Annotated in this window: 52 protein-coding genes, 1 pseudogene and 1 riboswitch (1 of these 54 only partly in view); of the genes and pseudogenes, 39 read left to right on the top strand and 14 right to left on the bottom strand. The window is 38.6% G+C overall.

The annotated features are described in order from the left end of the window. The first annotated feature begins 436 nt into the window (after nt 1-436). The 4 genes from pcrB to ACFX4R_RS23490 are packed head-to-tail and all read left to right on the top strand — an operon-like array spanning nt 437 to nt 6,647. On the top strand, nt 437-1,135 hold the full coding sequence (gene pcrB, locus ACFX4R_RS23505; RefSeq protein ID WP_016762776.1) for a heptaprenylglyceryl phosphate synthase: 699 nt from the start codon (nt 437-439) through the stop codon (nt 1,133-1,135). A 52-nt stretch (nt 1,136-1,187) separates the two neighbouring features. After that, entirely contained in the window at nt 1,188-3,413 is a 2,226-nt protein-coding gene (pcrA, locus tag ACFX4R_RS23500) for a DNA helicase PcrA (RefSeq protein WP_377570494.1), read from the top strand. A 20-nt stretch (nt 3,414-3,433) separates the two neighbouring features. After that, nucleotides 3,434-5,440, top strand: a complete 2,007-nt coding sequence (ligA, locus tag ACFX4R_RS23495) for an NAD-dependent DNA ligase LigA (RefSeq protein ID WP_043975807.1) — start codon at nt 3,434-3,436, stop codon at nt 5,438-5,440. 13 nt (nt 5,441-5,453) lie between these two features. Beyond that, nucleotides 5,454-6,647 (top strand): CamS family sex pheromone protein, encoded by a 1,194-nt coding sequence (locus tag ACFX4R_RS23490; protein ID WP_014461929.1) that lies wholly within the window; start codon nt 5,454-5,456, stop codon nt 6,645-6,647. A 55-nt stretch (nt 6,648-6,702) separates the two neighbouring features. On the opposite strand, the gene ACFX4R_RS23485 is transcribed toward ACFX4R_RS23490, so the two are convergent. After that, nucleotides 6,703-7,188, bottom strand: coding sequence for a DUF3920 family protein (locus ACFX4R_RS23485; RefSeq protein WP_043975804.1), 486 nt, complete (start codon nt 7,186-7,188; stop codon nt 6,703-6,705). Between the two features lie 365 nt (nt 7,189-7,553). Here ACFX4R_RS23485 and gatC point away from each other — a divergent pair, with 365 nt between their 5' ends. The 10 genes from gatC to ACFX4R_RS23435 all read left to right on the top strand — a co-directional run bounded on the left by gatC (nt 7,554) and on the right by ACFX4R_RS23435 (nt 20,632). Beyond that, nucleotides 7,554-7,844: an Asp-tRNA(Asn)/Glu-tRNA(Gln) amidotransferase subunit GatC gene (gene gatC / locus ACFX4R_RS23480; RefSeq protein WP_013055055.1), complete on the top strand. Its 291-nt coding sequence runs from the start codon at nt 7,554-7,556 to the stop codon at nt 7,842-7,844. A 16-nt stretch (nt 7,845-7,860) separates the two neighbouring features. Then, nucleotides 7,861-9,318 carry an Asp-tRNA(Asn)/Glu-tRNA(Gln) amidotransferase subunit GatA gene (gatA, locus tag ACFX4R_RS23475; RefSeq protein ID WP_013055056.1) on the top strand — a complete coding sequence of 486 codons (1,458 nt, stop codon included), beginning with the start codon at nt 7,861-7,863 and terminating at the stop codon, nt 9,316-9,318. A gap of 14 nt (nt 9,319-9,332) precedes the next feature. Beyond that, nucleotides 9,333-10,763: an Asp-tRNA(Asn)/Glu-tRNA(Gln) amidotransferase subunit GatB gene (gene gatB / locus ACFX4R_RS23470; RefSeq protein ID WP_013055057.1), complete on the top strand. Its 1,431-nt coding sequence runs from the start codon at nt 9,333-9,335 to the stop codon at nt 10,761-10,763. A gap of 234 nt (nt 10,764-10,997) precedes the next feature. Next, complete coding sequence (locus tag ACFX4R_RS23465; protein WP_016762783.1) at nt 10,998-11,930, top strand: diacylglycerol kinase; 933 nt, start codon at nt 10,998-11,000, stop codon at nt 11,928-11,930. A gap of 95 nt (nt 11,931-12,025) precedes the next feature. After that, complete coding sequence (gene rlmD / locus ACFX4R_RS23460; protein ID WP_043975801.1) at nt 12,026-13,399, top strand: 23S rRNA (uracil(1939)-C(5))-methyltransferase RlmD; 1,374 nt, start codon at nt 12,026-12,028, stop codon at nt 13,397-13,399. A 254-nt stretch (nt 13,400-13,653) separates the two neighbouring features. Then, nucleotides 13,654-14,469, top strand: coding sequence for a YitT family protein (locus tag ACFX4R_RS23455; protein WP_013055060.1), 816 nt, complete (start codon nt 13,654-13,656; stop codon nt 14,467-14,469). Between the two features lie 195 nt (nt 14,470-14,664). Then, on the top strand, nt 14,665-17,403 hold the full coding sequence (locus ACFX4R_RS23450) for a GTPase domain-containing protein (protein WP_043975799.1): 2,739 nt from the start codon (nt 14,665-14,667) through the stop codon (nt 17,401-17,403). Nucleotides 17,404-17,416: 13 nt separating this feature from the next. After that, nucleotides 17,417-17,647, top strand: a complete 231-nt coding sequence (locus ACFX4R_RS23445; RefSeq protein ID WP_043975797.1) for an excisionase family DNA-binding protein — start codon at nt 17,417-17,419, stop codon at nt 17,645-17,647. A 172-nt stretch (nt 17,648-17,819) separates the two neighbouring features. After that, the gene (locus tag ACFX4R_RS23440) at nt 17,820-18,803 is read left to right on the top strand and encodes a BMP family ABC transporter substrate-binding protein (protein WP_377570489.1); all 984 of its coding nucleotides are present in this window, start codon (nt 17,820-17,822) and stop codon (nt 18,801-18,803) included. A gap of 23 nt (nt 18,804-18,826) precedes the next feature. Continuing rightward, entirely contained in the window at nt 18,827-20,632 is a 1,806-nt protein-coding gene (locus tag ACFX4R_RS23435; protein WP_043975793.1) for an ATP-binding protein, read from the top strand. Nucleotides 20,633-20,659: 27 nt separating this feature from the next. On the opposite strand, the gene map is transcribed toward ACFX4R_RS23435, so the two are convergent. Then, nucleotides 20,660-21,406, bottom strand: coding sequence for a type I methionyl aminopeptidase (gene map, locus ACFX4R_RS23430; protein WP_025752900.1), 747 nt, complete (start codon nt 21,404-21,406; stop codon nt 20,660-20,662). A 333-nt stretch (nt 21,407-21,739) separates the two neighbouring features. On the opposite strand from map, the gene ACFX4R_RS23425 reads away from it, so the two are divergent. The 4 genes from ACFX4R_RS23425 (at nt 21,740) to ACFX4R_RS23410 (ending at nt 26,241) form a co-directional block, all read left to right on the top strand. Then, nucleotides 21,740-22,804 (top strand): lactonase family protein, encoded by a 1,065-nt coding sequence (locus tag ACFX4R_RS23425; RefSeq protein WP_025752899.1) that lies wholly within the window; start codon nt 21,740-21,742, stop codon nt 22,802-22,804. A gap of 250 nt (nt 22,805-23,054) precedes the next feature. Beyond that, nucleotides 23,055-24,068 (top strand): nitronate monooxygenase, encoded by a 1,014-nt coding sequence (locus ACFX4R_RS23420; RefSeq protein ID WP_080781545.1) that lies wholly within the window; start codon nt 23,055-23,057, stop codon nt 24,066-24,068. 63 nt (nt 24,069-24,131) lie between these two features. Next, entirely contained in the window at nt 24,132-24,953 is an 822-nt protein-coding gene (locus tag ACFX4R_RS23415; RefSeq protein WP_043975788.1) for a MerR family transcriptional regulator, read from the top strand. Between the two features lie 67 nt (nt 24,954-25,020). Continuing rightward, a complete protein-coding gene (locus ACFX4R_RS23410) occupies nt 25,021-26,241 on the top strand; it encodes a multidrug effflux MFS transporter (RefSeq protein ID WP_043975786.1) in 1,221 nt (406 codons plus the stop codon). 40 nt (nt 26,242-26,281) lie between these two features. On the opposite strand, the gene ACFX4R_RS23405 is transcribed toward ACFX4R_RS23410, so the two are convergent. Then, complete coding sequence (locus ACFX4R_RS23405) at nt 26,282-27,076, bottom strand: hypothetical protein (protein ID WP_377570487.1); 795 nt, start codon at nt 27,074-27,076, stop codon at nt 26,282-26,284. Nucleotides 27,077-27,290: 214 nt separating this feature from the next. Here ACFX4R_RS23405 and ACFX4R_RS23400 point away from each other — a divergent pair, with 214 nt between their 5' ends. The 7 genes from ACFX4R_RS23400 (at nt 27,291) to ACFX4R_RS23370 (ending at nt 34,218) form a co-directional block, all read left to right on the top strand. Continuing rightward, complete coding sequence (locus tag ACFX4R_RS23400) at nt 27,291-27,812, top strand: M15 family metallopeptidase (protein WP_097824741.1); 522 nt, start codon at nt 27,291-27,293, stop codon at nt 27,810-27,812. 477 nt (nt 27,813-28,289) lie between these two features. Then, nucleotides 28,290-29,018, top strand: coding sequence for an amino acid ABC transporter ATP-binding protein (locus ACFX4R_RS23395; protein ID WP_043975780.1), 729 nt, complete (start codon nt 28,290-28,292; stop codon nt 29,016-29,018). A 21-nt stretch (nt 29,019-29,039) separates the two neighbouring features. Continuing rightward, nucleotides 29,040-29,855 (top strand): transporter substrate-binding domain-containing protein, encoded by an 816-nt coding sequence (locus ACFX4R_RS23390; protein WP_013055073.1) that lies wholly within the window; start codon nt 29,040-29,042, stop codon nt 29,853-29,855. Nucleotides 29,856-29,929: 74 nt separating this feature from the next. After that, nucleotides 29,930-30,568, top strand: coding sequence for an amino acid ABC transporter permease (locus ACFX4R_RS23385; protein ID WP_280558981.1), 639 nt, complete (start codon nt 29,930-29,932; stop codon nt 30,566-30,568). A 14-nt stretch (nt 30,569-30,582) separates the two neighbouring features. Next, nucleotides 30,583-31,233 carry an amino acid ABC transporter permease gene (locus tag ACFX4R_RS23380; protein ID WP_013081471.1) on the top strand — a complete coding sequence of 217 codons (651 nt, stop codon included), beginning with the start codon at nt 30,583-30,585 and terminating at the stop codon, nt 31,231-31,233. Between the two features lie 223 nt (nt 31,234-31,456). Further along, a complete protein-coding gene (locus ACFX4R_RS23375; RefSeq protein ID WP_043975776.1) occupies nt 31,457-32,812 on the top strand; it encodes an amino acid permease in 1,356 nt (451 codons plus the stop codon). 128 nt (nt 32,813-32,940) lie between these two features. Continuing rightward, the gene (locus ACFX4R_RS23370) at nt 32,941-34,218 is read left to right on the top strand and encodes a DUF445 domain-containing protein (protein WP_280558982.1); all 1,278 of its coding nucleotides are present in this window, start codon (nt 32,941-32,943) and stop codon (nt 34,216-34,218) included. A gap of 38 nt (nt 34,219-34,256) precedes the next feature. On the opposite strand, the gene ACFX4R_RS23365 is transcribed toward ACFX4R_RS23370, so the two are convergent. The 6 genes from ACFX4R_RS23365 to ACFX4R_RS23340 all read right to left on the bottom strand — a co-directional run bounded on the left by ACFX4R_RS23365 (nt 34,257) and on the right by ACFX4R_RS23340 (nt 40,178). After that, entirely contained in the window at nt 34,257-34,796 is a 540-nt protein-coding gene (locus ACFX4R_RS23365) for a PepSY domain-containing protein (RefSeq protein WP_043975773.1), read from the bottom strand. 133 nt (nt 34,797-34,929) lie between these two features. Continuing rightward, the gene (locus ACFX4R_RS23360) at nt 34,930-35,505 is read right to left on the bottom strand and encodes a PepSY domain-containing protein (RefSeq protein WP_121946235.1); all 576 of its coding nucleotides are present in this window, start codon (nt 35,503-35,505) and stop codon (nt 34,930-34,932) included. Between the two features lie 72 nt (nt 35,506-35,577). Then, nucleotides 35,578-36,924, bottom strand: coding sequence for a HAMP domain-containing sensor histidine kinase (locus ACFX4R_RS23355; RefSeq protein ID WP_377570484.1), 1,347 nt, complete (start codon nt 36,922-36,924; stop codon nt 35,578-35,580). Between the two features lie 3 nt (nt 36,925-36,927). Next, nucleotides 36,928-37,659: a response regulator transcription factor gene (locus ACFX4R_RS23350; protein WP_377570482.1), complete on the bottom strand. Its 732-nt coding sequence runs from the start codon at nt 37,657-37,659 to the stop codon at nt 36,928-36,930. A 42-nt stretch (nt 37,660-37,701) separates the two neighbouring features. Continuing rightward, the gene (locus ACFX4R_RS23345; RefSeq protein ID WP_043975764.1) at nt 37,702-39,456 is read right to left on the bottom strand and encodes a sensor histidine kinase; all 1,755 of its coding nucleotides are present in this window, start codon (nt 39,454-39,456) and stop codon (nt 37,702-37,704) included. Next, a complete protein-coding gene (locus ACFX4R_RS23340; RefSeq protein WP_043975761.1) occupies nt 39,453-40,178 on the bottom strand; it encodes a response regulator transcription factor in 726 nt (241 codons plus the stop codon). Before ACFX4R_RS23340 ends, ACFX4R_RS23345 begins: the two co-directional genes overlap by 4 nt. A 170-nt stretch (nt 40,179-40,348) precedes the next feature. Here ACFX4R_RS23340 and ACFX4R_RS23335 point away from each other — a divergent pair, with 170 nt between their 5' ends. From ACFX4R_RS23335 to ACFX4R_RS23300, 8 genes and pseudogenes are all read left to right on the top strand, one after another. Beyond that, on the top strand, nt 40,349-41,563 hold the full coding sequence (locus ACFX4R_RS23335) for a DUF418 domain-containing protein (protein WP_043975760.1): 1,215 nt from the start codon (nt 40,349-40,351) through the stop codon (nt 41,561-41,563). 35 nt (nt 41,564-41,598) lie between these two features. Then, a complete protein-coding gene (locus ACFX4R_RS23330) occupies nt 41,599-42,282 on the top strand; it encodes an ABC transporter permease (protein WP_043975758.1) in 684 nt (227 codons plus the stop codon). A gap of 1 nt (nt 42,283) precedes the next feature. Further along, nucleotides 42,284-42,721, top strand: a pseudogene (locus ACFX4R_RS23325) (ATP-binding cassette domain-containing protein); the annotation flags it as partial. A gap of 22 nt (nt 42,722-42,743) precedes the next feature. After that, a complete protein-coding gene (locus ACFX4R_RS23320; protein WP_377570503.1) occupies nt 42,744-43,394 on the top strand; it encodes an ATP-binding cassette domain-containing protein in 651 nt (216 codons plus the stop codon). Nucleotides 43,395-43,540: 146 nt separating this feature from the next. Beyond that, nucleotides 43,541-44,134: an undecaprenyl-diphosphatase gene (locus ACFX4R_RS23315; protein WP_043975754.1), complete on the top strand. Its 594-nt coding sequence runs from the start codon at nt 43,541-43,543 to the stop codon at nt 44,132-44,134. A gap of 152 nt (nt 44,135-44,286) precedes the next feature. Next, complete coding sequence (locus tag ACFX4R_RS23310) at nt 44,287-44,706, top strand: organic hydroperoxide resistance protein (RefSeq protein ID WP_165575634.1); 420 nt, start codon at nt 44,287-44,289, stop codon at nt 44,704-44,706. Between the two features lie 105 nt (nt 44,707-44,811). Then, nucleotides 44,812-44,994: riboswitch (cobalamin riboswitch) on the top strand. 133 nt (nt 44,995-45,127) lie between these two features. After that, nucleotides 45,128-45,925 carry a HoxN/HupN/NixA family nickel/cobalt transporter gene (locus ACFX4R_RS23305; RefSeq protein ID WP_043975750.1) on the top strand — a complete coding sequence of 266 codons (798 nt, stop codon included), beginning with the start codon at nt 45,128-45,130 and terminating at the stop codon, nt 45,923-45,925. Nucleotides 45,926-46,154: 229 nt separating this feature from the next. Beyond that, nucleotides 46,155-47,318 (top strand): M20 family metallopeptidase, encoded by a 1,164-nt coding sequence (locus ACFX4R_RS23300; protein ID WP_043975748.1) that lies wholly within the window; start codon nt 46,155-46,157, stop codon nt 47,316-47,318. Between the two features lie 69 nt (nt 47,319-47,387). Here the strand turns inward: ACFX4R_RS23300 and ACFX4R_RS23295 are convergent, their stop codons facing one another. Next, nucleotides 47,388-47,810, bottom strand: coding sequence for a DoxX family protein (locus ACFX4R_RS23295; protein WP_016762814.1), 423 nt, complete (start codon nt 47,808-47,810; stop codon nt 47,388-47,390). Between the two features lie 305 nt (nt 47,811-48,115). On the opposite strand from ACFX4R_RS23295, the gene ACFX4R_RS23290 reads away from it, so the two are divergent. After that, the gene (locus ACFX4R_RS23290) at nt 48,116-48,640 is read left to right on the top strand and encodes a type 1 glutamine amidotransferase domain-containing protein (RefSeq protein WP_013055087.1); all 525 of its coding nucleotides are present in this window, start codon (nt 48,116-48,118) and stop codon (nt 48,638-48,640) included. 46 nt (nt 48,641-48,686) lie between these two features. On the opposite strand, the gene ACFX4R_RS23285 is transcribed toward ACFX4R_RS23290, so the two are convergent. Beyond that, entirely contained in the window at nt 48,687-48,926 is a 240-nt protein-coding gene (locus ACFX4R_RS23285; protein WP_230184681.1) for a hypothetical protein, read from the bottom strand. Nucleotides 48,927-49,272: 346 nt separating this feature from the next. On the opposite strand from ACFX4R_RS23285, the gene ACFX4R_RS23280 reads away from it, so the two are divergent. Next, nucleotides 49,273-49,761 (top strand): DinB family protein, encoded by a 489-nt coding sequence (locus ACFX4R_RS23280; RefSeq protein WP_013081487.1) that lies wholly within the window; start codon nt 49,273-49,275, stop codon nt 49,759-49,761. A gap of 26 nt (nt 49,762-49,787) precedes the next feature. Here ACFX4R_RS23280 and ACFX4R_RS23275 read toward each other — a convergent pair whose 3' ends face one another. Further along, complete coding sequence (locus tag ACFX4R_RS23275; RefSeq protein WP_013081488.1) at nt 49,788-50,540, bottom strand: lipase family protein; 753 nt, start codon at nt 50,538-50,540, stop codon at nt 49,788-49,790. Between the two features lie 254 nt (nt 50,541-50,794). Here ACFX4R_RS23275 and ACFX4R_RS23270 point away from each other — a divergent pair, with 254 nt between their 5' ends. Then, a complete protein-coding gene (locus tag ACFX4R_RS23270) occupies nt 50,795-52,249 on the top strand; it encodes an alanine/glycine:cation symporter family protein (protein ID WP_043975744.1) in 1,455 nt (484 codons plus the stop codon). Nucleotides 52,250-52,281: 32 nt separating this feature from the next. On the opposite strand, the gene ACFX4R_RS23265 is transcribed toward ACFX4R_RS23270, so the two are convergent. Then, a complete protein-coding gene (locus tag ACFX4R_RS23265) occupies nt 52,282-53,337 on the bottom strand; it encodes an aromatic acid exporter family protein (RefSeq protein ID WP_322551674.1) in 1,056 nt (351 codons plus the stop codon). 143 nt (nt 53,338-53,480) lie between these two features. Between ACFX4R_RS23265 and ACFX4R_RS23260 the strand changes: the two genes are divergently transcribed. Then, nucleotides 53,481-54,647: a M20 family metallopeptidase gene (locus tag ACFX4R_RS23260; RefSeq protein ID WP_322551675.1), complete on the top strand. Its 1,167-nt coding sequence runs from the start codon at nt 53,481-53,483 to the stop codon at nt 54,645-54,647. 54 nt (nt 54,648-54,701) lie between these two features. On the opposite strand, the gene ACFX4R_RS23255 is transcribed toward ACFX4R_RS23260, so the two are convergent. Continuing rightward, nucleotides 54,702-55,157, bottom strand: a complete 456-nt coding sequence (locus ACFX4R_RS23255) for a ferritin-like domain-containing protein (protein ID WP_162215174.1) — start codon at nt 55,155-55,157, stop codon at nt 54,702-54,704. Between the two features lie 151 nt (nt 55,158-55,308). On the opposite strand from ACFX4R_RS23255, the gene corA reads away from it, so the two are divergent. Beyond that, nucleotides 55,309-56,274 (top strand): magnesium/cobalt transporter CorA, encoded by a 966-nt coding sequence (gene corA, locus ACFX4R_RS23250; protein ID WP_162215175.1) that lies wholly within the window; start codon nt 55,309-55,311, stop codon nt 56,272-56,274. Between the two features lie 154 nt (nt 56,275-56,428). Beyond that, nucleotides 56,429-57,671, top strand: the 5' portion of a protein-coding gene (gene dcuS, locus ACFX4R_RS23245) for a DcuS/MalK family sensor histidine kinase (RefSeq protein WP_322552482.1). It continues 344 nt past the right edge of the window; 1,243 of the gene's 1,587 nt are visible here — the first part of the coding sequence; it begins with the start codon at nt 56,429-56,431; its stop codon lies beyond the right edge, outside the window.

Below are 57,671 nucleotides of genomic sequence, written 5' to 3'. Positions count from 1 at the left end.
ATATCAACAATATGCCCAGGGACGAGAGTTTTTCCCGCGGTTCCACCCTGGTTGATACAAAATGTATCCACCTTCGTCTGTATATACTCCAGATTGCCTTTTCCTTAAACCATTCTCTAGGCTCCCACCGTCCCTAGTTCGCTTTGTGAAGAGGATTTAAGTACTATTGATCCTTCAGCGTATATCATATGAATTTTAGTAGCTATATATTAGCATATCCTATGCAGAGAAACAATAACCTTGTGCAAAATGGGCTTTTTTTGTGATGTTTTCTTCGGGGATTTGAGGATAAAACCATATCTTTTATACATATTTTTTGAAAACAAAAAACGTGATGAAAAGTTCGGTTTTCCTTTCATTTCACCCCCTTAGTTTTGTTATAATGAACAAATGGACAAGCGCGAACTTTTAAGTGTAAAGAAATGGAGGAACATATATGTATGATATTAAAGAGTGGAGACATGTCTTTAAATTAGATCCTAATAAAGAGATTTCAGATGCAGATTTAGAGAAAATTTGCGAATCCGGCACGGATGCGGTTCTTGTCGGAGGATCTGATGGAGTGACTCTAGACAATGTACTGCAGCTGTTAATGCGTATTCGCCGCTACACGGTGCCGTGTGCGCTTGAAGTATCAACAATTGACTCTGTAACACCTGGGTTTGATTCTTATTTTATTCCGACCGTTTTAAACAGCAAGGATCCAAAGTGGATTGTTGATTTACATCACGCAGCTATGAAGGAATACGGAGAGATCATGGACTGGGATGAAATTTTTGTAGAAGGATACTGCGTACTTAACCCCGAAGCAAAAGTAGCTGCGCTAACGGAAGCGAAAACAGATTTGGATGCAGAAGACGTTGTAGCGTATGCTCGTATGGCTGAACGCATGTTTCATTTGCCCGTTTTTTATCTAGAATACAGCGGAACGTATGGAGATCCTGAATTAGTGGCAGAAGTGAAAAATTCACTAAATGAGACGAAATTATTTTACGGCGGAGGTATTGAGACAAAAGAGCAAGCGAGTGAGATGGGAGAGCTAGCCGATACGGTTATTGTAGGAAATGTTATTTATACAAATTTATCGGAAGCGTTAAAAACTGTAAAAGCAGTAAAAAAGAATATTGCACAGTGAAAAATAAATAAAGTAGAATAGAGAATATATGTTCGATATAGGCGGTGAAAACGTGAATTTTTTAAGTGAAAAATTATTAACAGGATTAAACCCTCAGCAACAAGAGGCAGTTAAAACGACAGACGGACCACTATTACTTATGGCCGGTGCAGGAAGTGGGAAAACACGTGTATTAACGCATCGAATTGCGTTTTTAATGGCAGAAAAAGAAGTTGCACCTTGGAATATTTTAGCCATTACTTTTACAAACAAAGCAGCTCGTGAAATGAGAGAGCGTGTTTCAAATATCGTTGGCGGAGTGGCAGAAGATATCTGGATTTCAACGTTCCACTCGATGTGCGTGCGTATTTTACGAAGAGATATTGATCGTATTGGCTTTAATCGTAACTTTACGATTTTAGATTCAACGGATCAGCTGTCCGTTATTAAAAATATTTTAAAAGATCAAAACATCGATCCAAAAAAATTCGATCCGCGCTCGTTATTAGGAAGCATTAGTTCAGCTAAAAATGAACTAAAAGTAGCGGAAGAATTTGATAAAACAGCAGCGGGACCGTATGAAGAAGTTGTAAGCAAAGTCTACAAAGAGTATGAAAAGCGTTTAAAGAAAAACCAAGCGCTCGATTTTGATGATTTGATTATGACAACGATTCAGCTATTTAAACGAGTTCCTGAAGTGTTAACTTACTATCAGCGCAAGTTTCAATATATTCATGTGGACGAGTATCAAGATACAAACCATGCACAGTATATGCTGGTTCGCTTGCTAGCTGCAAGATTTGAAAATGTATGCGTAGTAGGGGATTCAGATCAGTCTATTTACCGCTGGCGCGGGGCTGATATTACAAATATCTTGTCATTTGAAAAAGATTACCCAAAAGCCAAAACTATTTTGCTTGAACAAAATTATCGTTCAACTAAAACGATTTTGGCTGCGGCAAACGGCGTCATTGCAAACAATATGAATCGTAAAGTGAAAAACTTATGGACGGAAAACGATGAAGGTCAGAAGATTTATCTTTACCAAGCAATGAGTGAGCATGATGAGGCACAGTTTGTAGCACGTAAAATTAAAGAAGCAGTAGACAGCGGAAAGCGTAAATACAGTGATTTTGCCATTTTGTATCGTACAAATGCACAGTCTCGTGTGATGGAGGAAGTGCTGTTAAAATCCAATATTAATTATACAATTGTCGGCGGCATTAAGTTCTACGACCGCAAAGAGATTAAAGATTTGCTTGCGTACTTGCGCTTAATTGCCAACCAAGATGATGACATTAGCTTAGCTCGTATTGTGAACGTTCCAAAGCGCGGAGTGGGAGCTACTTCAGTCGATAAAGTGGCCAATTATGGAAACGTTCATGACATTTCTATTTTCAAAGCGCTGGATGAAGTAGAATTAATGGGGTTAACAGGCAAAGCAACAAAAGCCCTTCGTGATTTCCAATCGATGATTTCGAACTTAGCTCAAATGCAAGACTATATGTCTGTTACAGAGCTTGTGGAACAAGTATTAGAAAGAACAGGATACCGTGAAGCGCTTAAAGTGGAAAAAACAATTGAAGCACAAAGCCGTTTAGAGAATATTGATGAGTTTTTATCTGTCACAAAAACGTTTGAAGAAGCAAGTGAAGATAAAAGCTTAGTAGCATTTTTAACCGATTTAGCACTTGTTGCTGATATCGATAAGCTTGACGACGAGGAAAAAGAAGAGAACGAACAAGTGATTCTGATGACGCTTCACTCGGCAAAAGGTCTAGAGTTCCCGGTTGTTTTTCTAATGGGTATGGAAGAAGGTGTATTCCCTCATAGCCGATCATTATTCGAAGATAATGAAATGGAAGAGGAACGACGCTTAGCCTACGTAGGGATTACGCGTGCTGAACAAGAATTGTATTTATTAAATGCTCAAATGCGCACACTATTTGGTAAAACAAACGTTAATCCAAAATCCCGCTTCATTGGAGAAATCCCAAGCGAGCTTGTGGAATCTTTAAATGAAGCAATGCGCAAACCTGCTGCTGGTCGTTCAGGGGCTTCAGCTTCGCCTTTTGCAGCGCGCCGACAAGCGGCCGTGGCAAAAACGAAGCTTGTGTCAACAGGCAGTGAATCAATTGGATGGAGCGTTGGAGACAAGGCCGAGCATAAAAAATGGGGAATTGGTACAGTTGTAAGTGTAAAAGGAGAAGGAGATTCAAAAGAATTAGACATTGCTTTTCCTAGTCCTACAGGTGTAAAAAGACTGCTTGCTAAATTTGCCCCGGTTACGAAAGTGTAATCGTGAAAAGGAGCTAGAATATGGAGTTTGAGACAGCAAAATCACGCGTTCAAGAATTACGCGACTTATTAAATCAATATGGCTATGAATATTATGTGTTAGATCAGCCATCTGTTCCAGATGCAGAATACGATAAATTAATGAATGAGTTAATTGAGATAGAAGAATCATTTCCAGAATTAAAAACAGCTGACTCACCTACTCAGCGCATCGGCGGCCAAGTGCTCGATGCGTTTGAGAAGGTTCAGCATCAAACGTCTATGCTAAGTTTAGGAAATGCATTTAATGAAGAAGACCTTCGGGATTTTGATCGCCGAGTGCGCCAAGCCGTTGGAGATGAGTTTTCTTATGTATGCGAACTTAAAATTGACGGCCTTGCTGTATCTCTTCGCTATGAAGATGGATACTTAGTGCTGGGAGCTACGCGCGGAGACGGTACGACGGGTGAAAATATTACTGAAAACTTGAAAACAATTCGCTCTATTCCACTGCGAATTAAAGAACCATTATCAATGGAAGTTCGCGGAGAAGCATTTATGCCGAGAAAATCATTCGAAGCACTTAATGAAGCAAAAATGGAAAGGGATGAAGTTCCGTTTGCTAACCCGCGTAACGCAGCTGCAGGCTCACTGCGTCAGCTAGATCCTAAAATTGCGGCAAAACGTAATTTAGATATCTTTGTATATGCCATGACTGATACAGGAGAATTAGAAATCGACTCTCACAGCGAAAGTTTGAATTTACTCGATGAGCTTGGTTTTAAAACAAATAAGGAAAGACAGACGTGTGAAACCATTGATGATGTGATTGCTTACATCGAAAGCTGGCAAACGCAACGTCCAGAACTATCTTATGATATTGATGGCATTGTTGTAAAAGTAGATTCATTTGATCAGCAGGCTGAGCTTGGAACAACGGCCAAAAGTCCACGTTGGGCTATTGCTTATAAGTTTCCTGCTGAAGAAGTTGTAACCAAGCTTGTAGATATTGAACTGACGGTAGGCCGTACAGGTGTCATTACGCCAACAGCTATTTTGGAGCCTGTTCAAGTAGCAGGTACGACGGTACAGCGTGCGTCTCTTCACAATGAAGATTTGATTCGTGAAAAAGACATTCGGATCGGAGATTATGTCGTAGTAAAAAAAGCAGGAGATATTATTCCTGAGGTAGTGAATGTGATTGAGGAGAAGCGAACGGGAGAAGAGCAAGAGTTTACGATGCCTACTCACTGCCCGGAATGTGAAAGTGAACTGGTGCGTTTAGAAGGAGAAGTTGCGCTTCGCTGCATTAATCCAAGCTGTCCTGCTCAAATTCGTGAAGGACTTATTCATTTCGTGTCCCGCAATGCGATGAACATTGATGGACTTGGTGAAAAAGTTATATCGCAATTATTTCGCGAACAGTTAATTAAAGACGTAGCGGATATTTATACGCTTACAAAACAGCAGTTAATCGAGCTTGAGCGCATGGGTGAGAAATCTGCTGATAATTTGATTGCAGCCATCGAAGCATCGAAAGAAAATTCGCTTGAGCGTTTGCTTTTTGGTTTGGGCATTCGCCATGTCGGAGCAAAAGCTGCAAAGACGTTAGCTCAGCACTTTGAAACCATAGACAAGTTAACAAAAGCAACGTATGATGAATTAGTGGCAATTAATGAAATTGGTGCCAAAATGGCTGATGCTATTGTCGCTTACTTTACACAAGAAGAGGTTCAAGAACTTATACATGAATTAAAAGAGTATGGAGTAAACCTTACATACAAAGGACCCAAGCTTGTAAGTGTAGAAAATGTAGATTCTGTTTTTGCTGGTAAAACCGTTGTATTAACAGGTAAGCTTGAACAGTTATCTCGCAATGATGCAAAAGCACAAATTGAAGCACTTGGCGGTAAAGTCACAGGAAGCGTAAGTAAAAAGACAGACCTTGTTGTGGCAGGGGAAGAGGCTGGTTCCAAACTGACAAAAGCTAACGAGCTTGAAATTGAAGTATGGGATGAGGCAAGGCTACTTACGGAATTAAATAAATAAGAGGTGTGTGTAGTTGAAAAAGATATTGTTACTTTCTCTTGCGGTCATGCTTGTAACTTCAGCGTGTGCACCGAATCTTTCGGACGATAAAGAGACTGTTCAACAAACCAACAATAAGAAAGAAAAAGCAGTTATTCCGAAGTATAGTATTTCAGATGATTATTACCGAACAATTCTTCCATTTAAAGCGGGAGTGGCAAGAGGCTTAGTAGCAGCAAACTTAAACAACCGCTTGGATGCGCAAGAATTTGAAACAGGCTTAATGCGCTTATCGACAGATAGCTATTCTCCGAAAAAATATGTGTATCAAGAAGGCCAGTACCTTGATAAAGATACTATTCGCTCATGGTTAAGCCGTAAGCTGAGCGATAAACAGTTTAAAGATCTTCAAAGCAAAACAAAAGATGATACGGCGAAAAAGAAGCTTAAAAACAATGGATTAAACCCAATCGATACAGAAAAAGGCGATTTGAAAACTCGTAATGAAACAAGTCCAATGTACTTAGCGAACATTACTGAGCAAGACTACCTTATTCAAGACGGAGACGACAAGGTAAAACTTGGAGGCGTCACAATTGGCCTGGCGATGAATTCCGTTCATTATTATACAGAAGAAAATGGTTATGCTCGTGAAGTGAAGCTTACAAATAAAGAGATTGAAGCCCAAGGAAAGCAAATGGCAGATGAGATTGTTAAGCGTATGCGCAACATCAAAGGCTTAGAAAATGTGCCAGTTCGAGTAGCATTATTCAAACAAAGTGCTAAGTCCTCTTTAACACCGGGTAACTTTATAGCTGTCGGAAATGCAGGTTCAAATGATACGGCCGTTGGCAGCTGGGATAATTTAGACGAGCAATATTATTTATTCCCATCATCAGATGCAACAAAAGATCACCGAGATGATGCGATGAAATTTGATGAGTTTAAAGCGCAAATCGAAGACTATTTCCCGAACTTTACAAGCGTAGTAGGGAAAGGGTATTACAAAGATGGACAGCTTCAAAAAATGACGATTGATATTCCCGTACAATTTTACGGAAAAGGTGAAATTGTAGGATTTACTCAGTACGTTGCTGGTTTAATGCTTGATCATTTCCCTTCATATATGGAAACGAGTATCTCTATTAACTCAGTAAGCGGACCGGAAGCGCTCATTGTTAGAAAAGCAGATGAAGACAAGCCGTTCGTTCATATTTACGAAGAGTAAGCAAAAAAAGACACTGCTCAAGCAGTGTCTTTTTTCAATTCTATGAAATTGCCTCCTATGAAGAAATGGCGTGAGAATTTTGTCTCGTAAACTTAGCAAGATAATAAGCAGCAAATGCAAACGCATCTTGTTCGGTTGTCCGCTCTTCATACGGGCGCTTTTTATCCAGCTCAAATTCTTTCTGATAATAAGGGATGTGATCTTGAATATAGTGGCGCAGCTCGTGAAAGATCGTTTCAATAAGCGGAAGATAGTCATCAAATTTAAAAATAAATATAATGCCGACTTCTCGCCAGTAAACGCCTGATGCAAACTGCAGGTATTCTGCTTCTTCTTCTCCAAGAGCAGAGACAATTTTATTGGCTTCGCATGAATCACAAAAAATGATAGGAATATGAAAGGCTTTATTTAAACAAGCAAAAACATCTTTTTGCAAGGTGGGCAAATCCCACTTGAATTCTTCATCTAATACAAACCATCTTCCGCTTTGCTGATACACAGGGCGCTGGTGGATGACTGACTGTATAAGTATTTTATTCAATTTTTATAGCACCTCTTTTACGGTAAAGTAGTTATTCGTTTTCTTTACTTTCCCAAAGACTAGTGAAATTAAAACATGGTGGTGTGTTCATCTGAAGCATGTTTCTCTTTCTATCTATCTTTTCTAAAAAGAAGGTTATTTTATACCTATGCAAGAGAGAAATATTTTATGACGAAGGAAAAGTATGGAATGTTGTTTGAATGAAATAGATTTGGTATAAAATAGAAGTGATAAATGTAAGCCCTGTCTTGCCTGGCGGGGTTTTTAATATTTTAGGAACTAGTCTCAGAAATGTTGCCTGTTGCTAGTGAAGTTTGGTATTATCAGTATATTGTAGTGGGACGAATATTCGGAGGTGAAGGAACATGTCAAGAATTTCTGTTGATCAAGTAAAACACGTTGCAAACTTAGCGAGACTTGCGGTGACGGATGACGAAGCAGAACTATTTACAAAACAATTAGATGCTATTATTACATATGCAGAACAATTAGATGAGTTAGATACTACAAATGTAAAACCAACTTCTCACGTATTGGATATGAAAAACGTAATGCGTGAAGATAAGCCAGCTAAAGGTTTACCAATTGAAGACGTAGTAAAAAATGCGCCAGACCACAAGGATGGCTACATTCGAGTGCCAACTATTTTAGAATAAGGAAGGAGGCTTTACGATGTCTTTATTCGATCGTAAACTTTCAGAACTACATAGCCTTTTACACAAGAAAGAAGTACGTGTACAAGATTTAGTAGACGAATCATATAAACGTATTAATGAAGTAGATGATAAAGTAGGTGCGTTCTTAGCGCTTAATGAAGACAATGCTCGTGCTTATGCAAAAGAGCTAGATGAAGCACTACAAACAAAAGATGAATTTGGCCTATTATTTGGTATGCCAATCGGTGTAAAAGATAATATTGTCACAAAAGATTTGCGTACAACTTGCTCTAGTAAAATTCTAGCAAACTTTGATCCCATTTATGATGCAACAGTTGTTCAAAAATTGCAGGCAGCTGAAGCGGTAACAATCGGTAAATTAAATATGGATGAATTCGCAATGGGTTCTTCAACTGAAAACTCAGGTCTTCAGTTAACGCGCAACCCATGGAATTTAGATTACGTACCAGGTGGATCTAGCGGTGGTTCAGCTGCAGCTGTAGCAGCAGGAGAAGTTCCGTTTTCTTTAGGTTCTGATACAGGTGGTTCAATTCGTCAGCCAGCTGCTTATTGCGGTGTTGTCGGATTAAAACCAACGTATGGTCGCGTATCTCGTTACGGATTAGTGGCATTTGCATCTTCTTTAGATCAAATCGGACCAATCACAAATTCTGTTGAAGATAATGCATACTTACTTCAAGCAATTTCAGGCGTAGACCCAATGGATTCTACTTCTGCTAATGTTGATGTACCGGATTATGTATCTGCTTTAACAGGTGACGTAAAAGGTCTTAAAATTGCTGTTCCAAAAGAATACTTAGGCGAAGGTGTAGGCGAAGAAGCTCGCCAGTCTGTTTTAGATGCACTAAAAGTGTTAGAAGGACTAGGCGCAACTTGGGAAGAAGTATCACTTCCACACTCTAAATACGCATTAGCTACGTATTATCTATTATCTTCTTCTGAAGCGTCTGCTAACTTATCTCGTTTTGACGGCGTTCGCTACGGATATCGTACAGATAATGCTGAGAACTTAATCGAAATGTACAAGCAGTCTCGAAGCGAAGGCTTTGGAAACGAAGTAAAACGCCGTATCATGCTTGGAACATTTGCGTTAAGCTCTGGTTATTATGATGCTTACTACAAAAAAGCACAGCAAGTACGTACGTTAATCAAGCAAGACTTTGAGTCTGTATTTGAAAACTATGACGTTATCATTGGGCCAACTACGCCAACTCCATCATTCAAAATTGGTGAGAAAACAGATGATCCATTAACAATGTATGCAAACGATATTTTAACAATCCCAGTAAACCTTGCTGGAGTACCTGGTATTTCTGTGCCTTGCGGCTTATCAAATGGATTGCCATTAGGGTTACAAATTATCGGTAAGCATTTCGACGAAAGCACAATCTATCGTGTTGCTCATGCATTCGAACAAGCAACTGAGCATCATAAAGCGAAACCAGCACTGTAAGGGGTGAGATAAAGATGAACTTTGAAACGATTATTGGTCTTGAAGTACACGTTGAGCTTAAGACAAAATCTAAAATTTTCTCAGCAAGTCCAAACGCATTTGGTGCGGCTCCAAATGCTAACACAAGTGTAATTGACTTAGGTTATCCTGGCGTATTACCTGTGTTAAACAAAGAAGCAGTTGATTTTGCAATGAAAGCAGCGCTTGCGCTAAACTGTGAAATCGCAACAGATACAAAGTTTGACCGTAAAAACTATTTCTATCCGGATAACCCAAAAGCTTATCAAATCTCTCAATTTGATAAACCAATTGGCGAGAACGGTTGGATTGAAGTAGAAGTTAAAGGTGAAACGAAGCGTATTCGTATCAACCGACTTCATTTAGAAGAAGATGCTGGTAAGCTAACGCATACAGGCGATGGCTATTCACTAGTAGACTTCAACCGTCAAGGTACACCTCTAATTGAGATTGTATCAGAAGCAGATATGCGTTCTCCTGAAGAAGCATATGCTTATTTAGAAAAATTAAAATCAATTATTCAATATACAGGCGTATCTGATTGTAAAATGGAAGAAGGTTCACTTCGCTGTGATGCCAATATTTCTTTACGTCCAGTTGGACAAGAAGAGTTCGGTACAAAAGCTGAGTTAAAGAACTTAAACTCATTTAACTATGTGCGCCGCGGTCTTGAACACGAAGAAATTCGTCAAGAAAAAGTGTTATTGTCTGGTGGCTTAATCGAGCAAGAAACACGCCGTTTTGACGAGTCTACGGGCGAAACAATTCTAATGCGTGTAAAAGAAGGATCTGACGACTACCGCTACTTCCCAGAGCCTGACTTATTAGAATTACACATCGACGAAGAGTGGAAAGAACGTGTTCGTGCTTCGATTCCTGAACTTCCAGATGCTCGTAAAAAGCGCTATGTAGAAGAGCTTGGCTTACCTGCCTATGATGCAATGGTATTAACGCTAACAAAAGAAATGTCTGATTTCTTTGAAGCAACGCTTGCTGCGGGCGGAGATGCGAAGCTATCTTCTAACTGGTTAATGGGTGAAGTTTCTGCTTACTTAAACTCAAACCAAAAAGAACTTTCAGATGTAGCCTTAACACCTGAAGGTCTAGCTGGTATGATTCAATTAATTCAAGAAGGTACAATTTCGTCTAAAATTGCGAAAAAAGTATTCAAAGAATTAATTGAAAATGGCGGAGATGCAAAGAAAATTGTAAAAGAAAAAGGTCTTGTACAAATTTCTGATGATGCAACTTTACGTAAATTCGTAACAGATGCATTAGATGCAAACCCTCAATCTATTGAAGATTTCAAAAACGGTAAGGATCGTGCAATTGGCTTCTTAGTTGGTCAAATTATGAAAGCCTCAAAAGGCCAAGCGAACCCACCGATGGTTAATAAAATTCTTTTAGAAGAAATTAATAAACGCTAAATTTGATAACTAAATGTGAGGTGGATATCCATCTCACATTTATTATGAGTAAGGGCGATCGCGCTGAAGGTATGAATAAAAACCGAAACGTGAATATTGTATATCAAGGTTAATTTCTTTATAATATGTTTGTTCATGCCCCCTCTTGTTGATGATGTAATGTGAGGGGGCATTCTTTCACTGATAAAAGTAGGCAAAGATTTGTGACAAATTATCATTATTAGGATGATGAATATGAAAAGAGCGAGAATTATTTATAACCCGACATCGGGCCGTGAAATTTTTAAGAAAAACTTACCGGAAGTCTTGCAAAAGCTAGAGCAAGCAGGCTACGAAACATCTTGTCATGCTACAACTTGCGCTGGTGATGCAACAGAAGCTGCTAAAGTAGCAGTAGAACGTCGTTTTGACGTTGTAATTGCAGCCGGTGGAGACGGTACCATCAATGAAGTCGTAAACGGTATCGCTGGACAAGACTATCGTCCGCAACTAGGTATTATTCCTGTTGGAACAACCAACGACTTTGCTCGTGCCATTAATGTGCCACGTACGATTGAAGGCGCTATTGATGTCATTGTAGAAGGCGTAACAAAGCCAATTGACTTGGGCTGTGTAACAAACGACGGAGAAACGCATTACTTTGTAAATATCGCCGGAGGCGGCCGTTTAACTGAATTAACATATGAAGTGCCAAGCAAGTTAAAAACAATGCTTGGACAGCTAGCTTACTATTTAAAAGGCATGGAAATGCTTCCTTCTATTAAACCAACATCTGTTGAAATTGAGTATGACGGAAAATTCTTTGGCGGCGAGATTATGTTCTTCCTCGTTTCCTTAACGAACTCAGTCGGCGGTTTTGAAAAGCTGGCACCAGATTCTTCTTTAGATGACGGCATGTTTGATTTAATTATTTTAAAGAAAGCAAATTTAGCTGAATTTATTCGAATTGCGACACTTGCGCTGCGAGGAGAACACATCAATGATCCTCATATTATCTACACAAAAGCGAACCGTGTTAAAATTCATACAAATGATAAAATGCAGTTAAATCTAGATGGCGAGTACGGCGGATTATTGCCTGGGGAATTTGTAAACTTATATCGCCATGTAGAAATCTTTGTTCCAAAAGCAACAGCTGAATTGATGGAAAAAAATGAGATCGCCTAATTGCGATCTTTTTTCATGCTTTTCTTTGTTTGGCTTTGGCTCTTATGGTACAATCAGTTCAGCATTTTCAAATGACTAAAAGGATGTAACGATAAATGGAAAAATTAAAACCACCTGTAGAAAAAAATGAATATATAGATGTTGCGTTTGAAGATTTAACGCATGATGGAGCGGGTGTAGCGAAAGTGAACGGATTTCCTGTTTTCGTTCAAAATGCGCTGCCCGGCGAAAGCGGCCAAGTAAAAGTCATTAAAGTAAAAAAAGGCTATGCGTTTGGCAAGCTTATCAAGCACCATACAATTAGTGAACAGCGTGTTGAAGCACCCTGTCCGGTCTACAAGCAGTGCGGAGGCTGTCAGCTGCAGCATGTAAGCTATGAAGGACAGCTGCAATTTAAACAAAAGCAAGTAAAAGACGTCATGGCGCGAATTGGCCATTTACCTGACGTTCCGGTACATTCGACCCTAGGAATGAACGATCCTTGGCGCTATCGAAACAAAGCTCAAGTTCCCGTAGCAGAACGAGAAGGCGGTTTGATCGCTGGGTTTTATCAGCAGCGAAGCCACGACATCATTAACATGGATGCCTGTTTGATTCAGCAGCAGGCAAATGATGATGTTGTTCAAGCTGTCAAATCAATCTGTGAAAAGCATGGCGTTTCTGCTTATCAAGAACAAAAACATAAAGGCTCACTTCGTCATATCATGGCGCGCTACGGACTTGTAACGGGTGAAATCATGGTTGTCATTGTGACTCGTACAGCTGAGCTGCCAAACAAAAAGCGTATTATAGAAGACATTATCGAAGCCGTGCCGAACGTGAAATCAATTGTTCAAAACGTAAACAGCAAGCGCACAAACGTCATTTTAGGGAACCAAACGAACGTACTTTGGGGAGAAGAATATATTTACGATTATATCGGCGACGTTAAATTTGCCATTTCAGCAAAATCATTTTACCAAGTAAACCCTGAGCAAACGAAAGTGCTTTATGACAAAGCGCTTGAGTATGCAGATTTAACAGGAGAAGAAACGGTAATTGACGCCTACTGTGGAATCGGAACAATCTCGTTATTTCTCGCTCAAAAAGCGAAAAAAGTATATGGCGTTGAAATCGTGCCTGAAGCAATTGAAGATGCAAAGCGCAACGCTGAGCTAAACGGTATTCACAACGCTGAATTTGAAGTAGGCGAAGCAGAAGTCGTCATTCCAAACTGGTACAAACAAGGCATCAAAGCGGACGTCATCGTCGTAGATCCGCCGCGAAAAGGATGCGACGAAGCTCTTTTGAATACCATCATTGACATGAAGCCGAAAAAAGTTGTCTATGTTTCATGCGGACCAGCAACTCTCGCACGTGACCTAGCTATTTTAGAAAAAGGGGGATATGAGACGGTTGAAGTTCAGCCTGTTGATATGTTTCCGCATACGACGCATGTGGAGAATGTGGCTGTATTAAAATTAAAATAACTCTTCATCAAAGCTGCTATCTTAGTAAAGATAGCAGCTTTTTTGCTTAAACAAGTACGAAAAAAGTAAAGTCAGAATTTCTATACTAAAAGCATTAACTGCTTGTATGTCCGTTTTATTTTGCCGTTTGTCCACCCCACCAACACAGTAAATTTCTGAATATACTTTTTTTAAGGTTTTCAATATTTTAGGAATTATAATAAAGAAGCAAGAAATGAAAACATTATATTTGTGGTAAGAGGTGAAGGGACATCGTGTATAGAGCAATTGCTATTATAGCAGGTTCTGTGTTAATTGGATTTGCATACAATTGGTTTTTAATCCCCCATAAAGTGTTAAGCAGCGGCATTAGCGGTATTGCTATGATTATAGGAATTTTAACGCCTGCAAGCACGGGAACAATGAATTTTTTGTTAAATTTACCCCTTTTAATTATTGGTTTTATGAAGTTAGGAAAGCGGTTTGTTTTACATACGCTGCTGTCCGTTGTGGCTTTATCAATTGCTCTATACGTGATTCCCTTGAGAGCTGTTAGTACAGATCCTATTCTGTCAGCTGTTTTTGGAGGAGTTTTAACTGGAATTGGCGTAGGGTTTGTTTTTCGTCAGTCAGCTTCGACAGGTGGATTTGATATTATTGCGATGCTTCTTACGCATAAAAAAGAATTTCCGCTTGGCGCTATATTATCAGCGATGAATGCCGTGGTTGTGTTTGTTTCAGGTTTTTTTGTGAATTGGGACGCGGCTTTATATACGATGCTTTCGATTTTCGTCACAGGAAAAGTAGTGGATGCGATTCACACTCGCCATATTAAGCTCACATTAACCATTATTACGAGAAAAGGTGAAGAAATGAAGCAGCAGCTTCTTACGAATTTGGTGCGCGGCGTGACGTTAATGAACGGTGAAGGAGCTTATTCAAGAGAAGACCGTAAAATATTAATGACGGTGATTTCACGCTATGAGCTTGCAAACCTCAAGCAGTTAATTCAATCGGTGGATCCTGAAGCTTTCGTAAATATTACGGAAACGGTAGAAGTAATGGGGCTGTTTCGACGGGATGCCTATTAATATATTGGCTATTTCAGCGCCGATTTATGATAAATAGCCATTTTTATAGTATAAAAGTTATAAAAAAAGCCTTAAGAGTAGTTCTTGAGGCTTTTTTTGCGTAAAATATGAATAAGAAAATATCGTGTATGAAAAGTATAAAAAAGGGAATTTGATAGAGTACATAAAATATTAACATCAAAAAGGAGAGACTATATGACGGTAGAATATCAGTTAACGAAAAAGAAATATTACGAAACGTTTATGCAAGAAAATGAAAATCAGCCGCCTGTAAAAGTCCTTGGACAAGCTTATTACGAAGAGCAGCAAAAAGAGTGGTATGACTTATCGCTCGTTCGCTTAGCCCAGGGAGAAGTGTACTTCCATAATCAAGATTTTGAGTCTGCGATTTTTAAGTGGGAGAATGTAAATGGCGAGTTTAAGCTGTGGGCAAAGAAAAATACAGCCGACGCGCATTATGAATTGGGGTTGTCTACGCTAGCTGAAGAGCTTTACCTATCCATCGAAACGGATTCAAAAGTATTAAAAGCTGAAATAGCGCTAAAGCTATTTTCGCTTTATACGGACCATAACAATATTGAACGAGCTTATGAAGTCATTAACGAGCTGGTTGCTTCTCAGCCGGATTATCCAAACGTCACGGCGATTGCACGCAGATTTTATGAAGAGCAAGAAGACTTTAACAGCGCAGTGGAGCTTGCGGTAGATGAGTGTATTCGAACGGAATCGTTAAATTGGTTTGCGATATTAAAGACTTACGTAGATAAAGGATATACAGCAAACTTTATCCCTAACTATTTTTATCAAGTGATGATTGCATTTTACAAAGTGGATCAAGTGTATTTCAAACAGCTTGTCTCAGCTTTATGGAAACAATATAAGAGTCAGCCTCCTTATCTTGCTTGGATTAAAACCATCAATGATATTTTCTTGAATATTGAAGTGGGCCTCTATGATTATTGGCAAGAGATTTCAACTCTTTATCAAGAGACGTACACTGACTTAATGGAAAGTGATCATTCTGTAAAGGAATTGCATGAAGTCATTCCGAACGTATTAACAAACTGGCTTAAAATTACCAATAAGTCACGTGCGTTATTTCCGTCTGCGGCCGTGCTTTCATGGAATGAAAAGTTTCCGTCAACTATTGATACCATTACAATCGAAAATGCAGGCAGATTAATTTTTGAGGCGCGTAACGACATTGATGGTCTTGAATATCACTATAAGCTTTGCCATGGCATTATTAAATGGGCTAATGAAAATGGTTTAGAAGTGGGGCACACCTTTAAATGGTGGGTAGATTTCTTATTAGATGCTCATACGACACACTTATTAATTACAGGAACAAATGCTGCAACGTCTTCATTTGTTGGATCGATTACGGAAGAAAAGGTACCGCAAAATCACGAAACAACCTTTGTGTTCATTCATGATGAGGAAGAATCTATCCAGCAAATCGCTGATCAAGAAATCATTCCGATGGAAACGATTGACGGAGCGGAGCAATCTCCTCACCAGGCGCTTGTAGAAGTGAAAAAACCTTTTGCGTTCCTTGATAAGCATAATTGTTCATGCATTGTTACGCCAAGCTTTACAGAACAAGAGGCACGTGAGCAGGATGCATTTAAATATGCTCCTTTAGCAGATGGTTTACTGTTTGTGCTTGATGCAAAAGAATCGCTGCTTGATGAAGAAAGAGAATTATTGCTGGAGATCAAAGAGCATGCGCCAAATACGCCAGTTCATTTTGTTATCAACAATATGGACAGTCTTTATAATCAAGCAACGATTGAGCGAATTACAAAAGAATTTGAAGCAAGCATTGGAGCTGATTTCCCGGAGGCACATGTATTAGCCTATACGCCTCACTACGTATCGAGTCAGCACCACGGAGACTTGGCTCAGTTTATTAAAGCTAATTTCTATTACGATCCAAACGACGTTGGAGTAGAAGAGCGTGCGCGCAGACTGCTGTTCTTCATTCAAAGCATGCTAAAGAGCTTAGTGGAGAAGAGAAATCAAACAGAAAATCATTTGATTGAAAGCATTAAATGGAACGAAGATATGCTTGTGCGATTAAATGGCTTCTTGCATCGAGTAGATGACTTAGAACAAGAAAAAGCAAGTATTATTGTTTCGGCTTATCACGGAATCAAAGAGGATATTAGCAAAAAGCTAAAAAATAAAATTCCTCGTTTACTCAAAAAGTCTTCAGAATTAGTGAAGGAAGACAGTGATTTTAGTACGGTTCACATTGAGCTGAATAAACAAATGAATATGCGCGTGGAAGAGCACTTGCAGCAAGATGTCCTGCCCAAGTTCCGCATTTCTTTAAAGGACTGGATTGCTACATCAAATGAAGAGCTGATTGCGAGTCAAGTAGACATTGAAGAAGTAGCAGAGTCATTAAATAAGATGTACAATGAGCAAAAATTAACGTTAGCCTGCGATTTTAAAGTGCTGGACGACTGGCGCCGTGACGTTAATCGTATGGCTAATCGGGTTCAGCTTGATGAAGAAAATATTTTACTTCGCGTTAATCCAACGCAGCTCTTGTTAAAAGGAGCGGGAAAACTGTTTTCTTCCATTCTTCAAAACCAAACGCTGCTTTATAATCAATATAAAAAGTACATTGAAAGTCAAGACTATCAAGATATCACAGAATCAATGCTGACAAAGTTTTTTATGCAATTTAATTTATTTGAGAAAAATTTAGAAGTTGATATTGAACTATTCTTTGAAAAGCCAAAAGAGGTTTTAAAAGAAACGATTGAAGAAACACAGGCGCATATTAATGAAAATCAAGACGTGTTAAGTCATATGAAAGCCAATCCTGAAGCTTACTATGATCCTTTAACATTATTCCAGCTGAGCTTGCGTCAGTATGAGTTAATGGTTAAAGCTACAGAAGAAGTACACTACAACGTATAAAAGGTGGAGCAGGATGTATTTAACGATAAAAGAAGCAGCAGAGTATCTATCTTTTCCTGAAGAATATGTGCATAAATTGATTCAAGAAGGAAAAGTACGAGCTATATTTGATGGTGAAAACTACTTATTAAATAAAGAGCAGTTTAACACCCATTTAGAGCAAATGGAAAAGTACAAAAAACAAATTGAAGAATATCTAAGTGAGCCTATCCCTGAAGATATGGATGTAAAAGATGAAGATTGAAGGCAGAAGCAGAAAACAGATGTTTTCTGCTTTTTTCTTTTGGAATGAAAGTGTTAAAAAAGGTAAGATATGAAAGAAATGTCGAAAAAAGTTGGAATTTCGTTAAAGATGTAGTCTTTTTAGATGCTTTTTTTATATAATGAAAGTATGCTAAACAAAAAGGAGAAGGTTTATGCAACGATCAAGACAGTTAAGGCTGATTTTATTGCTTGCCCTGATTGTTGTCGCTTCGTTTTTAATTATTATTATTTCGAAAACACAAGGGATTATAAGTCAGCAAACGACAAAAAAAGTAGAAAACACAAGCGTTGCAATTCTCACCTCTGATGTACTGACAGATCAAAGCTGGGGCAGTCTAGCTTATAAAGGAAAAATCAACATCGAGCAGCAGTATCCTATTTCGGCTCAAATTATTAGCGAAGTAAATACGAACCAAAAAATGAAGGAAGCTTCTGAAAAAGTTATTCAAAATGGAACAAAAGTCGTAATTGGACATGGAAGAGAATTTTCTACCGTTTTTACAGAACTCGCTCCTAAGTATCCTCATGTTCATTTCGTCACCATCCACGGTACTTCAACTTATAAAAACCAAACGGTATATACATTTGATCAAACAAAAATAGAGCACCTGGCAGGCACGGCAGCTGCCATGAAGACACAAACGAAAAAAATTGGATTACTCGATACATTTGCAAAAGAAAAAAATCCAGGATTTGAACAAGGCATAAAAGCGTACGATTCATCGATTGCTTTTTATTATCGAGTTGTAAACAGCCGAGACGATGGAGTAAAAGCAGTAAAGCTGCTCCGTGAGTTAAAAGATGAAGGCGTCGATATCGTTTATGCTAAAGGAAATGCGTATAATCAAGAAGTTATTCAAGAAGCGAAAGCACAAGGAATGTACGTAATAGGATATTTAGATGATCAGGCGTACATGGGTAGGTCTGTTATTTTAACCAGCGTGATCAACGATGTTCCTCAAGCTTACAACGTGATTATGAAAGACTATTTCAGTAAAAAAGGTCTTCCATCTGGAGAAGTCAAACTTGACGCCAGGGACGGTGTTTATAAGCTTGCGCCTTTTGGGCCGATGTACAGTAAACGGGAAAAACAAATTTTATATTCGAAAGTTAGAATGTCTACACAGCCGAAGTAACTATGAAAAAGAAAGAGATGATTATGAATCAATTATTTCGCAACATGTCATTCCGTAGCCAAATATTAACGATTCTTCTTTTGATTACATTCATGTTAAGCGGGTTCTCTTTAGTTTTAGTGCATGCCGTTGATAAAATGAATCATGTAAGCAACGAAATTAAAAATGAAGATGTTCCTCAAATGGTGTGGCTTTCTTATTGGGAAGAGCAGCTGAACATAAAAGAATACATTGTGAAAAATAATCTAAAGAACCCCACTGTCTCTTTGATAGAAGAATATCAATCATATGATACACGAGTTATCGAAAATAATGAAAGATATAAGCAGCCTGTGCCAAAATCGTTGATTCCACTGAAGGAAAAAATTGAGCTGCTGGATTTTAAGATTTCTAATAACGTACAAGGACTGCTGAAGTATGGAGATATAGAGGGAGCAAAAGAGTATCTTAAGGAAAATTATTTGCCGGATTTGCATCAGATAAAAAAAGATATTAATAGTTCAAAAGAAGAGACGGTTGATTCACTTGATATACTATCAGATACACTGTCTGTCATTATTAAAGATTCATTAATTTTACTATTAATTTTAACAGTAAGTGCTATTTTGGCTTCTCTTTATGTTTCTTATCGCATGAGTGCGAGCCTTACGAAACCAATTGAACAAATGATTGAAAAAGTGAATGACATTGCAGACGGAGAATACGGTCTTGTTCTTCAAGACACAAAGCAAATCGAGCTGAAGCAGCTTTCGGCTTCTATTAATCAAATGTCGGTTAGTTTAGAAGATTCATTTTGGAAAATCATTAAAGATAAAGCGTATCGCCAGCAGATCTTAAATTCACTGCCTGTTGGAATTATTACAGTGGAAGATGAGACAAATAGTATATTTGCCAATACCTCAGCAAAGCAGTTTTTAGATCTCGACGAAAAGGATATTTGCGGGTATATGGAAGAATGTCCGGAATATAATACTGAATTTTGGAGCATGTTGAATTCGGGAGAAATTCATGAAAATAAAAAAGTATTATTTGGAACGAAAGAGACGTGCTATTGCTTTTTAGCCTCTCAAACGCAGCTGTTTAACGAGCAGAACGAAAGCATCGGGAGAATTTTTTACTTCATTGATATATCGGATACTGAAGAATTAGAAAAGCGAATGCATCAGTCTGAGAAACTCGCTCTAGTTGGAGAAGTGGCAGCCGGAGCTGCTCATGAGATTCGTAATCCTCTTGCCGTGATTCATGGATTTATATCTCTTATGAATCAGTCTCTTTCTGATGAGGAGAAAAAGCGTTTTTACCTGCCTCTGCTTATGAAAGAGCTAGAGAGGATTAACTACATCATTGAAGAAATGCTGTTGTTATCAAAACCAGGGACTCCAGTGATGAAAAAGGTCAGCATGCAGGAGATTATTAATGAGCTATTGCCTTTGATTACTCACTCAAGCAAATTCACAGAAAAAGATAAGCTTATCTTCGATGTGAAACTGCAGCCGTATATATTAAAGGTAGATGAAAAACAAATCAAACAAGTTCTTCATAATTTAATTCGAAACAGTATGGAAGCCATGGATGGAGAAGGAGTCATTACAATCTACTCGCAAGTTCATGAAGATAGCTACTGTCTATACATTGAAGATACTGGAAAAGGAATTCCTTTGCATATGCAGCATTCTCTGTACCAGCCGTTTTCCACTTCAAAAGATAGCGGAACAGGTCTTGGTCTGCCCATTGCTCAGCGTATTCTAGAAAGCCACGGAGGACAGATTAAATTATTATCTACTTCTTCCCGCGGCACAGTTTTTGTTATTAAATTTCCTCTACATTAAGAAAACAGCCTCAAAAGGGCTGTTTTTTTAATGTGCTGTTAAAATAAGAGGACCGTTTTTCGTAATCGCAAGTGTATGTTCAAATTGAGCGGATAATTTACCGTCTGTTGTACGAGCCGTCCAACCGTTTTTATCCATTTTAGAATGCCATGTACCAGCGTTTACCATTGGCTCAATTGTAATAACCATACCTTCTTTTAAACGTGTACCTTTGCCAGCTTTTCCGTAGTGAAGAATTGTAGGCGCTTCGTGCATGGTATTTCCAATTCCGTGTCCTGTGAAGTCGCGTACCACAGAGAATTTTTCGCCTTCTACATAGCTTTGAATAGCGTGGCCAATGTCACCTGTGCGATTTCCTGGCTGTGCTTGCTCGATTCCTTTTAAAAGCGCTTCGTATGTAACATCTACTAGACGCTGCGCTTCGTCTGAAATGTCTCCAACGGTATGAGTCCATGCGGAATCTGCTAAGCCTCCGTTTAAATTTACAACCATATCAATGGTTACGATATCACCGTCTTTTAACGGTTTAGTTGTTGGAAAACCGTGGCAAATTTCATCATTTAAAGAAGCGCACGTTGCATATTGATATCCTTTGTATCCTTTTTGTTCCGGCGTTGCTCCGTGCTTTGCTAAGTACTCTTCAACAAATTTATCAATTTGCATTGTTGTTATGCCTGGTTTGATCATTTTAGCGATTTCTTTATGACAAGAAGCTAATAATTTACCTGCTTCGTGCATTAAATTAATTTCGCGTTCACTTTTTAATGTGATCATTGTTGTTCACTCCTTTTTTGATGTAACTTTACGAAAAAAGTTAAGCAGCGGTTATAGCGATGAAAGTAGACTATTCATCAGTTCATTCTTCTTTATTTGAAAATCCAAGAAATACAGAAGCCGTCTGCTATGGGGCGATATAAAATCATCCTTAATCATAACGCCCAATGGTAGGAAAATGCAAGATGCAGGCTTAAAAAGGAAGGGTTTGACGATGGGCATGTAGGGAAAACTGATAAATGAACATTGAATTGGAGCATTCTCTATAACAAATGCGGTATGATATAGTAAAATAAATGAAACAAAACAATTCTTTAGGAGGGGTATAGGAAAATGAGTGAACATGGAAAATTTATTGGATTTGCAGGTACATATACAAAAGCAGGCAGTGAAGGTGTCTATACATTTACGTTAGATACGAAGGCTAAAAAGATTGTAGAAGTAAAAGCCGTGGCTAAAATTGAAAATCCTACATACTTAAATGCAAGCAAAGACAACGAACATCTTTATACAGTTATTAAAGAAGGAGAAAAAGGCGGAGTAGCTGCTTTTAAGATTGATCCAAACACAGGGCAATTGAAATTTGTAAACAAACAGCTGCTAGACGGCGCGCCTCCTTGCTATGTTTCAGTGAATGAAGATAATACGCTTGTTTTATCTGCTAATTTTCATAAAGGGAGCGTTGAGACGTATTCTGTTAATGAAGAAACAGGAGAAATTGAATATGTAGCATCCGTAGTGGAACATCCTCATTCAGACCTCAAAAAAGGACAAAAAGGAAAACCACACGTACACTATGCCGATTTTACTCCTGGAGAAAAGCACGTGGCCGTTGTGGACTTAGGTATTGATGAAATCGTGACATATGAAGTGGAAGAGAATAAATTGAAGGAAGTCAACAGTCTTTCTACATCTGTTGGTTCGGGCCCTAGACATTTAACGTTCCACCCAAATGGCCGCTATGCCTATGCAATGACAGAATTCAGCTCTGAAGTTTTATTTTTAACTTATGACGAAAGTAAAGGAAGCTTTACTCAACAACAAGCTACTTTAGCGATCCCGGCTGATTTTACAGAAAATAATCAAGGGAGTGCGATCCACATTTCTTCAGATGGCCGCTTTGTCTATGCAGGAAACCGTGGACATAACTCGATTGCAACATTCAAAGTAGATCAGGATTCTGGACAGTTAACATTCGTAGAATGGACAGGCACTGAAGGCGACTGGCCGCGCGATTTTGTTTTGGATCCAACGGAACAATTTATTGTAGCGTCTAATCAAGAAACAGGAAATTTAGTACTGTTTGAAAGAGACCAAGAAAGTGGCAAGCTAACGCTTCTTCAATCTAATGTTACGGTTCCAGAAGCTGTGTGCGTAAAGTTCCTCCACTATAAGTAATAGATTTGAAAGCCAGACCTGATCAAAGAACAATCAGGTCTGGCTTTCAAATCTAAGCGGATGTCACTTCCCTTGCGGGGTTAGTGTCATCCGCATAGGTGAATCTTTGAGGGAATAGTCAGGTAGTGTGCGTTTTTTAGCATCATTTATAATCTATGTATATATGGAAGAAAAGCCCTTTTGGAGGGCTTTTTTTTCTGGGATTATAGTAGAATGAAGAGAGAACGCATGAAAGGCTGAGGTGATAAGTGTGGAAAATATATGTGAGTATCCAATTGTACAAGCTCCCATGGCAGGAGGAGTTTCGACGCCTAAACTAGCTGCAGCAGTATCTAATAGCGGAGGGCTAGGGTTTTTAGCTGCTGGATATAAAAGTGCGCGTGAATTGGAGCAGGAAATTATAGAGATGCACTCACTTACGAAAAAACCTTTTGGAGTGAATCTGTTCGTTCCGACAAATGAAAAAATAGCAGTTGATGCACTTGATTGTTACCAAAAAGAACTGTCAAAAGCAGCTGAATATTTGGAGTGTCAAGTTGGTATACCAAAGAATGATGATGATGAATGGAATGCCAAGCTCGACATCATTCAAAAACATCGAGTACCTGCTGTGAGCTTTACATTTGGGTGCCCGGATCGAGAGATTGTAGCAAGTTTAAAAGGAATTGGAAGCCGTGTTTTCGTTACGATTACAACACCTCAAGAAGCCGAAGTAGCTTTGAGAGCAGGAGCGGATGCGCTATGTTTGCAAGGCATTGAAGCCGGCGGCCATCGATCTACTTTTTTAGAGGGTTCGGTGGACTATCCGCTTATGAATTTGCTAAAAGAAGTTCGCTCAATCACTAAAAAGCCATTGATTGCTGCTGGAGGGTTGATGACGGGATCTGACATCAAACGTGTGTTACAAGAAGGAGCTTCTGCCGCTCAGTTAGGTACGGCTTTTATTTGTTGTTCAGAAAGCGGAGCGAGTGCTCTTCACAAAGAAAGCATTCTTCAAAAACGTTTTAATGAAACAGGTATCACACGAGCTTTCACAGGGAAACGTGCTAGAGGATTTGTGAATGCCTTTTTTATTTCCTATGATAAATCAGCACCATCCGCCTACCCTCATATTCATTACATGACAAAGCCTATTCGAGCAAAAGCTACACAAATGAAGAATCCAGAGTACGCTTCTTTGTGGGCAGGAACTGGATTTACGCTGGCAAAAGAACTGCCTGCACATCTTATTGTGGAAGAGCTTGTACAAGAACTAAATGAATGATGAGAATTACGCTGTTGCTTGCTTTAAGTGCAAGCAGCTTTACATAAAGAAGGTGGACTTATAGTGCAAAACAAATTTACGATTGGACAAATGGCCAGACTGCATGATATTCCGGTTAAAACACTTCGCTATTATGATGAAATTGGTCTATTTGAGCCTTACGAAGTTGATCCACAAACCGGATATCGTTACTATACGTTAGAACAATTTAAGAAATTAGACATCATTGTTTATTTAAAGCTGATGGGAGTTCCGTTAAAAGAAATTAAAAGAAAGATGGAGCACAGCAGCTTGGATGAATTTATTGAAACTTTAGCGGAATATCAGCAGGTAACAAAAGAAAAAATTCGTCACCTTCAAAGAGTGAATGCGCAGTTAACAACTCGAATGAAGGAATTAGAACAGACGAGACATATTAACCAAATAGGAGCCCCGTTCATCAAACACCTTTCTTCTCGTGAGGTTGTTCAAGTAAAAGCGGAGGTAGGCACGTTAGACGGGACTGAAAGTGTTCTGCGTGATTTAAAAAAGAAAATCAGCCATATTACCCCGATTATGATTGGGAAAGTAGGATTTATGCTATCGGTAGAAAACACGAAAAAACAACAATTTACAGATTACGATGGCATTTTTTTATTGGTGGAAAGTGATGTTTCTTTTCAGCATGAACTCGTTACGTTAATACCTGAAGGCGATTACGCATCTATTTATATGAGAGAAAAGAGAGATACCACAGGAGTCTATTACGATGCGTTACTGAACTTTATTAAAGCAGAAGGATACAAAGCAGAAGGTCCTTTCTTAATTCGGCGGATTGTAGATTCCTTTATTTCACATCATGAAGAAGAGCGGCTGACGGAAATTCAAATTCGAATTACGTCTTGACTATCCAGTAGCTGGAGGGTTTAAGATGAGACTATTGTAGAACTGCTGAAGGGAGAGACAACAATAGATGAATCAGCAAAGTATTTCCCAAGGAATGTCTTTAAGCCGAGGAAATCGCATTTTATTTATTTTAATTTTGGGTTCACTGAGCGCATTTGGACCGTTATCAATCGATATGTATTTGCCAGCGCTGCCGACGCTTGCGAAAGAATTGCATACTTCAGCTTCTTTAGCGCAGGTCAGTCTGACAGCTTGCTTATTGGGCTTAGCATTTGGGCAAGTGGTCGTGGGGCCATTCAGTGATATTCGCGGAAGGAAAAAGCCGCTTGTAGCAGCATTAATCACCTATGCAACTGCATCTGTTTTATGCGTGTTTGCACCGTCTATTTGGATTTTTATCGTTTTGCGATTTATTCAAGGTATGGCAGGAGCAGCAGGAATGGTTATTTCAAGAGCGAGCGTGCGGGACTTGTTTTCAGGTTCGGATTTAACAAAGTTTTTCTCTATGCTTATGCTTGTAAATGGGTTAGCTCCTATTTTGGCTCCGGTTGCTGGCGGACAGCTGCTGACGGTTATGTCGTGGCGCGGAGTCTTTGGTGTGCTAGCAGTGATTGGTGCACTAATGTTTTTTGCCGTTTTATTTTGTTTAAAAGAAACGCTTCCGCTCGAACGACGTAAAGAAGGCGGATTAACAGAAGTACTGAGTACATTTGGTGTATTGCTAAAAGATGGTGTCTTCGTGGGATATGCGCTGGCGCAAGGTTTTATTATGAGTGCCATGTTTGCTTATATTTCAGGTTCTACATTTGTCCTTCAAGACATTTATGGCCTGTCTCCGCAGATGTTCAGCTTTGTTTTTGCGATTAACGGTTTTGGGCTCATTATAGCTACTCAAGTGACAGGACGTTTAGCGGGTAAAGTAAAAGAAGCTACTCTTCTTATGTATGGATTGCTTCAAGCAGCGGTTGGAAGCGTGCTTTTAGTGGCCGTGATTGCTACTCACATGTCCGTTATTTTGGTTTGCATCTTGCTTTTCTTTGTAGTATCGAGCGTAGGAATTGTGAACACAACCGTTTTTTCACTCGCTATGGAAAATCAAGCTTCGAACGCGGGAAGTGCTTCAGCGCTTCTAGGGTTACTTCCGTTTTTGCTCGGAGCAGCCGTAGCTCCTCTTGTTGGTCTTGGAGGAGGGCAAAATGCTCTGCCGATGGGCATTGTGATTATGGTTTGTGATTTATTAGCATTAGGTGTGTACATGACGTTAGTGAGAAGGAAAACTGGATCATAAAAAAGCTACTTGGCTTTCAACAGCCAAGTAGCTTTTTAAATTATTGAGCTTTGTGCTCGTGATTTTCAAACGGCATTGTAACGCCAAGCTTTTGAATTTCTTTTTTTGCATTTTCCAAAATGCTTTCAGCTTTCGCTTTTGTTTCAGCATCTACCCCGCTTAGAAAATCTTTCTTTTTAGCAGGGAAATTCACACCAAGTTCTTTTAACTTGGCTTCAGCTTGTTCCTTAGTCAGCGTGCCGTCGCGAAGCTGATCCATAATAGCTTTCGCTTTTTTCTTTGTAGCCGCATCTAAATTGTTAAAAGGACCGCCTTTATGTTCAGGAAAATTTACGCCAAGTTCTTCTAATTTGGCTTCAGCTTGTTCCTTAGTCAGCGTGCCGTCGCCGAGCTGATCCATAATAGCTTTCGCTTTTTTCTTTGTAGCGGTATCTAAATTGTTAAAAGGACCGCTTTTATGTTCAGGCAAGTTCACGCCAAGTTCCTTTAATTTGGCTTCAGCTTGTTCCTTAGTCAGCGTGCCGTTGCGGAGCTGATCCATAATAGCTTTTGCTTTTTTCTTTGTAGCCGCATCTAGATTGCTGAAGGGGCCGTCTTTGTGCTGAGGCAAGTTTATGCCGAGTTTCTGTAATTTTTCCTGTGCTTTTTTCATAATATCATCAACTTTTTGTTGTGTTGCATCATCTATATTTGTTGTACTGCCATTTGTTCGCTCTACAACTGTTGAAGAGCTTGTTTCATCTTTGCTTGCTGCAAATGCCGTGGAGTTTGCAGCGGCCATAACTCCTAGTGTTAAACCGCTTGCCATGATATAACCGAATAGTTTCTTTTTCATGCTGTTGTCACTCCTTAAAAGTTATAGGGGTGTGGTACAGAGCTGTCCACAATTGTTAATGTAACCACCAATAGTGAAAAAATGGTGAAAATAGATAAAAAACGAAAAAATATAGACGTTTGTTGAACACTACAGCTCTTCTATTGGATAACAAAATGAAATTCGATATGATTTTATCTAAACAGCAGCAAAAAAGAATGGAGACTTTATATAGATGAACATTCTTAAAAAATTGGGAATAGCTTTGATAGTTGCGATAGCGGTAAGCCTCGTATTTTTGTTTCGCGATGAGTTAAAGCCTGGTCCAACGCTAGAAGATTTTTCAGGAGCAACTGAGTTGCATCCTGTCGTAGAAGAAAAGAAAAATAAACTTGTTCAACAAGCAAGTGACCAAGGAATCTCAATTGTCATTACGGAAGGTTTCCGTTCAAAAGAAGAACAAGATAAGCTTTATGCAAAAGGCAGGACGGAAGAAGGTAATATTGTTACCTACTCAAAGGGCGGCCAGTCTTATCACAATTACGGATTAGCTATTGATTTTGCTATTCAGTTAAAAGACGGACAAGTTATTTGGGACATGGAATATGACGGTAATAATAACAATCAGTCTGATTGGATGGAGGTTGTAGATATCGCGAAAAATTTAGGATTCGAATGGGGAGGAGATTGGCAAGGTTTTAAAGACTATCCGCATTTTCAAATGAGTCCGGAAAATATAAAAGACCACACACGCTAATAAAGCGTGTGTTTTTTTAGAGGGATAATACAATTTCACTATATCTATGTCAGAACCTCTAACACGAATAGAAGTTTGTAGTTTCTTTTTTTATTAATTTACCGGTAAGGTAATTATATATATTAATATAGTAAAAATATAGACGGATAATTAGAAAGATGGGTGGTTAGAGAGAACTGCCTCATAAAAATGAAAGACAATTCGTATAAAGATATGCGTTAACTAATATAATCTACTGATTAAGCTTATACAAGTACCTTCAGCCTAGCGAACGTATGCTTACATATCGGCAAATGCCAACAAAGCCTTTTATTTTTCTAGCATATTTTATTTGAAGATAGTTCATTTTGATTACAAAAAAGAGATAATTTGTCAACTGTTGACTTTGCTTTAAGGGTAAGAATATAATTTTTAACATATTTTAAATATTTTAAAAATTTAAATATTTATTGTTGTTCGCAGATTAGGAGGGGGAAAATGATTGTTTTTGACGGAGTGAATAAATATTACGGTGATTTTCACGTATTAAAAGATATCAATTTAACAATTGAAAAAGGTGAGGTTGTCGTCGTAATTGGACCTTCGGGTTCAGGTAAAAGCACGATGCTGCGATGCATAAATTATTTAGAAACAATATCTAACGGACAGTTAACGGTAAATAATATATTGGTCGCAGATAAAAAAACAAATATTAATAAACTGCGCCGCAATATAGGTATGGTGTTTCAGCATTTTTATTTATATCCGCATAAAACAGTTTTAGAAAATATCACTTTAGCACCTATGAAAGTATTGGGACAGTCGTCAGAAGAAGCTAAGAAGACAGCCCTATACTATTTAAATAAAGTCGGAATCGGTGAAAAAGCTAACGCCTACCCGTCCCAGCTGTCAGGCGGCCAGCAGCAGCGTGTAGCTATTGCGAGGGGACTTGCGATGAAACCAGAAATTATGCTTTTTGATGAGCCTACCTCTGCTCTTGATCCAGAAATGATTGGAGAAGTGCTGGATGTCATGAAAACATTGGCTAAAGAAGGAATGACCATGGTAGTTGTAACTCATGAAATGGGGTTTGCGAAAGAAGTAGCGGACCGCATTGTATTTATGGATCAAGGAAAAATCTTAGAAGAGGCAACTCCGGCTGAGTTTTACGAAAACCCGCAAGAAGAAAGGGCACGTTTATTTCTTAGCCGTATTTTAAATCATTAATTGTTTAATAGGGGGAGTAATATGAAGAAATCAAAAACGTTTTTAAAGGCAGCTGTGCTTTCATTAGCAGCGGCTATGATGTTAGCAGCTTGTGGAGGGAAAAGTGAAGAAACGAGTGGATCATCAGCTAAAAAAGATGCGCTCACTGAAATCAAAGACCGAGGAAAAATCGTTATTGGAGTTAAAAATGATACGCGTTTGTTTGGCTTAAAGAATCCAAAGACGGGTGAAGTAGAAGGTTTTGATGTTGATATCTCTAAGCAGCTGGCTAAAGAGATTTTAGGCGATGAAAACAAGGTGGAATTTAAAGAAGTTACGTCCAAAACAAGGGTTCCTCTTCTTCAAAAAGGAGATATTGACGCTGTTGTTGCGACAATGACTATTACAGACGAACGTAAAAAAGAAGTAGATTTTACGGATGTATATTTCCAAGCCGGACAGTCTCTTCTTGTGAAAAAAGGCAGTAAAATTAAAAGCGTTGATGATTTGAAGAAAGGTACTAAAGTGTTGGCTGTTAAAGGATCAACTTCAGCTATTAATATTCGTGAAAAAGCACCAGAGACAACGGTATTAGAGTTTGAAAACTATGCAGAAGCATTTACAGCTTTAAAATCTAAGCAAGGAGATGCTTTAACAACTGATGATGCGATTCTTTATGGAATGGCTGATGAAGATCCTTCTTATGAATTGGTAGGAAAGCCGTTCACAGAAGAGCCTTATGGCATTGCTGTGAAAAAAGGAAACAAAGAGCTGGTAGATGCATTAAACGATGCGCTTAAAAAGATAAAAGACTCTGGAAAATATGATGAAATTCACGACAAGTGGATCAAACAATAAGCGTACAGTTTTCTTTTCTCAGGATGAGCAGCATTATGCTCATCCTGCTTGTTTAGTTGAAAGGAGGAAGAAAATTGTTGGATTTTTCAATTCTGACGAACAATATGGATCTTTATTTAGAAGGTTTTAAGTACACCATTATCGCCAGTCTGATTGCTTTAGTGGCCAGTTTTGTACTTGGTACAATCATTGCGGTAATGCGAATAGCCCCTCTCAAAATAGTAAATGTAATTGGTACGGTCTATGTAGAGTTCATTCGAAATATTCCCCTTGTGGTTATCGTCTTTTTTATTTTTATTGTGGCGGGAATCAGCGGTACAGCGGCCGGAGTGCTGGGACTAACTATTTATGCGGCAGCTTTTATAGCCGAAGCCATACGAGCGGGAATTATGGCAGTTCCAAAAGGGCAGCTTGAAGCGGCACGTTCATCTGGCCTTACGTACGGTCAGGCGATGCGGTTCATTGTATTGCCTCAAGCCATTAAAATCGTCATTCCTCCTCTTGGGAATCAATTCATTAATTTAGTCAAAAACTCATCGGTGTTAGGGATTGTTGCTGGTTTTGATTTAATGTATCAGGCAGATCTTGTTTCTTCTCAAACTTACGTAGTGTTTGATGTGTATATTTTTGTGGCTCTGTTCTATTTAGTTCTAACGATTCCGTTAAGCTTAGGAGTTGGTTATCTTGAGAAACGTCTTGGTAAAACAAGCTGAAAGGAGTGAAAGTGATGGATTTTATGGGTGCTTATTCTCCTGATCACCTTTCCTTCTTAATGGAAGGATTTTGGGTCACTTTAAAAGTAGCATTCATTTCGATTGTATTAAGTTTTCTTATTGGAAGTATAGTAGGTATTTTAAGGTATGCCCGTATTCCAGTTCTGTCTCATGTACTTGCTTTTATCGTAGAAATTATCCGGAATTTGCCGCTGCTTTTAATCATCTTTTTTACATACTTTGCTTTACCTGAAATCGGAATTGATATGGAAATTACGTCAGCAGCGATTGTGGCCCTTACTGTATTTGAATCTGCTATGATTTCAGAGATTATCCGAAGCGGATTAAAATCAATTGAAAAAGGACAAATCGAAGCGGCGCGATCATCAGGTTTAAACTATTATCAAACGCTTCGTTTCGTTGTGCTGCCCCAAGCTTTGCGGAGAATGGTGCCTCCTTTAGTTAGTCAATTTATTTCCTTATTAAAAGATACGTCGCTTGCAGTAGTGATCGCACTTCCTGATTTGCTGCATAACGCTCAAATCATTTACGGACAGAAACAAAGCTACGTAGTCCCAATGTTTTTGATCATCGCGATGATGTATTTTATTGTAAACTATGCTTTATCTATCATTGCAAGAAGACTAGAAGTCAAAAGGGTGTAGATACTCTTTTGACTTTATTTTTGGAAAATAAATAACATTGACAATGTATTGATTCAACGCATAAAATGACTAAAGTAACAGTGGTAAAATCAGATCATTTTCATTCATCATAGAGAAGGAAAACAGTGTTGGTTCACCCCCTACTGAATATCCGGTAGGGGTTTTTGCGCAAGAAGTGATTTGGTTAAACTAACACGTAAAATGAACAGAAGGGACGGGCATCATGGAAAAACAAGATCAAAATTTAAAAAAAGGTCTGTTGCCTCGTCATGTGCAGCTCATTGCGCTTGCCGGTATGATTGGGACAGGCATTTTTAAAGGCAGTGCTGATACGCTAGGTATTGCAGGACCAAGTGTTGTACTGGCGTATTTATTTGGCGGTCTTATCTTATTTATTGTAATGACAGCATTGGCGGAGATGGCAATTGTCTATCCGAATATGAACGTACAAAATTTAGTGCATAAGGCATTCGGTACGCAAACCTCTTTTATTGTAGGGTGGCTGTACTGGGTGAACTGGATTGTCGTGACAGTTGTTGAACTGCTTGCGGGAGGAAGCTTTTTGAAGTTTTGGTTCCCTTCTGTACCTCTTTGGCTCTTAAGCTTTCTCTGTGCAGTGCTAATTGTAGGGATGAATTTATTTCAAGTGAAGTATTACGGAGAAATTGAGTTTTGGTTTGCCGGTATTAAAGTAATTGCTCTTACTGCTTTTATCATTTTGGGAGCTTTCATTTTATTCGGTGTGATTCCAAGTGATGTGCAAAACCCCTGGGCAAATTATACGGCTCATGGAGGCTTTTTTCCTCACGGCATGAGCGGTGTGCTGAGTGCCTTTTTAATTGTGATGTTCTCTTACGGCGGAGCTGAATTAATTGGTGTGGCCGTAACGGAAACAAAAGATGTGAAAAACGTGTTACCGAAAGTGATCAAAGGCACAGTATGGCGAGTGATTGGCTTTTACATCTTGCCTATTTTAATTATTTGCGGCCTTATGCCCTGGAATTCTGTATCAGGACAAGACAGTCCATTTGTCCAAGTGTTTAGTATCACCGGACTGCCGGGTGCGGCTCATATTATGAACTTCGTTTTATTAACGGCCGTTTTATCAGCAGCGAATTCAGGGATGTATGCAACTTCGCGTACGCTCTATGCTATGGCTCAAAGCGGAGAAGCATCAAAGCGCTTCTTAAAAGTTTCAAAAAACGGTATTCCGATTAATGGTTTAATGATTACGGCTGTTTGTATTTTAATGGGTGTGTTTTTAGCTTATAAAACACCGGATAATGTAATTAGTTATTTAATGACCATTCCGGGCTTCACGATTATTCTTATTTGGGTAAGCATTTGTTTAGCTCAATTAAAGCTGCGTAAAGGGTATAAAGAAAAGCCGTTTTTCGCATTAAAGTGTTTTCCTTATACAACGCTTTTTGCAACAGCAGCACTGCTTGTTATTTTTGTATCGTTTATGTTTAATAAAAACAATGTGATTGGATCAAGCGTATGTGCGGTTATCTTGGTCGTACTCCTCATTTTTTCATTTATTAATAAAAGTCGAAAAGAAAAAAAGTTTGAAGTATAGCAAAAAGGCAATATACTAGAAAGACGAGGGTAAAAGCTTGTCTTTCTTTTTTTTGTGGAAGTTTCTGTATCACGTTACATATTTCTAGATGAAATGTTTAGTTAAATAAATAAAGGATGAGGACTATAATGGAATCAAATAATGTATTTACAACAAACCCAAAGAAGAAATCAAAGCACTTAGCCGTGATTTCTTTGGCGATTATGGGAGTGGGCTTCGTTGCCACAATGCCTTTTGGTGATTCAATTTGGGGTCGGTTGCTTCAAGGTGGGTTCGAAGCTGGATTAGTCGGCGGATTAGCGGATTGGTTTGCCGTTACAGCTCTTTTTCGTCACCCTTTAGGCATTCCTATTCCACACACTGCGCTGCTTCCTAAAAACAGACAGCGTATTACAAGAGGGCTAGTCTCAACGCTTGAAAACGACTGGCTGTCAAAAGAAAGTATTCAAGAAAAAGTAAAAAGAATTGCATTTACAAAGCGTTTGCTTCCGATTGTTCGAAAAGGTGTTCATTCGGAAACAATTCAACAAAAAGGAACAGCACTGCTTGTTGATGCGATTAATCGTGTGGATACAGAGAAAGTCGTTCCTATTATTGAAAAAGAGCTCAAATCATCGCTTTTAGCAATAGAGTTAAAGCCTATTGTGCATTCGATTGTTGGAGAAGTGGTAAAAAATCAGTATGATGAAAAAGCGCTTGATGTTCTTTTAAATAAAGGAGAGAGCTGGATTAAAAAAGAAGAAACGCAGTATCAGCTCGGAAGTATTGCTAAAAATGCGCTTGATAATATTGAGCTTGATGGGATTTTACAATTTGCTCTCAAATCATTTCAAAGCATGATTAATGAAGAGAAGCTAGGGTCTATTTTGCAAAATTTATTGCTTTCTATTACAGGACGTCTTCGTAACGAAGATGATGAATACCGCCTTGCTTTGGTCAATGGAATTAGAAAAGAGCTGCAAGGCTTGGAGCAGAATGAAGAACTTCTTGAAAAATTAGAAGCATGGAAACAAAAAACGATTCATGAATTAAATGTAACGAACAAATTAACAGAAATCGTCGATAAAATGAAAGCGAAAGTGACAGCATTCATTGAAAGCCCTGAATTTATGAAAAGCTACGCCGTTCCTTACGTAGAGAGCTGGCTGAATGCTCTTGAAGAGGATGCACAGCGTCAAGAAGCAATTGATACGGCTATTCAAAAGCAAATCATGAGCTTTGTAGAAGAGAATCATTCGAAAATTGGACAGCTTGTTCAAGAAAACTTAGATAAATTAGATGATGAAACACTTGTGGATATGATGGAAAACAATGTCGGAAAAGATTTGCAGTGGATTCGAGTGAACGGAGCTCTATGTGGATTCTTGATTGGTATTGTATTAACGTTTATTAAATTAGCGGTATAAAAAAAGAAGCACGCTCCTTTTGGAGTGTGCTTTTTCTATTAATCATCTAGTTCTACACTGATCACGCCGCCGTTTTTGGCATCTACTGAAACAGTTGCTTCACGTTTATCGGCTGTGTCAATTTCAATTTCATATACTAAACGGTTGTTTTCTTGATCTAGATCCGTTTCATTGACCGTTCCTTTAGCACTCTTTAAAGCTGTTTTTATCGCTTGATCTAATGAAATAGCAGGGGAAACGTTTTGAAGTTTCTCTTCTTTCTCATCTTCATCGTCTTTTTGCTCTTCATCAAATTCAATGATTTTACCGCTGCTGCTGTCAATGTCTACATCGTATTCTTTATTACCTTTTGTGATGTCTATTTCATATTGTTTAACGCCGTCATCTATGGCTAATTGGATATTTGTAATGTCGCCGCCATCTGTTTTTTGAAGGGCAATGTCTTTTGCCTTTGCTTCTTCAATCGTTGTGGTTTGCTTCTTATCATTGCTTTTGGACTGGTCTGTCATTGCATATGCGCTTGCACCTAATCCACCGACTAGTACTGCACTGGCTAAAACGGTTGTAATAACTTTCATATGTTATGGCCTCCTCGATTTGTTGTTAAGACTATCTTAGCCAATGAACTTTAAAGGAAAAGAAGAAGAAGTTTAAAATTTTCTTAGAAATAAATAAAAATGGATAAAAAAAGCACAGCTTTCCGCTGTACTCTTAATCATCGTCATTTTCATAGGTGATGGAATCTACATGTCCGGAGTAAGCATTGATCATCACTTTAGCTTCTCTTGTTTTAGACTGATCAATTTCGACTTCGTAGAAGGTTTGGTCTTCTTCCTCTTCTATTTCAACTGAGGAAAACGTTCCTTTTACTTTTTGTAAAGCAATGTCTCTTGCTTGTTCCATTGAAATGAGAGGCTCGTCGGATGTAGGAGAAACTGGTGGCTGCTCGCTCTTTTTTTGCTCTTCTTCTGTATCATTTTTAGTTTGAGTAGACGTTTGTTTCTCTACTTTTTGTTTGATTAATGACTGGACTTCTCCATTTTCTCCATTTACTGTGATGTGGTATGGAATATCATCTTTAAGCAAAGTGATTCGATAAATCGGTTCATCATTTTTTTGAGAAAAGCTTGCATTTTCAATAGTGCCGCCATATTTTTGCTGAATCATACTGCTGACGTCAGATTCGGATAAAATTGTATCAGGCCGATTCACTGCTTTTGCTATTCCGTAAAAGCAAGCTGAACCAACAGCAAGAAAAATAAGTATAAAAAGCACCGTTTTCTTCATACATTCACCTCCAGTATCTTAAAAAGTAGTATAGCAGGCAATTCTTAAAAATCTCTAAGAAAAGGCGAGAAATCAAAGAGGAAAGCAAACCGTCACTGATGTCCCTTTTCCTTCTTGGCTACTAATCTCAATACGCCCGCTATGAGCTTCTACAATCTTTCGAGCAATGGATAATCCAAGTCCAGAACCACCGGTTTCTCGATTTCTTGCTTTATCTACGCGAAAAAAGCGTTCATACACGTTTGATAAGTCTTCTTTTGGAATACCAATTCCTTGATCTGTGACCGTAATCATAAAGCTTTCGCTTCTTGTTATGGTTACCTCTACCGCTTTTTCACTATATTTAATGGCATTATCTAAGAGGATGTATAGCAGTTGCTTTAAGCGTTTTTCATCCGCTGTTACGACGGGATGATCCGTTTTTATATTTAAATAAATGGTTCGTTCAAAAGCTTGTTCTAGATGCTTGATTGTTTGGTTACAGACGGCCGCCGCATCTACGTGTTCCATGTGAATCTCCCACTGAGACTCATCTTTCGCAAGCACCAGCATTTGAGACGTAAGCTGTTTCATGCGTAAAGACTCAGAGTGAATGGCTTCGATGGCTTCTTCTAAAATATCTGGACGCTTCATTCCCCATCGTTTTAGCATATTGGCATAGCTTTCTACAACGGTCAGGGGTGTTTTTAATTCATGAGAAGCATCGGATACGAACTGCTCTTGCTTTTTATAGTTTTCCTCTAATAAATCCATCATATTATTGAAGGTGTTGGCCATTTGATCTAACTCATCTTTAGAAGGAGCAGAGAGGTCAATTTTTTTGAATGTGCGAGACACTTGAATTTCTTCCATAGTATGAATAAGAGATTTGATAGGCCGCAAAATAATTTTACTTAAAAGCCGTCCAGCAAATATAGTTGGAATTAATATAACAAGAGAGGCAATGAGCAAGATAAATTTTAATGTCTGCAGAGATTGTTCCACATCTGCCAGTTGTTCCATGACTTCTAAAGAAACAACTTCACCGTTCGTCCAAATGACAGGGGTGTGTGAAATCGCGTATAGATGGCCGTCATCTTCTTTGATGCTTGTTTGTTCATTTGAATAATAGGAATAAGGTAAGTCCTGAAGCTCTTTCGTTTGATCCGTAACGGATACAACTAAAGGACTGCCGGATTTGGGTAAAATACGAATCATTCCGTTAGGAGGCAAATAGGCACGAAGCAAGTTGGCTTGTTTAACCGTCGCACTCGTTTGCTTTAGCCCATTTGTTACATTGCTTGTTTCTGCTTGCAAACGTTCAATGGCGTTGTCTTCCATGGTCTTCTTGAAAATGAAGTAAATCGAACTGTTTGCAATTACTAGCAGAATAAAAAGCAGCGCAGTTGATGTAAGAATAATCTTTGTTTGTAGTTTCATAAGCTACTCCTTCAGCATGTAGCCAACGCCGCGCACTGTTTGAATGTAAGGAGTTGAAAATGAAGCATCAATCTTTTTACGTAAATAACGAATGTATACGTATACAATATTTGTGTCTCCGTAATAATCAAATCCCCAAACGTTTGTAAGAAGCTGTTCAAAGCTCAGCACTTGATTTTTGTTTTGAAGCATATAGACAAGTAAGTCATATTCTTTAGGAGTCAGCTCAATAGCTTCATTTTCACGCGTAACTTCTCGCGTTTTTTCGTTAACGACTAAATTGCCTAGTTGAAGAGTGGCTGTTTCTTGTTCAGGAGTCGATGTTGATGCAGGATGGCGAAGCCATACGCGAATGCGTGCAAAAAGCTCTTCAATTTGAAAAGGCTTTGTAATGTAGTCGTTTGCTCCTAAATCTAGTCCGCTTACCTTATCAGGAAGGGCGTCTCGAGCTGTTAATAAGATAACGGGCGTTTGATCATCATTTGCTCGAATGCGACGAAGTACTTCGAGTCCGCTCAGTTCAGGAAGCATCACATCTAAAAGCAGCAAATCCCAATCGTGTTCTTGAAACTCTGCCAATCCTTCTGTTCCCGTGTAAGCCATGCCCGTTTCGTACCCTTCATGTTCAAGCTCGAGCTGAATTAAACGAGCAATTTTGCGCTCATCTTCTACAATTAAAATTCTGCCTTTACTCAACAAAAATTCCCCCTTGTGTCTATGTATAGTTGCGTACATTATAGCACGGAGAGATTGGAGGTGTATAAAAACAGCCGGAGGTTAGTCCGGCTGCTGATCTGCTGAAAGAGGAAGGTGCAAGATAATGGCAGTGCCTTCGTGAAGAGTAGATCTTACTTCGATATGGCCTTTATGAAGTTCACAAATAGCTTTTGCGATGCTCATGCCAAGTCCAGCACCTTCTGTTTTTTCCGTTGTATTTGTGCCGCGGTAATAGCGGTCAAATAAATTTTTCTGCGTTTCTTCATCCATTCCAATTCCATCATCTTGAATCGTAATCAAGACGCGGTCACTTTTTATCGCGGTCGAAATTGTAATGGTAGTGTTCTTAGGGTTATGTTTAATAGCATTAAAAATTAAATTATCAAGCATTCGTTCAAACCAGCGCGGGTCAGCTTGAATAAAAGGTTGAAGATGAGCGGGCACATAAGAGAAGTGAACATTTTCAATGGTTCTATCGTTAACGAATTTTAAAACAATATGCTGAAGTAGTTGATGAACGTCCACTTTTTTTGTTTCTAAAACAACCACGTTATTTTTAAGCTTAAAGGCCAATGAAAAATCCTCTACAAGCTCCACCATGTATTCACTTTTATCACGGAGTGTTTGGCCAATTTCTTTTAACTCTTCTTCGTTCCAATTGTAATGGCCGCTTTCAAGCATATGCCCATATCCTTGAATCGTCGAAAGAGGTGTGCGCAAATCATGTGATATTCCCGTCATCCATTCTTCGCGAGTAGTTTCTAGCTGCTTTCGTTCTTTTTCAGCTAAGCTAAGCTGCTCCGCCATCTCATAAAAAGCGGTGATTACTTCTGAATACAGACGATATTGAAAGCGTACTTTTCCATTCTTCCGAAAGACGCGCTTCCGCTCTTTTTGTGTTAGCACTTCTGAATAGTTTCCGCTTCCCATGCGCCCAAGCCAGCTGGTGAAGAGAAGTAAGGGTCCGCCGTAGCGAAAAGCGTTCCAGATGGAGAAAGCGATGGTGGCTATAAGAACGGAAACAGCCACGATGATGGAGATCATCCAAGCTTTTCGAATAATAGATTCATCGGTTATACTGTGGTAATTATTAGGAGTGTAAAAAACCCATGAAATTTTCTTCTTTGGATCATGGAATACAGTAGCTGTTGAATCATATTTATCTTGTTCAATTTTTCGGGAAATAATTTCTAAAGGATCGTAACGTGTTTTTTCTTTAGACATTCTAATTGAAGCTAAGATATCACCTTTCTCATTTAAAATTTGAAGCGAAGCATCTTTTTCTTTTAACGCCTTTTTGATAAGAGGGATATCGCTTTTGGGAGGCACACTTTGTTTATTGTATTCAGCATACAAAGCATATAGCTGGTCTTTTAAATCACTTTTATAGCCCAAAATATAATAAGTAGGTGTAGTCAAAAAGGTATCAAGTTCTGTTACTACATTATAGCCTTTAAATTTTTTGGTTTTATCCATTTCTAATAACTCTGAAAGACCGTAGTGCTTAGGTAAGTCTTTTGGGGAGTTAATTTCTCCAATTACTTTTCCTTGTTTGTTCAGTACTTGGTACCATAGTCCTTCTTGTTTAAGTTGTTTTGCTAAATCATCTGAAACGGTTGCTTTTCCACCTTCAACTGTTGTATCCCCCGTTAACACGCTAAGTGATCCAGAGGGTAAGTCTCTTTTTATATCTTGCTTTGAAAGGTAATAAGCTAGAAACATTAAAGCGCAAAAAAGAACGCAGCAAACACATGCAATAATCGCAATAAACTGAAATGAAAAATGAAAGGTCAACCTTCTTTTAATGGATTTCATAGCGCTTTTCCGTTCACTAATTTATACCCAAGCCCTCGTACCGTAACTAAATGTTTTGGGTTGCTAGGATTATCTTCAATTCGTTCTCGAATTCTTCGAATATGCACGGTTACTGTATTATCGTCTACAAACTGATTATATCCCCAGACGGCTTCAAGAAGCTGTGATTTAGAAAGAACAATATTCATATTTTTACAAAAGTGAAGAAGCAATAAAAACACTTGTGCGGGGCAAGAAACCGTTTGACCGTCCACAATGAGTTCTCCTGCCGATTCATCTACAGTAAAACGATCAAACTCATAGCGATTTGACGATTGTGGTTCCGTTCTTATAGAAGTTCCTTCAGTCAGCGCTTGCTTTCTGCGCAGTCGTGCTTTAATTCGTGCCGCAATTTCTAAAGGATTAAACGGCTTAGTTACGTAGTCGTCTCCTCCCATGGCGAAACCCGTTAGTACGTCCAGGTCGGATACTTTGGCTGTTATGAATAAAATATACGCGTTTGAGAGCTCACGAATTTTAGGACAGATATCAAATCCGCTTTGATCGGGAAGCATTACGTCCAACAAAATAATATCAATTGTTTGATTATGTAAAACATCCAGCGCTTCTTGAGCGGTGTGAGCTTTATAAATTTGGTTGAATCCTTCTTTTTTTAATACTGTTTCCAGCATTTTGACGATGGCAATTTCATCATCAACTAGCAATATAGACGCATCTTCCAACGTAAATCACCTCTGTTTCATTTCATACGTATTCGATTTTAGCATAAGAACATTACGAAAAGATTAACAAAATTGGAAAATGTTAAGGAAAAGATAATCTCCTGGTTATTTTCTTGAAAACTTCATTTCATATACTAAATGCACAGACACATAGTAAAGGAGTTAAAAGGATGAGTAATGATTTTAGGCGGGTTAAAGTAATTGATAGTATGAGAGGATTCAGCTTGTTTGGTATTTTACTAGCGAATATGCTGATTTTTCAATATGGCATTTACGGAAAGGATATGATTCATCTCTTCTCGCTATCACCAAGTGATTCAGCAGCCTATGTCTTTTTAAAAGTCGCGGTAGAGGAAAGTTTTATGCCGATTTTCACCTTTTTATTTGGCTATTCAATGGTGAAGATGAAAGAAAGCTTAGAAAGAAGGAAGCTAGGGGTAAAAAGGCATTTCTTTCGCCGTTTTCTTCTACTTCTAGGGTTTGGCTTACTGCATGGAGTGTTTTTATGGGAAGGAGATATTCTTACATTTTACGGAATGATGGGAGTATTTTTACTACTTTTCTTTTTAAAGCGTAAAGCCAAAACACTTTTGGTGTGGGCATCGATTTTGCTGGTCCTTACAGGAGCATCCGGATACGGTTCATTAAACGATAATATGTATCTTCTTAGCGATAAACAAACGCTTACGACATATGTAAAAGATACGATTCATGTGTATGGAAGTGGAACTTATGAACAGATTAAAGACCACCGCAACAATGTTGATCCGATGAATATAGCAGGATATAAATTTGCTTTTGCCTTCTTGTTTACGCCATTTATAATGGGCGCTTTGTTTTTATTTGGTATGTATGCAGGAAAGAAAAAGTGGTTTTACGATGTTTCAGCTAATCAAAAACAGTATGGCCGTTGGGCAGCCGCGCTGATTCCGCTTGGCTTGCTGTTAAAAGGGACTATGTACGTATGGCCAGATGCGAATTGGGCTGGTTCTACACATATGTTAGGTGGAAGTCTTCTATCTCTTGGTTATATTGCAGGCTTTGCTTGGTTATATGCGAAATACGAGAAGTCATTTTTGATAAAGGCTTTTGAAAGTGTAGGCAGGATATCGCTTAGTAATTATTTAATGCAAACGGTCATATGCACGACGATTTTTTACGGTTACGGATTAGGTTATTTCGGAAAGCTCGGCATGATTGCAGGGATTTTTGTCTGCATAGGTATTTACGGAATTCAGCTTATCAGCAGCTATATGTACGTGCAAAAATTTCAAACTGGACCGGTGGAAAAGCTACTGCGTATATGGACAAATTTTTCTTGGAGTGGAAAGCCCAAAGAAAAAAAAGCCTTACCGGCGGAAGTAAATCATCCTTTTGTTGGATGATAGCAGTCAAATTTATTTAAAAGGAGATTTTAAAAATGTGGGCTATTAGTGTAAAAGAGTTTCAAAGCTTATTTAAAAGTATTAAATCAATTATCGTTATCTTAATCGTATGCGGTGCTTCCTATGGAATAGCCCATATAGTTAGTCAACTTGGAGGTCAACTGACGAGTGCACAGATTCAAGATGGAGCCAACGGGGGAATTTTGGTGATGCTTCTCGGGTTCGGACCTTTATTTATTTCAAGTCTTTCTCATAATGTTATTAATCAAGAAATTAAAACAAGAACAGCAAGGTTTTTAGTTACCAAAACATCAAGAGAGCGTATTGTACTAGGAAAATTCTTAGGTATTTGCTGTTTCTGGCTTGTTTGTATCTCTATTTCATTTCTACTGATTGTGTTTATTTCGCATCATTTTTCTTTTTATATATTTTTAGAGTGCCTGCTATTCACCGTTTGTATCATTTCATTTGTTTTAATGCTTTCAGCTTTAATGCCAAGCCCAACTCATACTATGTTTTTATCAATTATTTTATCGTTTGTTCTACCGGTACTGAGCGTGTGGAGCATATTTTCATCAAAAGCGTACATTGCATGGTTTAAGTATGTGACACCCTACTACTATTTAAAGCTGGAGAAAGGGTATCTAACAGTTCTTCTTATTTTTGCAGCACTTTGTTTATGTACGGCACTTTGGAGTTTTAAAAGGAGAGAAGTATAATATGTATGCTATTGAAACAAGTAAATTAACTAAAAAATATGGATCTAAAACAGTTGTTAACGGTATTAATTTACAGGTACCACAAGGGGAAATTTACGGATTTTTAGGAAGAAACGGAGCAGGAAAGTCTACATTTATTAATATGCTTACCGGCGTTTCATTTCCTTCAGCAGGAGAATTTACGCTGCTGGGACAGAGTGATATTGATTTAGAGCTTCAGAAGAAAATAGGTGTGCTTCCTGACTATGCTAACTTTTATGATGAGATGACAGCGCTCAATCATTTGCGCTATTTTTTAAAGATAAACGGCCATCGTTTTTCGAAAGAACACTGTAGTATTGTACTGAAGAAAGTAGGATTAGAAGGACATGAGCATCAGAAAGTTGGAAAGTTTTCATTTGGAATGAAAAAGAAGTTAGGAATTGCTCAAGCAATTGTAGCAGACCCAGATCTTANATCATTTGCGCTATTTTTTAAAGATAAACGGCCATCGTTTTTCGAAAGAACACTGTAGTATTGTACTGAAGAAAGTAGGATTAGAAGGACATGAGCATCAGAAAGTTGGAAAGTTTTCATTTGGAATGAAAAAGAAGTTAGGAATTGCTCAAGCAATTGTAGCAGACCCAGATCTTATCTTTTTAGATGAACCAACTTCTGGAGTAGATGTTGAATCTGCTCTTCACATTCATGAACTAATAAGAGAACTCCAAAATCAAGGCAAGACAATTTTTATGACGTCTCATAATTTAAATGAAGTTGAGAAGATTTGTACACGTGTAGCGATTATGAAAAATGGGGTCATTTTAATAGAAGGTACAATGGAAGAGCTGCGCTTTCAATATCAAGCGAAAAAAACGGTGATGATTAAACATGATCCCTACCCAAGCAGCCATAAAGAATATATTCAACAGTTTTTCCGTACGTTGAGTCCCGAAGTTGAATACCATCACATGTACACAAAAGTGATGCTTCAAAAAGAAAGAAATATTCCTCTTATTATTCGCGAATTGATTCAATGCGGCATCGACATTTATCAAGTTCACGTCGAAGAACCTTCTTTAGAGGAAATCTTTTTGCAAAAAAATATTGTGGATCACTCACAGGTGAGTTAATGGGCGAAAGTCCGTTGGTTTACTACTCAGTCTGAATACATTATTTATAAATACCAGTTAGGAAGCTTCTGACAAAAACATGTTCATTTTCTCAAGAAACTGATAAGATAGCTAATGACATTTAAAAATAAGAAAGGATTTCGATTATGTTATCAGCTATTAATTCAGTAGATTATACCATCTTCCACGCGGTGAATCAGTATGCCTCACACGTAAAGCCTCTAGATTCGCTGATGGTATTCTTTGCAGATTATGCCCAGTATGTACTTATCGTTTTACTCGGCTTGTTTTTACTTATTAATAAAAACGGCAGCCGTGTTGTAGCATTTCAAGCTTTGTGTGCTTGTGCCACAGGAGTCATTATCAATAAAGTGATTAGTTTATTTGCTTATCGAGATCGTCCGTTTATCTCTCACCACGTGAATCAGCTTGTTGATCACGCCGCAAATTCTTCATTTCCAAGCGATCATGCTACATCTGCATTAGTTATCACTTTTACCATTTGGCTGCATTTCAAACGTTCAGGACGCATGTGGGTTGTCATGGGCGTACTCATTGCCTTTTCACGCGTATGGGTTGGCGTTCATTATCCATTCGATGTGTTAACAGGAGCCGTTTTAGGCTGCGTGCTGGCGCTGTTTATTCATTATGTTATTTTTAATACGAAACTGATGAGGTCCATTACCAACTTGTCTATTTTTCGAAAATCAGCTTATGACGAACAGTCTCAATATTATTAAGAAAAAGTCGCAAATACGCGGCTTTTTTTATTGGGAAATTTTTAACGTATTTAATACTTGTTTTTTAAAATTAAATTGTGTACAATTAAATCATAGAAACGATAAATAAAAAACTTTTAATAAAATTAATGAAAAAGAGGAGAGGTTTATACATGAAAGCTTTATATGAAACAACAGTCGTTAACACAGGTGGAAGAACAGGAGAAGTTCACTCTTTAGATAACATCTTTAACTTAGACGTTGCAACACCTCCAGCGCTTGGTGGAGAAGCAACAACAGCAACAAACCCAGAGCAGCTGTTTGCAGCTGGATACAGTGCTTGTTTCAACAGCGCGTTAGAATTTATGTTGAAAAAACATAACGTAGAAATCAAAAGCAGTGAAGTAAAAGCTACTGTTCAGCTGCTTCCTGATAAAGCTGATCAAGGAGTGAAAATTGAAGTAGCGCTTGAAGCACATATCGAAGGCTTAGATTTAGAAACAGCGAAAAAATATGTAGACCTAGCTCATTCATACTGCCCGTATTCAAAAGCAATCAGCGGCAACGTAGACGTAACGATAGAAGTAGTTTAATTGCTTTAAAAAGCCCTGCTAAGCATGTAAAGCTTAGCAGGGCTTTTTTATTTGAATTTTCTCTATTCATTTGTAAGCGGTACTAGTATAATGAGGAAGAAAATGAATCATTCGCACAGTTTAGGTGCTCTTACATAGCGTAAGAGGTAACAGGGAATCGAGTGCAAATCTCGAGCGGTCCAGCCACTGTAAGCAGGGAGTTTTCTATCTTATCGTCACTCAAAATGGGGAAGGCGGTAGAAAATGATGATCTCAAGCCAGGAGACCTACCTATTCTGTACACTTGACTCTTCTAGGAAAGAGGCGGTGTATCAAGGTACGCAGTGAGCAATTGCTGTTTATTTTCATATGCCGACACGTCCTCAATTTCTATAGAATTGAGGCTTTTTTACGTTTTATTTTAAAAAAAGGAGTGTAGGAAATGGAAGGTTTATCAGTTTTTTTACTTGTCTTTTTATTAGGAATCAGGCACGGATTGGATGCAGATCACTTAGCTTTTATTGATGGCCAGACCCGATATAATTGGAGAATGGGCAGCCGTTTTGCCCCGTGGGTTGGAACGCTGTTTTCACTAGGTCATGGAGGAATGGTGGCCGTCACGGCCGGGGTGCTGGGCGTGGTGATGAAGAATTTTACGTTTCCTTCATATTTCGATCATTTTGCATCTTGGGTATCCATTATCTCTCTCTTTCTGATTGGAACATTAAACACATATCATTTGCTTCGAACTAAAAATAAAGAAGAAGAGTTTCAGCTGAGCGGATTAAAAGGGAAGTTTATTCCGAAAATCGCAAAAGGAACAACGAATCCTTTTTTAATTATTCTTGTAGGAGCATTGTTCGCTTTAGCAGCCGAAACGGTCAGTCAAACGGCCGTGTGGTCTCTAGCTGCAGGGAACGCAGGCAAGTATACGCCGCTTTTGTTGGGACTAGTGTTTATGTTTGGCATGATGCTTACAGATACAATCGATTCGATGATTGTACATAAAATGGTGAATGAATCGAGTAAATTTGGACAATCTGCTTCCCGCTTGATGGGCTGGGTTATTGTTGTCCTCGCGTATGGTGTGTCGTTCTATTTAGCATTCACTTTCTTTAACCCATGGGCCGAAGTAAACTTTGAAATGGTTGGCGTTATTCTGTTTATTTTTTTAGTGTCTATGTTTGTTTTTGTGAGTGTGAAGTCAAAAGGAAAAAATATTAAAATAAATGTCAATTAGTCAAACGAAAGCTTTAATCTGTTGAAGATTGAAGCTTTTTTGTATGAATTTGTTGAAGTTTATGGCTATTTTCGGTCGGTTATGAATAAGTTAAAGTATTATCTGTATTTAAAGGATGGAAAATTGTCTGAAAACCATTATAATTAAGGATAATTTAAGGTCGTTATGTGAAACGTAGAACATAGTTATACGTAAAATAAATAAAAGCATTTAATGCAAGCAGCAGGGGTTGTTTGGAGGAGGAATTGATTTGAGTCAGGTAATGGTAGAACAAAGCGTGTTTAGTTATTTAAAAGAACACGAACAAGATATGCTTGAAGATTTAATTGGATTTGTGAAAAAAGAATCACCGTCCTACAGTAAAGAGTTAGTAGATCAGTGTGGAATGTATTTAACGCAGCTGTTTCAAAAGCGGTTAGGGGTAGGGTACGAAATCATAGAAGAAAAAGAAGTAGGAAACCACTTGAAATTTACGATTGGAGAAGGAGAAAAGCAGCTTTTAATTATCGGTCATTTTGACACGGTATGGGAAAAGGGAAGGCTGAGTCTAAGAACGGAGGGAAACAAGCTGTATGGTCCGGGAATTTTAGACATGAAAGGCGGCATTGTACAATCTATATGGGCGATTAAAGCGATTCAAGAGCTTGGCTTATCGCTCGATAAAAAAATTGTGTTTTTCTGTAATTCGGATGAAGAGATTGGGTCAATTTCTTCTAAAAAATACATTGAAGAAGAAGCACAAAGAAGTGAAGCAGTGCTAGTAGCGGAACCAGCGGTGGCGGGTTCAGGTGCGTTAAAAACGTCGCGCAAAGGAGCGGGGATTTTCACCGTAAAAGTATGGGGACGAGCAGCACACGCGGGTAATCACCACAAAGAAGGAATCAATGCGATTGAAGAGCTGGCGCGCCAAGTGATTTTCTTGCAGGGCTTAACAGATTATGAAAAAGGTACAACGGTTAACGTTGGGACATTTACGGGAGGCAGCGGTACAAATGTAGTGCCGGAATATGCAGAAGCGCACGTGGATTTACGTGTTTCTACAGAAGAAGAAGCAAAACGCATGACGGATATTATTTTGAATTTAACACCCATTTTAAAAGGGATTAAGCTCGAAGTAACGGGAGGCATGAATCGTCCTCCGATGGTCAAGTCTAAACAAACGGAAGAGCTATTTGAATGCGCTCAGTCAATCGCGGCGAAACTGGGTATGAAATTGGAAGAAGCAGCTGTGGGCGGCGGAAGTGATGGCAATTTTACAGCGGCCATTGGTGTTCCCACGCTGGATGGATTAGGAGCATGCGGAAAAGGAATACATGCAGAATATGAACATATTCAAATTGATACGTTGTCCGAGCGTTCTTCTTTATTTGCGAATTTGCTGCTGCAAATATAAAAAAAGCCCGCCTCAAACGGCGGGGACTAATCTTAAAGCTTATATTGGGAGAGTATAAGCTTTCTTTTTTTATTTACTGCTTTCTTCTTGAAGAGAAAAGGCAGTTTCTTTCTTTTTGAATACCACTGCATCAAGAGCAAGGAACTGGCTTCCTGCAAGAAATAAGTGAGCAGACATGGCAATTAAGGCAATATCAAATTCAAACCCGCCAACAAATCCGCTTTTAAGCTTGGCTGTAAAAATGGCGCCAAGCATAACTGCCACAAATAAAGCAGATACGACTCTTGTTGCTAGGCCAAGAATAATAAGAATCCCACCTACAAGTTCAATGGTTGCAACAATATATGCCATGAAACCAGGGATTCCTAAGCTATCGAAGAACCCTACTGTATTTTCAATCCCGCCTTGCCATTTTTGAAAGCCGTGTACTAAAAATGTAAAACCTAATACTAAACGAATAATAAGTGAACCAATTTCCACGTTTTTATTCACTTTACTTCCTCCTTTAAGTGTATTTGAAAAACACTACATTATGTAGTGTGAAAGCCCGAAAAAAGAAATGTAGCAATTAAATCAGAAAGTCTTTCTTATTTGGATAATTTTATAACATTATGAACATCACACTACACATTGTAGTGTGATGTTTGTCCTCAGTCAAGAGGAAATATAAAATTAGACCATTTGGCATACAAAAATTTTCTGAAGAGCACTTGAAAAATCCTTTAATTATGTACAAGTTAGTCCCTTATTTTCAATCTTATTCTCCAACATGCTATACTGATGGCGGAGGTGTTACGATGCGTTTAGAAAATAAAAGAGTTATTGCGCTTGTTAGTGCAGACTTTGAAGATCTAGAACTATGGTATCCAGTGATGCGTCTTCGAGAAGAAGGAGCAGAAGTACATTTAGTTGGAGAAAAAGCAAACGAAACGTACATGGGGAAATACGGTGTTCCAGCCGTATCGGACTACGCGTTTAAAGATGTTGATCCAGCTGAATATGATGCTATTTTAGTACCTGGGGGCTGGGCGCCGGATAAACTGCGCCGCTATCCTGAAGTAATTGAAATGGTTCGTCATATGGATGAACAGCAAAAACCAATCGGCCAAATCTGCCATGCAGGATGGGTATTAATTTCTGCAAAAATCTTAGATGGCCGAAACGTAACAAGTACGCCAGGAATCAAAGATGATATGGAAAATGCGGGAGCTATTTGGCATGATGAAGCAGTCGTAATCGACGGCCACATTATTTCAAGCCGCCGTCCGCCAGACCTTCCTCCTTATGCAAAAGCATTTGCTGATGTACTAGCAGAGCAATAAGAAAAAAGCCGAAACCACATTGGTTTCGGCTTTTTTATAAGATCCGTTAAAAAAAGAAATGATAAAGTAAATAAAAAGTATCATTAAAAAAGCGAGCAGATGCATCTGCTCGCTTTTGTTCGTGTTTCTTATCAGTAACTTGCTTTTGCAAGTGTAAAAACAAAATGATTACTTTCTTTATAAAATCCATGATTACGGTTTTTGTATGTTTCGTTGTTGTTAGGGCACAATTAGCATTGATTGTGCTTGCATGGATTTCATCCATTGCCGCGGTTTGTTTTTCCACATGATCGATTAACCTAAACGACGCAAGCCCTACCTCTCTTGCATCCTTACGGCTCCGAAGCCGATCCAGTGTGAATAAGTTTTGTTCAAAGACATGTGTCGAATGCCAGTATTTTTACCTTGCATTGTACGATACATCCTTTCAAGTTACTTTCACTATGTCCAGCTCTTAAAGAAAAGCCAGAAATCTAAATATAACACCTCAGTTGATCTATGTCAAATAGAAAATGTGATTTTTTCACGTGAAACAATTGCAGCTAAAACATGGTTAAATAAAGGGATATCTTTTTTATATGGAAGAGTTTTTTGATACGATAAGTTAGAGGAATCCTAGAGGAGGATGAAAAATGAATAAAAATGAACAGTTTCGAAATGATGTATTGAGAAGTGTAGAATCATTAACATATGAACAATTAAATCAACAGCCAGCATCTAATACATGGAGCGTTATGCAAGTATTAGAACATTTATATTTGATGGAGCGCATGATTGTTTCACGTGTAAAGGATCAGTTAGAAAACGGTGTGGATCAGCCAACTGAAGATAAGCCGTTTCATTTAGCGGTAGACCGTTCGCGAAAAGTAGATGCACCGGCTCAAGTTACGCCTTCTAATGAAAAGCAGACATTAGAAGAGATGAAGAGTAAGCTGGCAGAATCAAGAGCGGCTTTAATAGAGCTAGAAGAAACAGCAAGTGAAGACAAGCTAAAGCAAAAATCATTTCCACACCCTGTGTTTGGGTTAATGGATTTAAAGCAGTGGATTGATTTTATTGGCTATCATGAAAAGCGTCATCAAGAACAAATAGAAGAAATCAAAACAGCAATTGGTGCATAAAAAAAACAGGCAGTCCGCCTGTTTTTTTATTTTTGGACCAAAATAGGATAGTCCGACATCATCCAAATACCAACACTGTATGTTTGGGGATTATGATTCCCTACGGTAGAGCCTGTTTGAATCGTAAACGAGAGTTGCAGAGGATCTTGATCGTAATAAATCGTTTGCTTGGTGGAAGGGGAATAAAGGCGCTTCGGAGGGATTTTAGGAACCGTATCCGTCGTGTTAACAAAACAGCGGCTATTTGAAACAAGATTTGTGTATGTTTGAACGAATTGAGGATCACCTACTCGAGGAGCTCCGTAGTTGTACATTGTAACTTCCGGAAAAGATGCGTTTGTGGCGACATCTAAGGCATGAAGAGCAGCGAGTGCACCACCTAGGCTATGCCCCGTTATATAAAGTGGCTTGGGGGTAAGGGACTGATATGTTTCAAAAATTTCATCACGGCATGATTCGTAAACGGCTAAAAAACCTTCGTGAACGAGACCAGCTTGTTGATTGTATGGATAAGGGCGCTGCCTAATGCGAGCATCAGCAATCCAGTCTGCCTCAGATTGAGTTCCTCGAAAGGCAATTACGATAGAGTCATCAGATTCTAAAATAAAACCAAACCATTCTTGCACCCCTACGGCAGAAGCTTTAAACGATTTAATAAGCCGGTAGCCTTCAGGTACATCAAATGTGCCTCCCTGTGCGTATTGCTTATAAGCTAAGACGCACGCATAAAGAAGGTCTAGAGCTAAAGGACGATAAAATAAAGGCTCTATTCTCATCATTGTTTTTCACACCTTCTAATAGAAAATAACTCCTATAGCCTATGTGTTCCTGAGAAGAAAGGTGCAGATACCCCTCTTTTGAAAGCAATAATTACGGAATGTAAACGGTTTATTGTTGGATGTTTTTGAGGATTTTACAAGTTTTTTTGTATATTTTAACTAAAAATTAGTTTTAATTTAGAGTTTTATTGTTAAAATTTATAATTTAACTTATAATTTAAAATAGTCTGAATGTAAAATAAGGGGGTTATCGTTTGGAGCAATTTGTAACGAGTTTGAATAATGTGCTATGGAGCACGCCTGTTATTTATGGGTGTCTTGCGATTGGCCTGTTTTTCTCAATTTTAACGAGGTTTTTGCAGGTGAGACACTTAAAAGACATGATTATGCTGATGTTTCAAGGTAAAAGTTCAGAAGCAGGAGTTTCTTCCTTCCAAGCCCTGTCTCTAGCGCTGTCGGGACGAGTCGGAACAGGAAACATTGCTGGAGTTGCGACAGCTATCGCGTTTGGAGGTCCAGGGGCTGTATTTTGGATGTGGACAGTTGCTTTTATTGGTGCTTCTAGTGCATTCATCGAATCAACACTTGCTCAAATTTATAAAGTTAAACAAGATGGCCAATATCGAGGTGGCCCAGCGTACTACATTGAAAAAGGAACGGGTATGAAATGGTATGGCATTTTATTTGCTATTGCAGCACTTGTTGCGATGAGTATCTTAATGCCGGGCGTTCAGTCTAACTCCATCGCGCTTGGAATCGACAACGCATTTGGCGTTAGTCCAACGGTTACAGCAGTAGGATTAGTTATTATTCTTGCTTTTATTATCTTTGGAGGCGTTAAGCGTATTGCAGGAGTGGCCCAATTCGTTGTACCTTTTATGGCACTTGGGTATATTATTTTAGCTCTTATTATTATTGCCATGAACATTTCCGAGTTGCCGGGAGTTATCGCTCTTATTTTTAAAAGTGCTTTTGCATTAGATTCTGCTTTTGGAGGAATTGTTGGTTTAGCTGTTTCTTGGGGAGTTAAGCGAGGCATCTATTCAAACGAAGCAGGACAAGGTACAGGACCTCACGCAGCAGCTGCAGCAGAAGTTTCACATCCGGCGAAACAAGGTCTTGTACAAGCTTTTTCGGTTTATATTGATACACTGTTCGTTTGTTCAGCAACAGCGTTTATGATTTTATTCACAGGCATGTACAACACAGAAGGACCAGGCGGTTCATTTATTATTTCAAATTTACCGGGTGTAGAAGCAGGACCTGGATTTACACAAGCTGCTATTGAAACAGTGTTGCCGGGGTTCGGAGCTGGGTTCGTGGCAGTTGCTCTATTTTTCTTCGCGTTTACAACGATTATGGCTTATTATTACATTGCTGAAACAAATATTGCTTATCTAACTCGCGGAAAGAACGGAAAGTGGGCTATGTTTGCATTAAAGCTTGTCCTTCTAGGAGCTACGTTCTACGGGTCAGTTAAACAAGCATCACTAGCTTGGGCGTTAGGTGATGCGGGACTTGGTATCATGGTATGGCTAAATTTAATTGCTATCTTAATTTTAGCTAAGCCTGCGTTAGTTGCATTAAAAGACTATGAAGCTCAGAAAAAACAAGGGGTAGACCCTGTGTTTGATCCCGTTAAACTAGGAATTAAAAATGCAGACTACTGGGAGAAAGAATATAAGAAAGATGAGTCACAAGTTTCGTAAACAAGAAAATCCTCACATATGTGAGGATTTTTTTATGAAGAAAGCGAGACAGAGGAGTTATTTAAGTTATATCGATCCTTCAAACAATGAATACGGTGTAGTTCTTCAAGCAGATGGTGAATTGCAAGCAGTTCGTAAAGCATTGTTGTTTCCGTTGAAAAAGGGTGATCCTCTCTGTTTTCTTCCTGCTTATGTGCCCAAAACCTTTGTTTTAAAGTCAAAACAAGCGTTTGATGATGCAAAGAGCTTTTATATTGTTCATTTTGTAAGACGTTATGAAAGGAAATGAATGTATCCCATATTACTTGATGTCTTGCACTTTGCAGCTGATGAGCAGGCAAGTAAATTAAATTACCAATATGGTAGACAAGCTGCCTCATAAGAGAAAGTTTCTTATATTCATAGTGGAATTTTCTCATAGCTGTACGAGTGAAATGATGAAACTTCCATTCTTTTCGCTGATACTCACAAAGCGTCTCAATTTTTTCAATTTCAGCGGAAAGCTGCTGAAATTGAAGCTTTGTTTGTTTATGACAAGCATGTACTTGGGAAAGTTCGCTTCCTCTTTGCTGTAAAACGCTGCTCATTTGTTTTGAGAGATTTTGAATTTTCCTCGTAATAATCGGTGTATAATTAGGAGGAAGAACGATGATATTCACAAGTGAAGAAGTAAGCAGCCCAATACTGGTGGTCGCTAAACGAATTAAAAACGAGATGAAATAATGATCGTGCACAATCGTCAGCATAGCCACTCCTGTTAGCGTGGCAACGAGTGTTCCTGCATGCAAACGCAATTTAGAACAGGATATAATAGTAGAAACAGCAACAAGCATATAGGTAAGCGGCGTCACTCCTAATAGAAATGTGTAAAGCATGGCAAAAGCAGCTCCGATTGCTGAAGCAGGAAAGCGGATGAACGCTTTTTTAATAGAATCGGCAGCTGTTGGTTCAATCGTAACAATAGCTGTAATAACAGCGAGCATATATGGCCAGCCGATAGACTGGCAAATGAGTGCAGTCAAAAAAACGGCAATGCCTGTTTTAATAATACGACCGCCTAAAAAATTGAATTTTTTTACGTAAATCATTATGCATACCTTCTTTAAAACAGTTAGTAGTTTAATTATAAGGCATATTAAGGTGATAGGAAAACATGTCTTAAAAACTAGCTTTTAAAAAACGAATAAATATACTATAATTTGTTTAAATATTTAAAAGAGGAGTACGACTAATGAAACAATTAATAAATGAAGCAATTAATAACTTACAGGATACATTTTATAATATAAGCAAATATATTGGGCAAAACCCTGAGCTTGGCCACGAAGAATTCAAAGCGTGCAAAGCATTAACGGATGTTTTAAAAGAACAAGGGTTCACAGTTGAAATTGGTACATGTGACTTGCCAACGGCTTTTACTGCTGTTTATGACAGTCAAAAGCCAGGTCCGTCGATTGGGTTTATGGCTGAGTACGATGCTTTGCCGGATCTCGGACATGCATGCGGCCATAACTTAATTGGAACCATGTCGATTGCAGCTGGTATTGGTCTTAGTAAAGCAGTTGCAGAAACAGGCGGTAAAGTATACGTATATGGAACGCCTGCAGAGGAAACACGAGGCGGCAAAGTAACGATGGCCAAGCAAGGCATTTTTAATCATTTAGACGTAGCTATGATGGTACATCCTTATTACTGTCACCAAAAAAGTGGACGTTCTCTTGCAATGGATGCCATTCAGTTTGAGTTCTTCGGAAAATCCGCGCACGCAGCTGCTGCTCCTCATGAAGGAATCAACGCGTTAGACGGCGTATTACAAACGTTCAACAGCATTAATGCGCTTCGCCAGCATGTGAAGCCGGATGTACGCATTCATGGAGTGATTACAGAGGGAGGCAAGGCGGCCAACGTTGTACCGGATTATGCAGTAGCACAATTTTATGTCCGCGCTTCAACCCGTGCATATGTAGATGAAGTGACAGAGAAGGTGAAGGCATGTGCCAACGGCGCTGCTCTAGCCACGGGAACAAAATTAAAAATCTCAAACTATGAGTTTTCTTATGATGATATGCAAACGAATCAAACATTATCCGATGTCTATACAAATAATCTCATCTCATTAGGCGTGAGCGAACAAAGCATTACGGAAGACCAAGGCGATCATGGATCTTTAGATATGGGGAATGTAAGTCAGGTTGTTCCGGCTATTCATCCGTATATTCAAATTTGTGATGATTATTTTGTTTGTCATACGCACGAATTTAGAGAAGCAGCTTTAAGTGAGCAAGGAAGAGAAGCAATGATACTCGGGGCACAAACAATGGCATTAACAGGGTATGACGTATTAACAAATCAAACGCTGCTCCAAAAAATCAAAGAAGAATTTAATGCTACAAAGTAAGAGGTAATGATAAAACCATACCAAATAATACGCTTGCGACTGCAAGCGTATTATTTAGTATGAGAAGCGGGACTGAATGGTTCGGAAAATTTGACCGTGGCGCTGTTCATCGCTCGCAGCTCGAACAATGCGGCTTTGAATTCGAGCATTGGTGATTCTTCTAGCGATTGATTGATAAAATGGAACGGTTTCTACTTCATCTTTAATGGATTCAGAGACCCCTTCTTGAAAAGTATTTGGCAGTTTTATGTTTAATGAAATTTGTGGGTAGCTGCCTGATAAATCATAATAGGCTTTAGAAAACCAGTCAAAGTGTTTAATTTCATCCTGCCGAATACCTAATATAGCTTGTTGAACCTGATTATTAGGAGCCAGTTCTGCTAAGCGTGTATAGTAGTGAATAGCGGAAAACTCGTCGTTTACAGCTTTGTTTATATCTCTTAGAAGCTGTTCGTCTAGCCTTGTATCATCTTCCCAATATTCTTCGTGCCGGGAGTAAAACTCATACATATGGATATACCTCCTCACCGTTTTGTTCTCTTGTCGTCACCATCATCGTATGTATAGACGAGAAAAGACGTACATTAAAAGAAAAAAGTTTAACAAAATGGTAAAAAGGGTATGTGCAGAGAATAGTATCAAAAAAGACAGAGGTTATCTTATGATTAAAATTGTAGCTAAAACCAAAGAAGGAGCTATTAAAGAAATAGAAATGAATGAGATTCGTTCAAGCCATGAGTTTCAATGGTATTGGGTTGATTTTTACAATCCCACCGAGGAAGAAAAAAAGCAGCTTGAACAATTTAATTTTCATCCTTTAGCAGTTGAGGACTGTTTAAATCAAGGTCAGCGCGCTAAATTTGAGTTGTATGATGAGCATTATTTTTTAGTCTATTATGCCCTTCATAAAGAAGAGCTTGAGCACTTAGAAGTATCTGCGTTTGTAGGGGATAACTTTTTAGTCACTTACCATATGGATAAGCTAACGAGCGTGGCTAGGGTTTGGGAGCTTATTAAAAAAGACCCTGAGGCTACCGAAGATGGAACATGGGATATCATGTATGAACTTTTAGATCATACCGTTGACGAATACTTCCCCGTGCTTTATAAATTTGAAGATCACATAGACGATATTGAAGACAATGCAAAAGACGAACCTATGGATGAATTAATGAGGCAGCTTTATGACATCCGAAGTGATTTGTCACGAATGCGCCGCATTTTAAACCCCATGAGAGATTTAATGTATCGTATTATGTCAACCAATGCGTTAAAAGCAAAAGAGCAGGTTCGCTATTTTAATGACATTTATGACCACTTATTAAATATGATTGAAATTATGCAAGCAAGCAGGGATTTGTCAAATGATATTCGAGAAAGCTTTATGTCCATTAACTCGGATCGTATGAATTCAATCATGTTTACGCTAACGCTTATGTCAGCTATTTTCTTACCGTTGACGTTTATTGCTGGCCTCTATGGCATGAACTTTTCATATATGCCGGAACTGACGGGGAAATATAATTATTTTATTGTACTTGGCATTATGATTGGGCTTGTAGGCGTAATGGTCTTTGCCTTTTATAAAATGGGATGGTTTAAATATCGAAAAGGACCGAAACTATAAAGTAGATTGTTAACCTTCCTGTATAAATGTTAATCAACTCAGTAAAAATGAAATTAAATAAGCGAAGATCTTATCTGACTCTAGATAAGATCTTTTTCTTGTGCTATAAACAAGAAAAGCAGGGAAGCGAGGGAAGAATGTGAAACACGGAAGAATGGGTCTGCGAAGCATCACGGTGCTGCTTGTATGCATGGTGGTGATTCTATCGCTATTGTTAACGGATTTATTAGTTAGCAGTTCAATTGGAAAAAATATTCGGGATCAACAGGCTGAAAAAGCTCGGACTATTGCTACGATTATTTCAGAATCAACGAACGTGAAAGAAGGACTAGAGACAAAAACACCTCAGTCAATTCAAGAATTCACTAAACGAATTCGTAAAAAATCAAGCGTCTTGTTTATCGTTGTTATGGATATGAATGGAATTCGGCAATCTCATCCAGATCCTAAAAAGATAGGAAAGAGGTTTGCCGGAGGGGATGAGCAAAAATCATTGCACGGGAAATCTTATGTATCTGTATCAAAAGGAACGCTCGATAAATCTCTGCGCGCTTTTGCACCTATTTATAATGAAAAAAATCAACAAATTGGCGCAGTAGCTGTGGGGATTTCTTTGAATAATGTAAATGAAGCAATTAGAGATGGGCATCGTCGAATTGTTTTAGGTTCATTAATTGGTTTACTTGTAGGCATTCTTGGTGCTATTTTATTAGCGAATTACATAAAGAAAATTTTATTTGGCTTGGAACCTTCTGAAATTGCTAAAATTCTAGAAGAGAGAAGTACCATGCTGCAGTCGGTTCGTGAAGGAGTGATAGCTGTTGATAAAGAAGGTAATATTACACTTGCTAATCGTTCTGCACGCCGCTTATTTGTTAAAGCAGGGTTAGCGCCAGAGCCAATCGGTTTGTCTATTCGAGAATATATGCCCACCTCCAGGCTGGACGACGTTTTGTCTACGGGGGAATCTCATTACGATGAAGAGCAATTCATAAATGGAGTAGCCATTGTGGTTAACAGGGTTCCGCTAGTAGTAAACGAAGAGATTGTAGGGGCACTTTCTACGTTTCGGGATAAAACAGAAGTTAACATCTTAGCAGAACAGCTAACAGGTGTTAAAATGTATGTGGAAGCGCTTCGAGCACAATCGCATGAATTTATGAATAAACTTCATGTGATTTTAGGAATGGTGCAGATGAATTATTATGATGAGCTAAAAACGTATATTCATCAGCTTGTTAATCACCGTGTCGATGAATCTAGTTCAGTGACTAAATCTATTAAAGATCATGCGTTGGCAGGGTTCCTCATGGGCAAAATGAGTTATGCTAGAGAGGAAAGTGTAGAACTGACGTTTTCCGCTCATGAAGTTATTCCAGAACCTTCAGATCCACACG

It is taken from the genome of Priestia sp. YIM B13490 (genome assembly GCF_042787735.1).
In the GTDB taxonomy this organism is placed as follows: Bacteria; Bacillota; Bacilli; order Bacillales; family Bacillaceae_H; genus Priestia; species Priestia megaterium.
The sequence above is the reverse complement of the archived record's forward strand: the minus strand, read 5'-3'. Positions and strand labels throughout refer to the sequence as shown.

Coding starts and splice junctions, on each gene's coding strand:
- ACFX4R_RS23390 (WP_013055073.1), top strand. CDS start 29,040: ATGAAGAAATCAAAAACGTTTTTAAAGGCAGCTGTGCTTTCATTAGCA.
- ACFX4R_RS23370 (WP_280558982.1), top strand. CDS start 32,941: ATGGAATCAAATAATGTATTTACAACAAACCCAAAGAAGAAATCAAAG.
- ACFX4R_RS23375 (WP_043975776.1), top strand. CDS start 31,457: ATGGAAAAACAAGATCAAAATTTAAAAAAAGGTCTGTTGCCTCGTCAT.
- ACFX4R_RS23380 (WP_013081471.1), top strand. CDS start 30,583: ATGGATTTTATGGGTGCTTATTCTCCTGATCACCTTTCCTTCTTAATG.
- ACFX4R_RS23450 (WP_043975799.1), top strand. CDS start 14,665: ATGACGGTAGAATATCAGTTAACGAAAAAGAAATATTACGAAACGTTT.
- ACFX4R_RS23425 (WP_025752899.1), top strand. CDS start 21,740: ATGAGTGAACATGGAAAATTTATTGGATTTGCAGGTACATATACAAAA.
- ACFX4R_RS23395 (WP_043975780.1), top strand. CDS start 28,290: ATGATTGTTTTTGACGGAGTGAATAAATATTACGGTGATTTTCACGTA.
- ACFX4R_RS23260 (WP_322551675.1), top strand. CDS start 53,481: ATGAAACAATTAATAAATGAAGCAATTAATAACTTACAGGATACATTT.
- ACFX4R_RS23290 (WP_013055087.1), top strand. CDS start 48,116: ATGCGTTTAGAAAATAAAAGAGTTATTGCGCTTGTTAGTGCAGACTTT.
- ACFX4R_RS23330 (WP_043975758.1), top strand. CDS start 41,599: ATGTGGGCTATTAGTGTAAAAGAGTTTCAAAGCTTATTTAAAAGTATT.
- corA (WP_162215175.1), top strand. CDS start 55,309: ATGATTAAAATTGTAGCTAAAACCAAAGAAGGAGCTATTAAAGAAATA.
- ACFX4R_RS23265 (WP_322551674.1), bottom strand. CDS start 53,337: ATGATTTACGTAAAAAAATTCAATTTTTTAGGCGGTCGTATTATTAAA.
- gatA (WP_013055056.1), top strand. CDS start 7,861: ATGTCTTTATTCGATCGTAAACTTTCAGAACTACATAGCCTTTTACAC.
- gatC (WP_013055055.1), top strand. CDS start 7,554: ATGTCAAGAATTTCTGTTGATCAAGTAAAACACGTTGCAAACTTAGCG.
- ACFX4R_RS23335 (WP_043975760.1), top strand. CDS start 40,349: ATGAGTAATGATTTTAGGCGGGTTAAAGTAATTGATAGTATGAGAGGA.
- ACFX4R_RS23435 (WP_043975793.1), top strand. CDS start 18,827: ATGAATCAATTATTTCGCAACATGTCATTCCGTAGCCAAATATTAACG.
- ACFX4R_RS23355 (WP_377570484.1), bottom strand. CDS start 36,924: ATGAAACTACAAACAAAGATTATTCTTACATCAACTGCGCTGCTTTTT.
- ligA (WP_043975807.1), top strand. CDS start 3,434: ATGGAGTTTGAGACAGCAAAATCACGCGTTCAAGAATTACGCGACTTA.
- ACFX4R_RS23400 (WP_097824741.1), top strand. CDS start 27,291: ATGAACATTCTTAAAAAATTGGGAATAGCTTTGATAGTTGCGATAGCG.
- gatB (WP_013055057.1), top strand. CDS start 9,333: ATGAACTTTGAAACGATTATTGGTCTTGAAGTACACGTTGAGCTTAAG.
- ACFX4R_RS23350 (WP_377570482.1), bottom strand. CDS start 37,659: ATGTACGCAACTATACATAGACACAAGGGGGAATTTTTGTTGAGTAAA.
- map (WP_025752900.1), bottom strand. CDS start 21,406: ATGATCACATTAAAAAGTGAACGCGAAATTAATTTAATGCACGAAGCA.
- ACFX4R_RS23255 (WP_162215174.1), bottom strand. CDS start 55,157: ATGTATGAGTTTTACTCCCGGCACGAAGAATATTGGGAAGATGATACA.
- ACFX4R_RS23445 (WP_043975797.1), top strand. CDS start 17,417: ATGTATTTAACGATAAAAGAAGCAGCAGAGTATCTATCTTTTCCTGAA.
- ACFX4R_RS23440 (WP_377570489.1), top strand. CDS start 17,820: ATGCAACGATCAAGACAGTTAAGGCTGATTTTATTGCTTGCCCTGATT.
- pcrB (WP_016762776.1), top strand. CDS start 437: ATGTATGATATTAAAGAGTGGAGACATGTCTTTAAATTAGATCCTAAT.
- ACFX4R_RS23365 (WP_043975773.1), bottom strand. CDS start 34,796: ATGAAAGTTATTACAACCGTTTTAGCCAGTGCAGTACTAGTCGGTGGA.
- ACFX4R_RS23360 (WP_121946235.1), bottom strand. CDS start 35,505: ATGAAGAAAACGGTGCTTTTTATACTTATTTTTCTTGCTGTTGGTTCA.
- ACFX4R_RS23305 (WP_043975750.1), top strand. CDS start 45,128: ATGGAAGGTTTATCAGTTTTTTTACTTGTCTTTTTATTAGGAATCAGG.
- rlmD (WP_043975801.1), top strand. CDS start 12,026: ATGGAAAAATTAAAACCACCTGTAGAAAAAAATGAATATATAGATGTT.
- ACFX4R_RS23465 (WP_016762783.1), top strand. CDS start 10,998: ATGAAAAGAGCGAGAATTATTTATAACCCGACATCGGGCCGTGAAATT.
- ACFX4R_RS23310 (WP_165575634.1), top strand. CDS start 44,287: ATGAAAGCTTTATATGAAACAACAGTCGTTAACACAGGTGGAAGAACA.
- ACFX4R_RS23405 (WP_377570487.1), bottom strand. CDS start 27,076: ATGAAAAAGAAACTATTCGGTTATATCATGGCAAGCGGTTTAACACTA.
- ACFX4R_RS23345 (WP_043975764.1), bottom strand. CDS start 39,456: ATGAAATCCATTAAAAGAAGGTTGACCTTTCATTTTTCATTTCAGTTT.
- ACFX4R_RS23315 (WP_043975754.1), top strand. CDS start 43,541: ATGTTATCAGCTATTAATTCAGTAGATTATACCATCTTCCACGCGGTG.
- ACFX4R_RS23280 (WP_013081487.1), top strand. CDS start 49,273: ATGAATAAAAATGAACAGTTTCGAAATGATGTATTGAGAAGTGTAGAA.
- ACFX4R_RS23410 (WP_043975786.1), top strand. CDS start 25,021: ATGAATCAGCAAAGTATTTCCCAAGGAATGTCTTTAAGCCGAGGAAAT.
- ACFX4R_RS23275 (WP_013081488.1), bottom strand. CDS start 50,540: ATGATGAGAATAGAGCCTTTATTTTATCGTCCTTTAGCTCTAGACCTT.